At 42.0% G+C, this 55,344-nt stretch carries 74 protein-coding genes, 1 rRNA gene and 2 other annotated features (1 of these 77 only partly in view); of the genes, 3 read left to right on the forward strand and 72 right to left on the reverse strand.

Annotation, left to right across the window (positions count from 1 at the left end; genetic code table 11):
• Positions 1-80: ribosomal RNA gene (locus ES896_RS18840) — 16S ribosomal RNA — on the reverse strand; the annotation flags it as partial.
• Between the two features lie 377 nt (positions 81-457).
• On the opposite strand from ES896_RS18840, the gene pdaB reads away from it, so the two are divergent.
• The gene (gene pdaB / locus ES896_RS18845; protein ID WP_017366469.1) at positions 458-1,222 is read left to right on the forward strand and encodes a polysaccharide deacetylase family sporulation protein PdaB; all 765 of its coding nucleotides are present in this window, start codon (positions 458-460) and stop codon (positions 1,220-1,222) included.
• Here pdaB and ES896_RS18850 read toward each other — a convergent pair.
• Complete coding sequence (locus ES896_RS18850; protein ID WP_008345196.1) at positions 1,215-1,817, reverse strand: KinB-signaling pathway activation protein; 603 nt, start codon at positions 1,815-1,817, stop codon at positions 1,215-1,217. The two genes, pdaB and ES896_RS18850, sit on opposite strands and share 8 nt — an antisense overlap.
• A 90-nt stretch (positions 1,818-1,907) precedes the next feature.
• On the opposite strand from ES896_RS18850, the gene gerD reads away from it, so the two are divergent.
• Positions 1,908-2,486 (forward strand): spore germination lipoprotein GerD, encoded by a 579-nt coding sequence (gene gerD / locus ES896_RS18855; RefSeq protein ID WP_017359176.1) that lies wholly within the window; start codon positions 1,908-1,910, stop codon positions 2,484-2,486.
• Between the two features lie 38 nt (positions 2,487-2,524).
• Here gerD and ES896_RS18860 read toward each other — a convergent pair whose 3' ends face one another.
• The 3 genes from ES896_RS18860 to ES896_RS18870 form a co-directional block, all read right to left on the reverse strand.
• Positions 2,525-3,586: an Mrp/NBP35 family ATP-binding protein gene (locus ES896_RS18860; protein WP_135227177.1), complete on the reverse strand. Its 1,062-nt coding sequence runs from the start codon at positions 3,584-3,586 to the stop codon at positions 2,525-2,527.
• 103 nt (positions 3,587-3,689) lie between these two features.
• Positions 3,690-4,403, reverse strand: a complete 714-nt coding sequence (cwlD, locus tag ES896_RS18865) for an N-acetylmuramoyl-L-alanine amidase CwlD (RefSeq protein WP_017359175.1) — start codon at positions 4,401-4,403, stop codon at positions 3,690-3,692.
• A gap of 58 nt (positions 4,404-4,461) precedes the next feature.
• On the reverse strand, positions 4,462-4,905 hold the full coding sequence (locus tag ES896_RS18870; RefSeq protein ID WP_035703915.1) for a YbaK family protein: 444 nt from the start codon (positions 4,903-4,905) through the stop codon (positions 4,462-4,464).
• Positions 4,906-5,049: 144 nt separating this feature from the next.
• Here ES896_RS18870 and ES896_RS18875 point away from each other — a divergent pair, with 144 nt between their 5' ends.
• A complete protein-coding gene (locus ES896_RS18875; protein WP_135227178.1) occupies positions 5,050-5,622 on the forward strand; it encodes a DUF4825 domain-containing protein in 573 nt (190 codons plus the stop codon).
• Positions 5,623-5,650: 28 nt separating this feature from the next.
• Here the strand turns inward: ES896_RS18875 and ES896_RS18880 are convergent, their stop codons facing one another.
• The 67 genes from ES896_RS18880 to radA form a co-directional block, all read right to left on the reverse strand.
• Complete coding sequence (locus ES896_RS18880) at positions 5,651-6,124, reverse strand: GNAT family N-acetyltransferase (RefSeq protein ID WP_135227179.1); 474 nt, start codon at positions 6,122-6,124, stop codon at positions 5,651-5,653.
• Between the two features lie 36 nt (positions 6,125-6,160).
• Positions 6,161-6,907, reverse strand: a complete 747-nt coding sequence (locus tag ES896_RS18885) for an amidohydrolase family protein (protein WP_135227180.1) — start codon at positions 6,905-6,907, stop codon at positions 6,161-6,163.
• Between the two features lie 97 nt (positions 6,908-7,004).
• Positions 7,005-7,529, reverse strand: a complete 525-nt coding sequence (locus ES896_RS18890) for a GNAT family N-acetyltransferase (RefSeq protein ID WP_017366459.1) — start codon at positions 7,527-7,529, stop codon at positions 7,005-7,007.
• A 177-nt stretch (positions 7,530-7,706) separates the two neighbouring features.
• Complete coding sequence (gene rpsI / locus ES896_RS18895; protein WP_007496354.1) at positions 7,707-8,099, reverse strand: 30S ribosomal protein S9; 393 nt, start codon at positions 8,097-8,099, stop codon at positions 7,707-7,709.
• 20 nt (positions 8,100-8,119) lie between these two features.
• Positions 8,120-8,557 (reverse strand): 50S ribosomal protein L13, encoded by a 438-nt coding sequence (gene rplM, locus ES896_RS18900; RefSeq protein WP_003217042.1) that lies wholly within the window; start codon positions 8,555-8,557, stop codon positions 8,120-8,122.
• 164 nt (positions 8,558-8,721) lie between these two features.
• Positions 8,722-9,465: a tRNA pseudouridine(38-40) synthase TruA gene (gene truA / locus ES896_RS18905; RefSeq protein ID WP_135227181.1), complete on the reverse strand. Its 744-nt coding sequence runs from the start codon at positions 9,463-9,465 to the stop codon at positions 8,722-8,724.
• A gap of 11 nt (positions 9,466-9,476) precedes the next feature.
• Entirely contained in the window at positions 9,477-10,274 is a 798-nt protein-coding gene (locus ES896_RS18910) for an energy-coupling factor transporter transmembrane component T family protein (protein ID WP_008345215.1), read from the reverse strand.
• On the reverse strand, positions 10,271-11,140 hold the full coding sequence (locus ES896_RS18915) for an energy-coupling factor ABC transporter ATP-binding protein (protein WP_024718300.1): 870 nt from the start codon (positions 11,138-11,140) through the stop codon (positions 10,271-10,273). The genes ES896_RS18910 and ES896_RS18915 overlap by 4 nt, the downstream gene beginning before the upstream one ends.
• Positions 11,116-11,958 carry an energy-coupling factor ABC transporter ATP-binding protein gene (locus tag ES896_RS18920; protein ID WP_135227182.1) on the reverse strand — a complete coding sequence of 281 codons (843 nt, stop codon included), beginning with the start codon at positions 11,956-11,958 and terminating at the stop codon, positions 11,116-11,118. The genes ES896_RS18915 and ES896_RS18920 overlap by 25 nt, the downstream gene beginning before the upstream one ends.
• Before the next feature lie 124 nt (positions 11,959-12,082).
• Entirely contained in the window at positions 12,083-12,445 is a 363-nt protein-coding gene (rplQ, locus tag ES896_RS18925; RefSeq protein ID WP_003216944.1) for a 50S ribosomal protein L17, read from the reverse strand.
• A 75-nt stretch (positions 12,446-12,520) separates the two neighbouring features.
• On the reverse strand, positions 12,521-13,465 hold the full coding sequence (locus ES896_RS18930; protein ID WP_003217009.1) for a DNA-directed RNA polymerase subunit alpha: 945 nt from the start codon (positions 13,463-13,465) through the stop codon (positions 12,521-12,523).
• 175 nt (positions 13,466-13,640) lie between these two features.
• Positions 13,641-14,036, reverse strand: coding sequence for a 30S ribosomal protein S11 (gene rpsK / locus ES896_RS18935; protein ID WP_003217231.1), 396 nt, complete (start codon positions 14,034-14,036; stop codon positions 13,641-13,643).
• 20 nt (positions 14,037-14,056) lie between these two features.
• A complete protein-coding gene (gene rpsM / locus ES896_RS18940; protein ID WP_003217023.1) occupies positions 14,057-14,422 on the reverse strand; it encodes a 30S ribosomal protein S13 in 366 nt (121 codons plus the stop codon).
• A 21-nt stretch (positions 14,423-14,443) separates the two neighbouring features.
• Positions 14,444-14,557, reverse strand: coding sequence for a 50S ribosomal protein L36 (gene rpmJ / locus ES896_RS18945; RefSeq protein ID WP_003156543.1), 114 nt, complete (start codon positions 14,555-14,557; stop codon positions 14,444-14,446).
• Positions 14,558-14,588: 31 nt separating this feature from the next.
• Entirely contained in the window at positions 14,589-14,807 is a 219-nt protein-coding gene (infA, locus tag ES896_RS18950; protein WP_003217190.1) for a translation initiation factor IF-1, read from the reverse strand.
• 310 nt (positions 14,808-15,117) lie between these two features.
• Positions 15,118-15,864 carry a type I methionyl aminopeptidase gene (gene map, locus ES896_RS18960; protein ID WP_007496338.1) on the reverse strand — a complete coding sequence of 249 codons (747 nt, stop codon included), beginning with the start codon at positions 15,862-15,864 and terminating at the stop codon, positions 15,118-15,120.
• A complete protein-coding gene (locus tag ES896_RS18965) occupies positions 15,861-16,514 on the reverse strand; it encodes an adenylate kinase (protein ID WP_007496336.1) in 654 nt (217 codons plus the stop codon). Before ES896_RS18965 ends, map begins: the two co-directional genes overlap by 4 nt.
• 55 nt (positions 16,515-16,569) lie before the next feature.
• Complete coding sequence (gene secY, locus ES896_RS18970; protein WP_007496334.1) at positions 16,570-17,862, reverse strand: preprotein translocase subunit SecY; 1,293 nt, start codon at positions 17,860-17,862, stop codon at positions 16,570-16,572.
• Position 17,863: 1 nt separating this feature from the next.
• Entirely contained in the window at positions 17,864-18,304 is a 441-nt protein-coding gene (rplO, locus tag ES896_RS18975; RefSeq protein WP_003216888.1) for a 50S ribosomal protein L15, read from the reverse strand.
• Between the two features lie 30 nt (positions 18,305-18,334).
• Positions 18,335-18,517 carry a 50S ribosomal protein L30 gene (gene rpmD / locus ES896_RS18980; protein ID WP_003217067.1) on the reverse strand — a complete coding sequence of 61 codons (183 nt, stop codon included), beginning with the start codon at positions 18,515-18,517 and terminating at the stop codon, positions 18,335-18,337.
• 13 nt (positions 18,518-18,530) lie between these two features.
• Positions 18,531-19,031, reverse strand: coding sequence for a 30S ribosomal protein S5 (gene rpsE / locus ES896_RS18985; RefSeq protein WP_007496332.1), 501 nt, complete (start codon positions 19,029-19,031; stop codon positions 18,531-18,533).
• A 24-nt stretch (positions 19,032-19,055) separates the two neighbouring features.
• Entirely contained in the window at positions 19,056-19,418 is a 363-nt protein-coding gene (gene rplR / locus ES896_RS18990; protein ID WP_003216951.1) for a 50S ribosomal protein L18, read from the reverse strand.
• 32 nt (positions 19,419-19,450) lie between these two features.
• Entirely contained in the window at positions 19,451-19,987 is a 537-nt protein-coding gene (rplF, locus tag ES896_RS18995) for a 50S ribosomal protein L6 (RefSeq protein WP_008345395.1), read from the reverse strand.
• Positions 19,988-20,018: 31 nt separating this feature from the next.
• Positions 20,019-20,417 (reverse strand): 30S ribosomal protein S8, encoded by a 399-nt coding sequence (rpsH, locus tag ES896_RS19000; RefSeq protein WP_007496327.1) that lies wholly within the window; start codon positions 20,415-20,417, stop codon positions 20,019-20,021.
• 31 nt (positions 20,418-20,448) lie between these two features.
• A complete protein-coding gene (gene rpsN, locus ES896_RS19005; RefSeq protein ID WP_008356542.1) occupies positions 20,449-20,634 on the reverse strand; it encodes a 30S ribosomal protein S14 in 186 nt (61 codons plus the stop codon).
• 22 nt (positions 20,635-20,656) lie between these two features.
• Positions 20,657-21,196 (reverse strand): 50S ribosomal protein L5, encoded by a 540-nt coding sequence (gene rplE, locus ES896_RS19010; RefSeq protein ID WP_003217159.1) that lies wholly within the window; start codon positions 21,194-21,196, stop codon positions 20,657-20,659.
• Positions 21,197-21,221: 25 nt separating this feature from the next.
• The gene (gene rplX, locus ES896_RS19015; protein WP_007496325.1) at positions 21,222-21,533 is read right to left on the reverse strand and encodes a 50S ribosomal protein L24; all 312 of its coding nucleotides are present in this window, start codon (positions 21,531-21,533) and stop codon (positions 21,222-21,224) included.
• Between the two features lie 35 nt (positions 21,534-21,568).
• Positions 21,569-21,937, reverse strand: coding sequence for a 50S ribosomal protein L14 (gene rplN, locus ES896_RS19020; protein WP_003216882.1), 369 nt, complete (start codon positions 21,935-21,937; stop codon positions 21,569-21,571).
• 39 nt (positions 21,938-21,976) lie between these two features.
• Positions 21,977-22,240, reverse strand: a complete 264-nt coding sequence (rpsQ, locus tag ES896_RS19025; protein WP_003216906.1) for a 30S ribosomal protein S17 — start codon at positions 22,238-22,240, stop codon at positions 21,977-21,979.
• 25 nt (positions 22,241-22,265) lie between these two features.
• Positions 22,266-22,466: a 50S ribosomal protein L29 gene (gene rpmC / locus ES896_RS19030; RefSeq protein WP_003217155.1), complete on the reverse strand. Its 201-nt coding sequence runs from the start codon at positions 22,464-22,466 to the stop codon at positions 22,266-22,268.
• A complete protein-coding gene (rplP, locus tag ES896_RS19035; RefSeq protein ID WP_003225801.1) occupies positions 22,456-22,890 on the reverse strand; it encodes a 50S ribosomal protein L16 in 435 nt (144 codons plus the stop codon). Before rplP ends, rpmC begins: the two co-directional genes overlap by 11 nt.
• 1 nt (position 22,891) lies before the next feature.
• The gene (rpsC, locus tag ES896_RS19040; protein WP_003217241.1) at positions 22,892-23,548 is read right to left on the reverse strand and encodes a 30S ribosomal protein S3; all 657 of its coding nucleotides are present in this window, start codon (positions 23,546-23,548) and stop codon (positions 22,892-22,894) included.
• Positions 23,549-23,551: 3 nt separating this feature from the next.
• On the reverse strand, positions 23,552-23,893 hold the full coding sequence (rplV, locus tag ES896_RS19045; protein ID WP_007496316.1) for a 50S ribosomal protein L22: 342 nt from the start codon (positions 23,891-23,893) through the stop codon (positions 23,552-23,554).
• A 17-nt stretch (positions 23,894-23,910) separates the two neighbouring features.
• Positions 23,911-24,189 carry a 30S ribosomal protein S19 gene (rpsS, locus tag ES896_RS19050; protein WP_003216920.1) on the reverse strand — a complete coding sequence of 93 codons (279 nt, stop codon included), beginning with the start codon at positions 24,187-24,189 and terminating at the stop codon, positions 23,911-23,913.
• Between the two features lie 57 nt (positions 24,190-24,246).
• Positions 24,247-25,080: a 50S ribosomal protein L2 gene (gene rplB, locus ES896_RS19055; RefSeq protein WP_007496314.1), complete on the reverse strand. Its 834-nt coding sequence runs from the start codon at positions 25,078-25,080 to the stop codon at positions 24,247-24,249.
• A 28-nt stretch (positions 25,081-25,108) separates the two neighbouring features.
• Complete coding sequence (gene rplW / locus ES896_RS19060) at positions 25,109-25,396, reverse strand: 50S ribosomal protein L23 (RefSeq protein ID WP_003217016.1); 288 nt, start codon at positions 25,394-25,396, stop codon at positions 25,109-25,111.
• A complete protein-coding gene (gene rplD, locus ES896_RS19065; RefSeq protein ID WP_007496312.1) occupies positions 25,396-26,019 on the reverse strand; it encodes a 50S ribosomal protein L4 in 624 nt (207 codons plus the stop codon). Before rplD ends, rplW begins: the two co-directional genes overlap by 1 nt.
• Positions 26,020-26,046: 27 nt before the next feature.
• A complete protein-coding gene (rplC, locus tag ES896_RS19070; protein ID WP_007496311.1) occupies positions 26,047-26,676 on the reverse strand; it encodes a 50S ribosomal protein L3 in 630 nt (209 codons plus the stop codon).
• Positions 26,677-26,713: 37 nt separating this feature from the next.
• A complete protein-coding gene (gene rpsJ / locus ES896_RS19075; protein WP_003156464.1) occupies positions 26,714-27,022 on the reverse strand; it encodes a 30S ribosomal protein S10 in 309 nt (102 codons plus the stop codon).
• Between the two features lie 218 nt (positions 27,023-27,240).
• Entirely contained in the window at positions 27,241-28,200 is a 960-nt protein-coding gene (locus tag ES896_RS19080) for an alpha/beta fold hydrolase (RefSeq protein WP_008345410.1), read from the reverse strand.
• Positions 28,201-28,308: 108 nt separating this feature from the next.
• On the reverse strand, positions 28,309-29,499 hold the full coding sequence (gene tuf, locus ES896_RS19085) for an elongation factor Tu (RefSeq protein WP_007496302.1): 1,191 nt from the start codon (positions 29,497-29,499) through the stop codon (positions 28,309-28,311).
• A 117-nt stretch (positions 29,500-29,616) separates the two neighbouring features.
• Positions 29,617-31,695: an elongation factor G gene (gene fusA, locus ES896_RS19090; protein ID WP_007496301.1), complete on the reverse strand. Its 2,079-nt coding sequence runs from the start codon at positions 31,693-31,695 to the stop codon at positions 29,617-29,619.
• A gap of 54 nt (positions 31,696-31,749) precedes the next feature.
• Complete coding sequence (rpsG, locus tag ES896_RS19095) at positions 31,750-32,220, reverse strand: 30S ribosomal protein S7 (protein WP_003216884.1); 471 nt, start codon at positions 32,218-32,220, stop codon at positions 31,750-31,752.
• A gap of 121 nt (positions 32,221-32,341) precedes the next feature.
• Positions 32,342-32,761 (reverse strand): 30S ribosomal protein S12, encoded by a 420-nt coding sequence (rpsL, locus tag ES896_RS19100; protein WP_003216962.1) that lies wholly within the window; start codon positions 32,759-32,761, stop codon positions 32,342-32,344.
• 113 nt (positions 32,762-32,874) lie between these two features.
• Entirely contained in the window at positions 32,875-33,123 is a 249-nt protein-coding gene (locus ES896_RS19105; RefSeq protein ID WP_008345416.1) for a 50S ribosomal protein L7ae-like protein, read from the reverse strand.
• Between the two features lie 146 nt (positions 33,124-33,269).
• On the reverse strand, positions 33,270-36,869 hold the full coding sequence (gene rpoC, locus ES896_RS19110) for a DNA-directed RNA polymerase subunit beta' (protein ID WP_007496298.1): 3,600 nt from the start codon (positions 36,867-36,869) through the stop codon (positions 33,270-33,272).
• 61 nt (positions 36,870-36,930) lie between these two features.
• On the reverse strand, positions 36,931-40,512 hold the full coding sequence (gene rpoB, locus ES896_RS19115; protein WP_007496297.1) for a DNA-directed RNA polymerase subunit beta: 3,582 nt from the start codon (positions 40,510-40,512) through the stop codon (positions 36,931-36,933).
• Between the two features lie 255 nt (positions 40,513-40,767).
• A complete protein-coding gene (locus ES896_RS19120; protein ID WP_007496296.1) occupies positions 40,768-41,373 on the reverse strand; it encodes a class I SAM-dependent methyltransferase in 606 nt (201 codons plus the stop codon).
• Positions 41,374-41,469: 96 nt separating this feature from the next.
• On the reverse strand, positions 41,470-41,835 hold the full coding sequence (gene rplL / locus ES896_RS19125) for a 50S ribosomal protein L7/L12 (protein WP_008345418.1): 366 nt from the start codon (positions 41,833-41,835) through the stop codon (positions 41,470-41,472).
• Between the two features lie 42 nt (positions 41,836-41,877).
• Positions 41,878-42,378: a 50S ribosomal protein L10 gene (gene rplJ, locus ES896_RS19130; protein ID WP_007496293.1), complete on the reverse strand. Its 501-nt coding sequence runs from the start codon at positions 42,376-42,378 to the stop codon at positions 41,878-41,880.
• A gap of 69 nt (positions 42,379-42,447) precedes the next feature.
• Positions 42,448-42,588 (reverse strand) — a sequence feature (ribosomal protein L10 leader region).
• Between the two features lie 46 nt (positions 42,589-42,634).
• A complete protein-coding gene (gene rplA / locus ES896_RS19135; RefSeq protein ID WP_007496292.1) occupies positions 42,635-43,333 on the reverse strand; it encodes a 50S ribosomal protein L1 in 699 nt (232 codons plus the stop codon).
• A gap of 99 nt (positions 43,334-43,432) precedes the next feature.
• Entirely contained in the window at positions 43,433-43,858 is a 426-nt protein-coding gene (gene rplK / locus ES896_RS19140; RefSeq protein WP_003216956.1) for a 50S ribosomal protein L11, read from the reverse strand.
• A 171-nt stretch (positions 43,859-44,029) separates the two neighbouring features.
• Positions 44,030-44,563 carry a transcription termination/antitermination protein NusG gene (gene nusG / locus ES896_RS19145; RefSeq protein ID WP_003217197.1) on the reverse strand — a complete coding sequence of 178 codons (534 nt, stop codon included), beginning with the start codon at positions 44,561-44,563 and terminating at the stop codon, positions 44,030-44,032.
• A 171-nt stretch (positions 44,564-44,734) separates the two neighbouring features.
• Entirely contained in the window at positions 44,735-44,911 is a 177-nt protein-coding gene (gene secE / locus ES896_RS19150) for a preprotein translocase subunit SecE (RefSeq protein ID WP_008345422.1), read from the reverse strand.
• Between the two features lie 34 nt (positions 44,912-44,945).
• Positions 44,946-45,095 carry a 50S ribosomal protein L33 gene (gene rpmG / locus ES896_RS19155; RefSeq protein ID WP_008356502.1) on the reverse strand — a complete coding sequence of 50 codons (150 nt, stop codon included), beginning with the start codon at positions 45,093-45,095 and terminating at the stop codon, positions 44,946-44,948.
• Between the two features lie 76 nt (positions 45,096-45,171).
• On the reverse strand, positions 45,172-45,828 hold the full coding sequence (gene sigH / locus ES896_RS19160; RefSeq protein WP_008345424.1) for an RNA polymerase sporulation sigma factor SigH: 657 nt from the start codon (positions 45,826-45,828) through the stop codon (positions 45,172-45,174).
• A 63-nt stretch (positions 45,829-45,891) separates the two neighbouring features.
• Positions 45,892-46,404 (reverse strand): ribosome-dependent mRNA decay endonuclease Rae1/YacP, encoded by a 513-nt coding sequence (rae1, locus tag ES896_RS19165; RefSeq protein WP_007496285.1) that lies wholly within the window; start codon positions 46,402-46,404, stop codon positions 45,892-45,894.
• Positions 46,405-46,406: 2 nt separating this feature from the next.
• Positions 46,407-47,156 (reverse strand): 23S rRNA (guanosine(2251)-2'-O)-methyltransferase RlmB, encoded by a 750-nt coding sequence (rlmB, locus tag ES896_RS19170; RefSeq protein ID WP_008345427.1) that lies wholly within the window; start codon positions 47,154-47,156, stop codon positions 46,407-46,409.
• Complete coding sequence (locus ES896_RS19175; RefSeq protein ID WP_008345428.1) at positions 47,140-47,571, reverse strand: Mini-ribonuclease 3; 432 nt, start codon at positions 47,569-47,571, stop codon at positions 47,140-47,142. Before ES896_RS19175 ends, rlmB begins: the two co-directional genes overlap by 17 nt.
• 3 nt (positions 47,572-47,574) lie before the next feature.
• Entirely contained in the window at positions 47,575-48,975 is a 1,401-nt protein-coding gene (gene cysS / locus ES896_RS19180) for a cysteine--tRNA ligase (RefSeq protein ID WP_008345429.1), read from the reverse strand.
• A complete protein-coding gene (gene cysE, locus ES896_RS19185; protein WP_129548438.1) occupies positions 48,972-49,625 on the reverse strand; it encodes a serine O-acetyltransferase in 654 nt (217 codons plus the stop codon). Before cysE ends, cysS begins: the two co-directional genes overlap by 4 nt.
• An 81-nt stretch (positions 49,626-49,706) precedes the next feature.
• Positions 49,707-49,936 (reverse strand) — a binding site (T-box leader).
• Positions 49,937-51,388, reverse strand: a complete 1,452-nt coding sequence (gene gltX / locus ES896_RS19190; protein WP_035391581.1) for a glutamate--tRNA ligase — start codon at positions 51,386-51,388, stop codon at positions 49,937-49,939.
• A gap of 94 nt (positions 51,389-51,482) precedes the next feature.
• Positions 51,483-51,959 carry a 2-C-methyl-D-erythritol 2,4-cyclodiphosphate synthase gene (gene ispF / locus ES896_RS19195; protein WP_007496273.1) on the reverse strand — a complete coding sequence of 159 codons (477 nt, stop codon included), beginning with the start codon at positions 51,957-51,959 and terminating at the stop codon, positions 51,483-51,485.
• A gap of 3 nt (positions 51,960-51,962) precedes the next feature.
• Positions 51,963-52,652: a 2-C-methyl-D-erythritol 4-phosphate cytidylyltransferase gene (ispD, locus tag ES896_RS19200; RefSeq protein WP_008345432.1), complete on the reverse strand. Its 690-nt coding sequence runs from the start codon at positions 52,650-52,652 to the stop codon at positions 51,963-51,965.
• 13 nt (positions 52,653-52,665) lie between these two features.
• Positions 52,666-53,766: a PIN/TRAM domain-containing protein gene (locus tag ES896_RS19205; RefSeq protein WP_003217214.1), complete on the reverse strand. Its 1,101-nt coding sequence runs from the start codon at positions 53,764-53,766 to the stop codon at positions 52,666-52,668.
• A 153-nt stretch (positions 53,767-53,919) separates the two neighbouring features.
• Positions 53,920-54,999, reverse strand: coding sequence for a DNA integrity scanning diadenylate cyclase DisA (gene disA, locus ES896_RS19210; protein WP_007496267.1), 1,080 nt, complete (start codon positions 54,997-54,999; stop codon positions 53,920-53,922).
• A gap of 2 nt (positions 55,000-55,001) precedes the next feature.
• Positions 55,002-55,344: the 3' end of a DNA repair protein RadA gene (radA, locus tag ES896_RS19215; protein WP_017359160.1), read on the reverse strand. It continues 1,037 nt past the right edge of the window; the window shows 343 of its 1,380 coding nt (coding positions 1,038-1,380); the start codon falls outside the window, past its right edge; the stop codon is at positions 55,002-55,004.

Consider the following 55,344-nt stretch of genomic DNA (forward strand, 5'->3'; position numbering starts at 1 on the left):
CTCCCTTCTGTCCGCTCGACTTGCATGTATTAGGCACGCCGCCAGCGTTCGTCCTGAGCCAGGATCAAACTCTCCGAAAAAGTACAAAACCGAAGTTTTGTTTTTCGTCAGCGTTTGACTGACTACCTATGATGTATCATAGGATTTTTTTATAAAAACTCGAATTAACAGGTACGTTTTGTCTTGTTTAGTTTTCAAAGATCATCTTCGCCGTTCTTAGCGACTTTAATAATATAACATTTCGCTTCATCTTATGTCAACAACTTTTTTCAAGTTTATTTCCCGAAGCGTTTGTGTTTGTCACTGTGTGTCAGCGACGATTAATAATATATCACGAAAACATTCTGTTAGTCAACGCCTTTTCAGAACTTTTTTTAAAATAGTTTTATCGTGCATGTTAAACCCTTGTCCTGCATACAATCAAGTAACAATCTTGGACAAGGCAGGAGTGTTTGAATTGAGTCGATTATATGTGTTGCCTATTAAACGGCTGAAGCAAGTAGTCATTATTCTTGTAGCAGCCCTTGCAGCTGCAACCTTTTTTTATGTACAAAAGGCACCGCCGCTGTCGGTATTTAAAACAGAACAAGGGCCCCGAGCAATTTATAAAGGAGAGACCTCATCAAAACACGCATCCCTTACATTTAATATTGGCTGGGGAGACGAGAAGGCTGTTCCTATTTTAAATGTCCTCCGAGAGTACGATATAAAGAACGCCACTTTCTTTCTGTCTGCTTCTTGGGCTGAGCGTCACCCAGATATCGTGAAAAGGATTAAAGAGGATGGCCATCAAATTGGCAGCCTTGGCTATGCATATAAAAATTATAGCCAGCTGGAAGAAAACGAAATTAAGCGAGATCTTGTCCGTGCACAAAATACATTCCAAAAGCTTGGACTGGAAGACATTCAATTATTAAGACCGCCAACTGGGCAATTTAATGAAACGGTATTGAAAATTGCAACACAGTATGGCTATACCGTTGTCCATTACAGCATCAATTCTCAAGATTGGCTGAACCCGGGCGTCGACCAGATTGTTCATAATGTAAATGATCGAATGAAAAGCGGAGACATTATTCTCCTTCACGCCTCAGATTCAGCCACCCAAACCGCTCAAGCCTTACCAGCCATTTTAAAACACTTAAAAGACAAAAATTTAAGAAACGTCACGGTTGGCGAGCTTATCTCTAATACAAAAACAAAGTCAACTGAGGTTAAGTAGCTTTTGCTTTTGAAAACCGCGGCATAGCTAATAACTGAAACGCATTACAACCTAATAGCGGGAATAGCATTAAATACAGCCAGTCCTCTTCATTGACTCTAAGCGCCGGAAACCATTCTAACGACGTGATGACGACCATGAGAAACATTGCAGAAATAAATGTTTTCTTAGAGGACTGCTGCTGTTTAAAATAAGACACGATCAATGCAAACACACCGATAAAAACAGGCAGCCACAAGTATGGAAGAAATGATTCATTCTCCCCGAAAAACAAAAACCGCAAATAAGCTAAATCAAACAGCACGAAAATCACAAGGAATAACTGAATGGTATTCCATAAAGAATGCGACCTAAAAATCTCCAGCGCAAACCGGTGCACTGTCAAAAAGACAACAAACCCCATCTGACTGATTACACTAAAGATCATCCCCACACCAATAAACCAAAATAACACAGACGCAATCTCTAAAATCTCAAACGATACAAACAGCTTCTGATATTTCCCCCACTCCAGCGCAAAACCTACCACGCTTGTAATGACCGCTCCAACAGCCAGCACAGAGAAGAAAAAACGAACTAAATCCCGACTTTTCATTGAATTGACCCAACCCCTATTTTTGTTATGTATAAATTCACGTGAAACATTCATATTAAAAGTAAGACATGTAACGAAAGGAGCCACAGTATGTCAAAAGGCATCTTGCGTATAATGAGCTGTTTTCTTCTTTTATCTCTAACAGCTTGTGCTCCCAAAACCCAATCCTCATCTAATATGGACTATGACGAAACGAAAAAAATGGTCGTCGATATTTTGAAAACAGATGACGGTAAAAAGGCCATTCAACAGTTATTAAATGACGAGGCAATGAATGAAGCTTTGGTAATGGATGAACAAACTGTGAAAAAAACAATAGAGAAAACACTGACTTCTGATAAAGGCAAAGAGTTCTGGAAGAAGGTCTTTGAGGATTCTAAATTTGCCGAGACTTTCGCAAAATCCATGCAGCAACAGCATGAAAAGATGTTAAAACAATTGATGAAGGACCCTGACTATCAACAGATGATGATGGATATTCTCAAGGATCCTGAAATGGAAAAGAAATACGGTGAACTGGTCAAAAGCAAAGAGTTCCGAAAGCACTTAGAGAAAGTTATTACAGAAACATTAAGCAGCCCTCTCTATAAGAAGAAATTCGAAGATGAGCTAAAAAAAGCAGTCTCTGAAAGCAGCAATGATTCCGGTTCACAAGGAAATGGCAGTTAAACATCACCCGAGTGGCACAAGGTCCACTCGGGATTTCATTATGCTTTTACTGCTAATTGTTCAATGACTTTATTGGCAATGTGTTGATACACTTCCCCTGTCGGATGACTCGCATCATAGACAGAAGGTGCAAAATCGTCCTCATTCCAATCAGGCTGTCTTAAAGGGATTTGACCAAGAACTGATACGCGCAGCTCCTCCGCCAGCTTGTCCCCGCCACCTTTACCAAAGACATATTCCTTCTCACCTGTTTTTTTGCTTTCATAGTAACTCATATTCTCAACGACCCCTAGCACCTCGTGATCTGTTTGCAGTGCCATTGCGCCTGCTCTAGCAGCAACGAAAGCCGCTGTTGGATGCGGTGTCGTCACAATGATTTCTTTACAGCTCGGAAGCATCGTATGAATATCAAGTGCCACATCACCTGTTCCAGGCGGAAGGTCTAATAGTAAGTAATCTAATTCTCCCCACTCTACTTCGTGGAAGAAGTTATTTAGCATTTTACCAAGCATCGGTCCTCTCCAAATGACCGGTGCGTTTTCTTCAACAAAAAAGCCCATTGAAATCACTTTGACGCCAAAGCGTTCCACAGGAATAATTTTTTCCCCTTTAACTGTCGGTCTGACGGTGATTCCCATCATATCCGGTACACTAAAGCCGTAAATATCAGCATCGATCAGTCCCACTTTTTTCCCTAGACGAGCCAGTGCCACAGCCAGGTTAACAGAAACAGTTGATTTCCCAACTCCGCCTTTTCCACTCGCAATCGCTAAGAACACAGGCGGATTTTTAGAGTTGAGCAAATTTTCTTCCTCATCCTCCTGGGACGGCATAAACTTTTCAAGCGTTTCTTGAGGCAGTTCTTCAAAACGAAGTCCTACAGTGTTCGCGCCCGCTGCTTTTAAAGCTTGTACGATGTCTTGCTGCAGCTTCATCTGCTCAGCAGTGCCTGTCTTTGCAATCGCCACTTTTAAGCTCACATGTTCTTTTTCAGGCTTTAGGCTGATTTCCTTGATGGCATCCAGCTCACCAAGCGGTATATGAAGGAAAGGTTCGTCCATCTTCCCAACTAGTTTTCTCACATCATCTTGTCCGATCATAGCAGAACCTCACCCTTTATTGAATTCGTTTACAATCCAAGTATATCATACATATCCTTACAATGTCTGTCCTCTTTGCCTGCGATAAACAGGAAAAAGCCCCTTATTCAGGCGGCTCTTTTTGCTCTGTTAAATATCTTAAAATGCCTTTATAAATCGAAGCAGCAATTTGATCCTGATATTTAGGAGTCGCCAGCTGACCAGCCTCTTTTGGATTCGATAAAAATCCGATTTCGACAAGCGCTCCTGGCTTCGTGACATTTTGCATTAAATAAATCCCATTGATTCGCTTCGCCTTGCGATCTGTGTTTTCAAGGTTGTTGCGCAATTCATCTTGAATGAACTTCGCTGCTTTTTCATTCTCTTCATACTTTCCGTAAAAGAACGTCTGTGCCCCGCTCCATTTGTTCGATGGGATCGCATTTAAATGAATACTTAAATAGAGATCCGCTTCAGACTCATTGATGACTTTCACACGGTTTCTTAAATCCTCCGCTTTCTTCCGGGCATATCCCTTTGTATTCTTTGATGATAAATCAGAATCATCTTCCCGGGTCATGAGAACAAGCGCTCCCTGCTCCTGCAAATAGTCTCTTATCTTCATGGACACATCCAGTGCAATCTCTTTTTCGAGCAACTCGCCGCCAACAGCACCGCCATCTGGACCGCCGTGACCCGGATCTAAATAGATGATCTTTCCGCTCAAAGGCAAGTTCCACGATTTCCACGAATCATCATTTAGAAACTGAAATCTGAATAAGAATAAGAGGACAATAAACCCGATTAAAAACCCTGTCCATTTCAGCTTTCTTTTCATCCCTGTCCCTCCCATACACCATTATTTTATAGATATGGGACAAGGGCTGGAAATATGCTTAGTGCAGTCGAAGCTTATGCCTTTTTTCTGATTCCCGAAAGCCTTCCTGCCACCATTTACTTAAAAATTCCTTCGCAAATGGATACAGACACGACATCTTACGCTCCATTCGGAACATATTCCCCCACGATTGCAAACACCCTGCTAGCTCCTCAACCAGCTCATCTTCTTCATGAACTGACCGCTTCTTTATATCATCGAATGATTCACCATACTTACTCGACTCACCGTATCTCCCACCTGCTAAAAAAGCCTCAATGGCGAAATCAATACAGCCATCACTCATAATCCCAGCTGGATCATCTGCAAATGGGAACAGCTTCTTCGTGAATTTCTCGGAAGCGACCGTCACCTGTTGAAGAGACAATGTACGCAACAACTTCTTTTCAAGCGTGACATCTCGTTTTGTTTTCAATTGATAAAATGAAAGAACTTCTGCCATGGACTGAACTCCTTTTTTTCTTTGTATTGTTCGTTGGTTTGAACAAAACATGCAGTTCAGTAAATGGAAATCAATGAGCTAACGGATTGGAAATTGTGATAAAATGAACATATATATAGAAAGAATAGAAAAGGGGCAAAATTCATGAAGAAATGGATGTATATCCTATTGCTACTAACAGTCGTCTTGTCTGGTTGCAACAGTCAAGCAACCGAGCAAAAGAGCGACATAAAAGAAATAGAAGACATATCATTAAAACAGCTTTCCAAACACAAAAATTCTTATATTGGAGACAATGGAGCAGTCGGCGCTATTTTATCAGATCTTCCAGGTAACGTGATTCGCGAGTATGAAATTGTAGATAAAAAAGCGCTAAAAGTGACATACGGCGTGAAAGAAAATACCAATGATACAGAAGAACAGTTTGATTCATTTTGGTTTGATAAGAAGGATACCATTGAAAAAAACTACTTATATAATGCATTGGCACTTTTTATTCTTATCGATAACGTGGAGCAAGTGACACTCAAGATGAACGCTAAAGACGAGCCATCCGTCACGTTTAAAAGAAAACAGCTACAAAAAAAGCTGCCTCACTCTTTTAAAGTGTACAAAGACGATACAGCGCTTTGGCAAAAGGAACTGGTTGATGGAGTTGTGAAGTCAAAAGAGAAACGTCAAGATGTATACAAAGCGTTTCCGGTGAAACAATCATAAAAAGCAGAGGGATGCCACCTTCTGCTTTTTATTTGAAATCAAGCTGCAGCTTCATCCCATCATGCGTGGCTTCAAACCCTAATTTTTCATAAAAACAGCGTGCTTCTGGCCTCTGTTTGTCAGTTGTCAACTGAATCATATGACACCCACGGTCATTTGCGCGTTGAATAGCCCATTTTATCAACAATGTGCCAATTCCTCTTCCTCTATGAGTCGAGGCTGTGCGAACTCCTTCTATTGAAGCTCTCCATCCTCCTTGATACGTTAGAAATGGAGTCATTGTTAATTGGAGAACACCGACTACCTCTTCCCGATCACAAGCGACGATTAAATCAATATTGGGATCCGCTTCGATCGAATGAAAGGCATTGAGGTAGCTTTCTAATAATGGACGAGAGTAGCGTTCTCTCTTTTGGCCTAATTTGTCATCTGAAAGCATCAAAACGATGTTGTCGAGGTCTCCTTGGACGGCTTCTCTAAATGTCAATTGATTCAGATTCAATGAACACACCTCCTATCACGGAATGGAAGCCTTTATTCATTTGCCAAAATACCAATTGATAGCGTTCTTATATAAAATTTTATCCGCTGCTTCCTCATCAAACATCTGTTGAATCAATTCAATATCACCGTATTCAAATGGCCGTTTCGCCCTTGTAGAGGGAAGATCTGTACCAAACATCAGTGCATCAGGATTCGTTTGATAAATAGACGTCAATGCCTGTTCGACCTTTAAATCAACACGCCCAAAGCCCGTTGCTTTCACACGAACCCCTTTTTCAACCAGCTTGAGCAAATGCGGCAAGCCTTCTTCCGATAAGCCTAGATGATCAATCGAAACAGCCGGCAGCTGTTCAAGCGTAGAGGAGATGTCAGGGAGATGCTTGGCGTCTATGTAGAGCTCACTATGCCAGCCCACCAGCTCATACACCCTTCTCGCAAAATAGTCGAGCTTTGAAATATCCTCCGAACCGCCCCGCTTCACATTAAAACGTAAAGCCTTGACCCCATGTTGATCCAAATGAACAATCTCATCGTCAGTTGCTGTAAAAGGTAATTGTGTCACACCGCAAAAAGCCGGTCCCATTTCATCTAGTGCTTTCAACAAATAGCCTTGATCAAAGCCCTGAAATGACCCTGATACTATCGCTCCACCAATAACCCCCAGATCAGCCGTCTCTCTCCTATAATCATTCACTACATAACTCGGCGGTGTATATCCTTGGTTTTCTTGAATAGGAAAATCAAAATCAATGATATGAAAATGTGCATCAAAGATCCTCATGCCCACGCCCCTCTTCTGCTTATTTGACCTGATTATATCAATTAAAAAAGCCAGAGAATATTCGTGATGATGAATCACTTCATATTATAAAAACTTATTAATCCTTCTTTACAAACCATTCCTCTTGTAAGATGGCATAGTAAAACTCATCCCACCACTCATTTTCTTGTGGGATACACTGTTTAAAATATCCCTCTCTCCTCATCCCCATTTTCTCCATCACTCTCCAAGACGGCACATTTTCAGGCTGACAAGTGGCAATGATTCGATGTAAATTCATTGTGTGAAAACCATGATGTAGGACAGCAAAAGCAGCTTCTGATGCATAGCCTTTGTTTTGATATGCAGAATTGAAGACCCAGCCAATTTCATATGTGTGCTCACCAAAGTAAGGATGAAACACGATATGCCCGATGCATGTATGATCTTCTTTTAATAGAACAGCAAAATTCTTGCCCGTCTTAAGACGATTATTTTTGACAAATTCCTGCGCCTCTTCTTTAGAAAAAACACCTTCTGGCATATACTTCATCACCGCTAGATCAGATGTATATGCATAGACATCCTGCCAATCATCCTCAGTAAATGGTCGAATGAGACATCTTTCTGTCGTTAGAATCATAAATGCCATCCCCCTTTAACATCATTTTTTAAACAAAAACCTGACTATGATCCTATTTTATATGTTTCCAAACAGAAAAAAACACAAATAAAAAAAGCACCAGCAAGATGCTGATGCTTTTCATATATGGTTTGTCTGTACAAATCTTTGTAAAACGTCCATACAATATAAAATTGATTAACGTTTTGAGAACTGAGGTGCGCGACGTGCGCCTTTAAGACCGTATTTCTTACGCTCTTTCATACGAGAGTCACGAGTAAGAAGTCCAGCACGTTTAAGTGGTGTACGGTACTCAGGATCTACTTCTAGAAGAGCACGAGAGATACCGTGACGAATTGCTCCAGCTTGACCAGAGAATCCACCACCGTGAACATTTACAAGAACATCGTAGCTGTTAGCTGTTTCTGTGATGTTCAAAGGCTGTTTCACGTCTTCGATTAAAGCAGCGAATGGAATGTATTCAGTAATTTCACGATTATTAACGACGATACGGCCTTCACCTGGAACTAAGCGAACGCGCGCTACAGAACTTTTACGACGACCTGTACCGTAATATTGAACCTGTGCCAAATTGTTAACCTCCCTTATAATTAACCGCGAAGTTCGTAAACTTCAGGTTGTTGTGCTTGATGTGGATGCTCAGAACCACGGTACACATTTAATTTTTTGAACATTTGACGACCTAGTGGACCCTTTGGAAGCATACCTTTGATAGCAAGCTCCAACATTTTTTCAGGGTAGTTTGTACGCATCTCAAGAGCAGTTCTTTGTTTCAAACCACCTGGGTGCATCGTATGACGGTAGTAAATTTTGTCCGTCAATTTCTTACCAGTTAATTCAATTTTCTCAGCATTGATGATGATCACGTGATCACCTGTATCAACGTGTGGTGTATAAGTTGGTTTGTGCTTACCGCGCAAAAGTGATGCTACTTCAGTAGAAAGACGACCTAGAGTCTTACCTGCCGCATCAACCACTAGCCATTTGCGCTCAATTGTGCTTGCGTTCGCCATTGGTGTTGTACGCATGAGTTTCCCTCCTAAATAAATCAATGAATTTTCCTGAATCAAATGCTACGTTCTATTTCAAAACACAGATAAGTCTTCCGGGGCTTATTTGTGGGGTTGAAATACATACCATATGATATCTTATAACTTTCTGCTTCCTGTGTCAAGAACATGTTACACCTGGTTTAGTTGTCATAGAAAACTTCCCATAAATACAGTCCGTGACTGGGCGCAGTCTTGCCTGCCGCTTCGCGATTTCGGGCGGCAAGCATGGCTTTTATCTCCTCAGGGTGAAATTTACCAGAACCAATTTCAAGTAACGTTCCAGCGATAATTCGCACCATGTTGTATAAAAAGCCATTCCCTCTCACACGCATTTCAAGCCCGTCTGAGACGTTTTTCCACTCAAGGGCATAAATCTCCCTCACCTTGTCCTGAACCTCTGTATTGGCCGCACAAAAGCTTGTGAAATCGTGTATGCCAATGAGGTGCCCAGCAGCTTCTCTCATTTTGTCTGCATCCAGCCGGTAAGGAAAGTGGCAGGCATACTGTCTCGTGAACACATTTTGGTGCGTTTCCGTTGAGACCTTATAACGGTATTCCTTCGAAACGACACTAAAACGTGCATGAAACGATTCATCCACTTCCTCAGCCTTTAGAACCCTGATGTCATCAGGCAGGAGACTATTGAGGGCAAAAGGCCATCTTTCCATCGGGATGGCAAGCGGAGTGTCGAAATGGAAGACCTGCCCCTTTGCATGAACACCACTGTCCGTCCGGCCGGAAGCCACAATCGGAATCAGTTCATCTTGTTTATGCATTCTAGCAAGAGCAGATTCAATCTCCGTTTGTACAGTACGCTGTCCTGGTTGCACTTGATACCCTTTAAAATGTGTCCCATCGTATGATACGGTACATTTTACTTTCATCTAGACATCACCTAATTTCTAAGCAGCACAAGGAGTGCTGTTAACAGGATGAATAGAAGCAGCGTGAACGTGTCTTTCATGCCCCAGACAAGCTGACGGTATTTCGTACGCCCTTCTCCCCCGCGGTAGCCTCTCGCTTCCATAGCGGTCGCCAATTCCTCCGCACGCTTAAACGCACTGACGAAAAGTGGGACAAGCAATGGGACAATCGCTTTTAAACGATCTTTCACGGGTCCGCTTGTAAAATCAACACCTCTTGCCATTTGGGCTTTCATGATTTTGTCTGTTTCTTCGAGTAAAGTCGGAATAAATCGAAGAGAGATAGACATCATAAGAGCAAGCTCATGAACAGGTAGCTTGATTTTACGGAAAGGATGCAACAGCTTCTCCATCCCGTCTGTCACTTCAATAGGTGTTGTGGTCAACGTCAGAAGTGTTGTCATCATGATGAGATAGACAAAACGGAGTGAAATGAAAATCCCCTGTTTTAGACCTTCTTCATAAATATTCAGAAAACCAAAGTGAAAGAGCAAAGCGCCATCCTTTGTCATGAAGATATGCAGAATAAAGGTAAACAGAACAATCCAAAGGATGGGTTTCATTCCTTTGAGAATAAAGTACAGCGGCACCTGAGACACCATCACCACAAGGATCGTAAAGACCCCTAAAAGCCCGTAAGTGATGTAGTTATTCGCAAAAAAGACAATAAAGACAAAAAAGAAAATTGATAACAGCTTTGTCCTTGGATCAAGACGATGGACAAAGGATGTACCTGGCACATATTTGCCGATAATCATACTATCCATCATGATGTCGTGTCCTCCTGATATAAAGCTGTTAAGGCTTCTGCCATTTCATCCATGGTCAGAAGCGGTCTTGGAAACGTCATCCCAAGCTTTTCTTCGACAGCCTGCTGGAATTTGATCGTTTCCGGGAGGTCCAGTCCGAAAGAAGACATGTCGGTACGATTGGCAAATAGCTCCCTCGGCGTACCTGTCGCCTTTACTGTTCCTTTGTGCATCACAATCATTTGATCCGCATAATGAGCGGCATCTTCCATACTGTGTGTCACAAGGATCGTCGTCAGGTTGGCTTTTTGATGAAGCTCATAGAACATGTCCATGATTTCTTTACGTCCGCGTGGATCTAATCCCGCAGTCGGCTCATCAAGCACAAGCACTTCTGGCTCCATCGCTAGAACACCTGCAATCGCCACACGTCTCATTTGACCACCGCTTAATTCAAAGGGTGATCGAGATAACAAGGATTCAGGAAGGCCTACAAGCTTCAGCATTTCTTTAGCCTTGGCTTCTGCCTTTTCTTTTGGAACACCGAAATTCATCGGACCAAAGCAGATATCCTTTAGAATCGTCTCCTCAAAGAGCTGATGTTCAGGAAACTGAAACACGATGCCGACCTTTTTTCGAAGGGGTTTCATATCCTTCTGCTTTTTATTGGCTTGTAAGACCGTATCTCCAAGCGCAATGCTCCCCTTTGTTGGTTTGAGCAGTCCATTTAAATGTTGCAGCAATGTCGACTTGCCAGAACCCGTATGACCGATGACAGCCACATAGCTGCCTTCTTTGATGGAAGCATTGACATCATACAAAGCGAGACGCTCAAACGGCGTTTTCATTTGATAACGATGCTCTAATTCTTTGATCGTAATGTCCATAGCTCTTTCACCAATCCTTCTTGTGTCAAATGGGCATTTGCAAGCGGCACACCTTGCTGCTTCAATTGCTTACTCAAACGGTAGGAAAATGGCAGATCAAGTCCAATCTGAACCAGCTGTTCATCTAGCTCAAATACTTCCTCTGGTGTTCCCTCGGCAAATTTCTTCCCACCATTCATCACAATAACGCGGTCTGCCTTCGCAGCCTCGTCTAAATCATGTGTGATGGAAATGACCGTGACCGTTCCTTGTTCCTTCAGCAGTCTGACGGTTTCTAACACTTCTTCACGGCCAATCGGATCAAGCATTGATGTTGCTTCATCCAAGATCATGATGTCAGGGCTTGCGGCAAGTACACCTGCGATTGCTACTCTCTGCTTTTGCCCGCCTGATAGATGGTGCGGCTCTTGATCAAGAAACTCCTGCATATTGACCTGTTTGACAGCCAAATCTACACGCTCTATCATCAATTCCCGCTCAACCCCGTTATTTTCTAAACCAAAAGCCACATCATCACGAACCGTTGAGCCAACGAATTGGTTGTCTGGGTTTTGAAAGACCATGCCGACCTTTTTGCGAATATCCCAAACACTTTCTTCTTTCAGCTCAATCTCACCAACCTTGACCGTTCCTGCATCCGGTAAAATGAGCCCATTCAGTACACGGGCAAGTGTGGATTTACCTGAACCGTTGTGGCCAACAATGGCAAGCCATTCATTTTGATTCACATGCAATGACACTTGGTCTAAAGCGGGCTTGTCCGCATCTTTGTGATAACGAAATACAATGTCTTTTACGTCAATTAATGTCTTCTCCATCTTTACCGGACCTCCTCTCAGCTCAACCTCTACTTTGCCTATTGCTAAAAAGCCGTAGTATCTAAAAAAGGGCATAGATCCAGTTATGAACTGTCCCGCCCTTTCTTAGATACACGATATGTGATTAAACTAATTCAATGACAGCCATTGGTGCGCCATCGCCGCGACGAGGTCCAAGCTTCATGATACGAGTGTATCCACCTTGGCGATCTTCGTAGCGAGTTGCAACGTCAGCGAATAATTTTTGAAGTGCATCTTGGTTTGTTTCAGCGTTAGCTACTTCGTTACGAATGTAAGCTGCAGCTTGACGGCGAGCATGAAGATCTCCGCGTTTGCCAAGAGTGATCATTTTTTCAACTACAGAGCGAAGTTCTTTCGCACGTGTTTCAGTTGTTTCGATGCGTTCGTTGATGATCAAATCAGTCGTTAGGTCACGAAGCATTGCTTTACGTTGTGCACTAGTGCGTCCTAGCTTTCTGTATGCCATGTGATGTCCCCTCCTTAATTAGAGATGCTGTATGAATAAAAAACACACGAAAATCCTAGTTCACAATGAAACTAGTCAATCGTCTTTACGAAGACCCAGTCCAAGTTCTTCTAGTTTCGCTTTCACTTCTTCAAGAGATTTACGTCCAAGGTTACGAACTTTCATCATATCCTCTTCTGTCTTGTTAGCAAGCTCTTGAACAGTGTTAATACCCGCACGCTTCAAACAGTTGTAAGAACGAACAGAAAGATCAAGCTCTTCAATTGTCATTTCAAGCACTTTTTCTTTTTGGTCTTCTTCTTTTTCAACCATGATTTCTGCATGCTGAGCTTCGTCAGTTAACCCAACGAAAATATTTAGGTGTTCAGTTAAAATCTTAGAACCTAGAGCGATCGCTTCTTTCGGTCCTGTGCTTCCATCAGTCCATACATCTAGTGTTAATTTATCATAGTTTGTGATTTGCCCAACACGGGTGTTCTCCACTTGATAAGTTACACGAGATACAGGTGTATAGATTGAGTCGATCGGAATCACGCCGATAGGCTGATCGTCTCTTTTGTTTGCATCAGCAGGATTATACCCGCGACCTCTTTGTGCAGTCAAACGAACACGGAAGCTCGCATTTTTGCCAAGAGTTGCGATGTGAAGATCTGGATTTAAGATTTCAATATCGCTGTCGTGTGTAATATCAGCAGCTGTTACAGTTCCTTCATCTTGTACATCAATTTCAAGCGTCTTCTCTTCTTCAGAGTAGATTTTGAGTGCAAGCTTTTTAATGTTTAAGATAATCGTTGTAACATCTTCAACCACGCCTTCGATCGTTGAGAATTCGTGTAAGACACCATCTATCTGGATCGATGTTACAGCTGCACCAGGAAGTGAGGATAAAAGGATACGACGAAGGGAGTTCCCTAAAGTGGTACCATATCCACGCTCAAGTGGCTCTACGACAAACTTGCCATACTTGGCATCGTCGCTGATTTCAACCGTTTCGATTTTTGGTTTTTCAATTTCGATCATCTAATAAAACCCTCCTTCAAAACGTCGAAACCTCGAATAGAATCATATGAGATTCCATCCGAAATTCCTCATTGTTTAGTCCCGTATGTGCTCAGGCAACGAGTCGTGTATTCGTCTCATAAATAACTGTATCATAACCCATTATTGACAGGGACACAAAATCTATACAAACAAATTACACGCGGCGACGTTTTGGTGGACGGCATCCGTTATGAGGAACTGGAGTTACGTCTCTGATTGCAGTAACTTCAAGACCTGCAGCTTGAAGCGCACGAATTGCAGCTTCACGACCAGAACCAGGACCTTTAACAGTTACTTCAAGTGTTTTAAGACCATGTTCGATAGAACCTTTAGCAGCAGTTTCAGCAGCCATTTGTGCAGCGAAAGGAGTAGATTTACGAGAACCTCTGAATCCTAATGCACCAGCACTTGACCAAGAAATTGCGTTTCCATGAACATCAGTAATCGTTACAATCGTGTTGTTGAAAGTGGAACGGATATGAGCGATTCCAGCTTCAATATTCTTTTTCACGCGACGTTTACGCGTATTTTGTTTACGAGCAGCAGCCATTCTTTAACTACCTCCTTTACTTATTTTTTCTTGTTAGCTACAGTACGACGCGGACCTTTACGAGTGCGCGCGTTGTTTTTTGTGTTTTGTCCACGAACAGGAAGTCCTCTACGATGACGGATTCCGCGGTAGCTTCCGATTTCAATTAGACGCTTAATGTTAAGTGAAACTTCACGACGAAGGTCACCTTCTACTTTAAGTTTGTCAATGATATCACGGATTTTACCTAGTTCGTCTTCAGTTAGATCGCGAACGCGAGTGTCTTCAGAAACACCTGCTTCTTTAAGGACTTGTTGAGCCGTCGTACGACCAATTCCAAAAACATATGTTAAAGAAATGACAACACGCTTATCACGTGGAATATCTACACCAGCAATACGAGCCATGATTTGGGCACCTCCTTGTTATTAGCCTTGTTTTTGTTTATGTTTTGGGTTTTCACAGATCACCATTACTTTTCCTTTTCTGCGAATCACTTTACATTTTTCACAGATAGGTTTAACAGATGGTCTCACTTTCATGTGTTTCCAACCTCCTTCTTCCGGAGTTGCTTTATTTGTAACGGTACGTAATTCTACCACGAGTTAAGTCATATGGAGATAATTCTACCGTAACTTTGTCTCCAGGTAAAATGCGAATGAAGTGCATACGGATTTTTCCTGATACATGAGCCAAAACTGTATGACCATTCTCTAGTTCAACTTTGAACATTGCATTTGGCAAAGTTTCTGCTACAGTACCTTCCACTTCAATTACATCGTCTTTCGCCATTCAAGTGTTCTCCCTTCTTCAAATCAGTAACTTGCTCTCTGATAAATGTCCAAATGAGATGTTCTCAATTGTCCATCTATCACCCGACCTGTTTTGAATATACTGTTCTGAACTTCCGGAGATACGCAATCATAAAAGGTTAAATGATTGATATTTTTTCTTAGGAGAATGAATTTACGCTTTTCTCCGTCTGCGATTAGTACATGGCAGCCATCGAACACGCCGATGACAACTGTATACTGATCTTGTTCTTTCCTTGGACTATACAGACAACCTGCCCGATTTGGGCCTGAAAGGCTTCAGTGAAGACCTAAATCTTAGTCAGTATATCAAAACCTGTATCTGTAATCGCAATCGTATGCTCAAAGTGAGCACACTTTTTCCCATCAACCGTTACAACCGTCCAGTTATCAGCCAGTGTTTTCACATATCGGCTGCCTGCGTTCACCATCGGTTCGATGGCCAACACCATTCCAGGTTTGAGCCGTGGGCCTTTGTTCGGCGGACCATAATGAGGAATTTGAGGGTCCTCATGAAGATCCTGTCCGACCCCATGTCCAACATATTCTCTAACAACTGAGAAATTCTCACCTTCAACATACGTTTGTATGGCATGGGAAATGTTTGACAGACGTTCACCTGGCTTTGCTTCCTGTAAGCCCTTATATAGAGATTCCTCTGTGACTTCCAGTAGTTTGCGGTCCTCATCACTGATTACCCCAACTGGATAAGTCCAAGCAGAGTCACCATGATAGCCATTTAACTTTGCGCCGATATCGATACTAATGATGTCTCCATCACGTAAAACCCGTTTACCAGGAATACCGTGAACGAGTTCTTCATTCACCGAAACGCAAATGCTCCCGCGAAAACCATTATACCCTTTAAAAGATGGGATTGCACCCTGCTTTGTAATAAAACGTTCGGCAATTTGATCCAATTCTTTTGTCGAAATACCTGGTTTTATGTGTTTCTTCAGCTCTTCATGAGTCAGTGCGACAATGCGTCCAGCTTCTCTCATAATCTCAAGCTCGCGAGGAGTTTTACAGATAATCATTTATTTAATCCCCCAAGCAGGTCCTTGATATCAGCGTAAACATCGTTAATGTGCTTCGCACCATCAATGTTTGCAAGATATCCTTTTTCTGAATAGAAATTCAGTAAAGGTTCAGTCTGCTTTAAGTTCACTTCAAGTCTTGTCGAAACGGTTTCTGCATTATCATCTGCACGTTGATAAAGCTCGCCTCCACACTTGTCACAAACATTTTCTTTCGCAGGTGGATTAAATACTAAATGATATGTTGCTCCGCAATCTTTGCAAATTCTTCGGCCAGTCAGACGCTCCATCAAAGCATCTTTATCGACTTTAATATTAATGACATAATCAATCGTTCTGCCAAGGTCCTTTAGAATGTCTTCTAAAGCTTCAGCCTGAGCGACAGTTCGCGGAAATCCGTCCAGAAGAAAACCTTGTTCACAATCATTCTTGCCAAGTCTTTCTCTAACAATACCGATTGTGACCTCATCAGGAACAAGCTCTCCTTTATCGATAAAGGATTTTGCTTCGAGTCCAAGTTGTGTCTCCTCTTTCATAGCAGCACGGAACATATCTCCTGTTGAGATATGAGGGATCCCATAATCATCAACAATTCGTTCTGCCTGAGTGCCTTTACCAGCACCCGGAAGCCCCATTAAGACTAAGTTCATTTCGGATTTCCCCTTCCTTACTTAGAGAGGTTGGGCAGGAGCCCAGCCCTCTGTTTTATTTCATAAATCCACGGTAGTTTCGTTTCACTAATTGGCTTTCAAGCTGTTTCATTGTTTCAAGTGCAACACCTACAACAATGAGAAGACTTGTGCCGCCAATTTGTGCAGCGGAAGGTAATCCAGCGAATTGAATGAAAAAGATAGGAAGTATTGAAATCACGGCTAAGAAAATGGCGCCCACAAACGTGAGTCGGTACAAAATGCTCGTAATTCTATCTTGAGTCATTTTCCCTGGACGAACTCCCGGGATATAGCCACCCTGCTTTTGCAGATTTTCAGCCATTTGTTCAGGGTTTACTTGGACAAAGGCATAAAAATATGTGAAAGCAACAATCAGTGCTACATAAATCGTCATACCGATTGGCTTAGTATAGTCAAAGTTGTTAGTTATCCAGGTTGTCACATTATTTGTTCCGAAGAACGATGCGATCGTCTGCGGAGTAATAATGAACGAAACGGCAAAGATGACTGGAATCACCCCTGCTGGATTCACTTTCAATGGAAGGTGCGTTGCTTGACTAGCAGACATTTGTGCACGGCCAGTTCCTTTTGAATATTGAATCGCAATCTTTCTCACTGCCATTTGAATGTAAATAACACCGATAACAATGACAAGAATAGCAATCACAATAAGGGCAATTTTCAGGATTTGCATGAACAGCTGTCCATCTCCACCTACAAATTGCTGAGCGTACACTTGCTTTAATGTTTGAGGGATACCTGCGATGATACCGGCAAAGATAATAATCGAAATACCGTTACCAACACCGTGAGCAGTAATCTGCTCTCCCAGCCACATTAAAAATGCTGTTCCCGCAGTGAGTACGACCGCAATTAAGAGATACGTTGAAACACCTGGGTTTTCAATCAGCATGCCTCCTGCCATATTGTTAAATCCATATGACATTCCTAACGCCTGGATAAATCCTAGAACAATTGTAAAATACCTTGTGAATTGTGCTAATTTTCGGCGGCCAACCTCTCCTTGCTTTGACCACTCAGTAAACTTCGGTACAACATCCATCTGCAAGAGCTGGATGATGATCGAAGCAGTGATATACGGCATAATCCCCATTGCAAGAATGGAGAATTGGAAAAGTGCCCCGCCCCCAAACGTGTTGAGGATTCCGAAAACACTCATTTGATCCTGTGCCTGGAGAACTTCGGCGTTCACATTAGGCACAGGGATGAAAGCACCTATACGAAAGACGACTAACATTAAAAGTGTAAATATAATCTTATTCCGTATATCTTTCACGCGCATAAAATTGGAGATTGTCTTAAACAAGTTAGATCACCTCGGCTGTACCGCCAGCAGCTTCAATCGCTTCTTTAGCAGAAGCAGAGAATTTATTGGCTTTTACAGTTAATTTTTTTTCTAATTTACCGTTGCCAAGAATTTTTACTCCTGCTTTTAACTTGCTTATTGCACCAGTCTCTAGAAGAAGTTCAGGAGTGACTTCCGTTCCTTCGTCAAAACTGTTTAATCTGTCTAAGTTGATTACCGCGTAATCTTTACGGTTGATGTTTGTAAAACCACGTTTTGGAAGGCGTTGGAATAAAGGCATTTGACCACCTTCGAATCCAGGGCGTACACCGCCGCCAGAACGAGCGTTTTGACCTTTATGACCTTTACCAGAAGTTTTACCGTTACCTGATCCAATACCACGACCAACACGGTTGCGTACTTTACGTGAACCTTCTGAAGGCTTCAATTCATGAAGTTTCATTTGGGCACCTCCTTATCGATTAAAAATGTTTTATTGTTCTTTAACAGAAACTAAATGAGACACCTTGTTAATCATGCCGCGGATCGCTGCATTGTCTTCATGTACGACTGTTTGGTTTGTTTTCTTTAGACCAAGAGTACGAACAGTGACACGCTGATCTTCCGGGCGACCGATTACACTGCGTTTGAGGGTAATTTCTAATTTATTTGCCATTATTGTTCCCTCCTTATCCTAACAGGTCTTCTACAGATTTTCCACGAAGCTTCGCTACATCTTCAGCACGTTTAAGTTCACTTAAACCTTGAAGTGTTGCGCGGATCATGTTGATCGGTGTATTAGAACCTAGAGATTTAGAAAGGATATCAGCTAGACCAGCAAGCTCAAGTACCGCACGCACTGGGCCTCCAGCGATAACTCCTGTACCTTCTGAAGCAGGCTTCAATAGAACGTTTCCTGCACCGAATCGACCGATGATTTCATGTGGAATTGTAGTTCCAACCATTGGTACTTCAATTAAATTCTTTTTCGCGTCTTCAACAGCTTTGCGGATCGCTTCTGGTACTTCTTGTGCTTTACCAGTACCGAATCCTACATGACCGTTTTTGTCACCGACAACAACTAAAGCTGCAAAACGGAAACGACGTCCACCTTTAACAACTTTCGCTACCCGGTTAACCGTAACTAAGCGTTCTTCTAACTCTAATTTGCTTGGGTCAATACGACTCATTCGGATGTGTCCCTCCTTCTTTTATTAAAATTTAAGTCCAGCCTCACGAGCAGCTTCAGCTAGAGCTTTTACACGTCCATGATATAAGTATCCTCCGCGGTCAAATACCACGTTAGAGATGCCTTTTTCAACAGCACGTTTTGCAACAAGTTCGCCAACTTTAGTAGCAGCTGCAGCGTCAGAACTATTCTCGATCTTTAACTCTTTATCAAGAGTAGAAGCACTTACAAGTGTTACACCGTTAACATCATCAATTACTTGAGCGTAGATGTTCTTGTTAGAACGGAAAACGTTAAGGCGAGGTCTTTCAGCAGTACCTGAAAGTTTCGCACGAACACGAGCGTGTCTTTTAAGACGAGTAGCGTTTTTGCTAGTTTTCGTAATCATCCGAGTCACTCCTTTCTTCACATTAAGCGATCTTACTTACCAGTTTTTCCTTCTTTACGGCGAACGAATTCACCTTCGTAACGAATTCCTTTACCTTTGTAAGGCTCTGGAGCACGGACAGCGCGGATGTTAGAAGCTAGAGCTCCTACACGCTCTTTATCGATACCTTTAACGATTACTTTCGTTTGAGATGGAACTTCTACTTCAACTCCAGCCTCAGGAACGATTTCAACTGGGTGAGAGTATCCAACGTTAAGAACAAGTTTGTTTCCAGATTTAGCTGCACGGTAACCGACACCGATTAGTTCTAAACCTCTTTCGAAACCTTTAGATACACCTTCAACCATGTTTGCAATTAAGCTACGTGTTGTACCATGTAATGCACGGTGTTCTTTATTTTCAGACGGACGGCTTACAGTTAAGACGTTGTCCTCAATTTTAATTTCCATATCAGGGTGAAATGCACGAGTTAGTTCACCTTTTGGTCCCTTTACTGTCACTGTGTTATCGTTGTTTGTCACAGTTACTCCTGAAGGGATCTCGATTAGCTTTTTACCTATACGAGACATACCAAGCACCTCCATTCATCTTAAACTTTTTTTACCATACGTAAGCAAGTACTTCTCCACCAGCTTGTTTAGCACGGGCTTCTTTGTCCGATAAAACACCTTGTGATGTAGAAATAATTGCGATTCCAAGTCCGTTAAGTACACGTGGTACTTCATTTGATTTCGCATATACGCGTAAACCAGGTTTACTGATTCTTTTAAGACCAGTGATAACACGTTCGTTGTTTTGGCCGTATTTAAGGAACAAACGGATAATTCCTTGTTTGCTGTCTTCGACGTACTCAACGTCACGGATAAAACCTTCACGCTTTAAGATTTCAGCAATTTCTCTTTTGATTTTTGAAGCCGGTACTTCTAGCTTCTCATGACGTACCATGTTCGCATTGCGAATACGAGTCAGCAAATCTGCAATCGGATCTGTCATAACCATTATTTAATAACCTCCTTCCCATTTATGGGGATTACCAGCTGGCTTTTTTAACGCCAGGAATTTGTCCTTTATATGCAAGTTCGCGGAAACAAATACGGCAAAGTTTAAACTTGCGAATTACTGAATGTGGACGTCCACAACGTTCGCAGCGCGTATACTCTTGAACTTTAAACTTTTGTTTGCGTTGTTGTTTCGCAATCATAGACTTTTTAGCCACGATTTCGCCTCCCTTTCATTGATTATTTCTGGAACGGCATACCTACTTGAGTTAATAACTCACGTGCTTCTTCGTCCGTGTTGGCAGTCGTAACGATAACGATATCCATACCGCGGACTTTTGTTACTTTATCGTAATCAATTTCTGGGAAGATTAACTGTTCTTTAATACCAAGCGTGTAGTTTCCACGACCGTCGAAAGATTTCTTAGAAATCCCGCGGAAGTCACGTACACGTGGTAAAGATACAGAAATAAGTTTATCAAGGAAATCGTACATGCGCTCTCCGCGAAGTGTTACTTTCGCACCGATTGGCATTCCTTCACGTAGACGGAATCCAGCAATAGACTTCTTCGCACGAGTAACGACAGGTTTTTGACCAGCGATAAACGTTAATTCTTCAACAGCAGTATCGATTGCTTTAGCGTTTTGAACGGCGTCACCAACACCCATGTTGATCACGATTTTTTCGATTTTTGGCACTTGCATTACTGATTTGTATTCAAACTTAGAAACTAATGCAGGTGTAATTTCTTTTACATACTTTTCTTTAAGGCGGTTCATGAGAAAGACCTCCCTTCCTTATTTACTATTTATCTAGAACTTGCCCAGATTTTTTCGCTACACGGACTTTCTTTCCGTCCTCAACTTTATATCCAATACGTGTCACTTCACCCGTTTTAGGATCAAGCGGCATTACGTTTGATACGTGGATCGGCGCTTCTTGTTCAGAAATTCCGCCTTGAGGGTTAGCTTGGGTTGGTTTAGAGTGTTTTTTCACAAGGTTAATACCTTCTACTAAAACACGGTCCTTTTTAGGGAAAGCAGCAAGGATGACACCTTGTTTACCTTTATCTTTACCAGAGATAACCACTACTTTATCGCCCTTTTTAACATGCATTTAATCGCACCTCCTTGAGTCGCGGATTGTATTCATTAAAGTACTTCTGGTGCTAAAGAAACAATTTTCATATAGTTGTTTTCACGAAGTTCACGTGCTACTGGTCCGAAGATACGAGTTCCACGTGGGCTCTTGTCGTCACGAATGATGACACATGCATTTTCATCAAAACTGATGTAAGATCCATCGTTTCTGCGAGCTCCGCTCTTAGTACGAACGATAACTGCTTTCACAACTTCACCTTTTTTGACAACGCCTCCTGGTGTTGCTTGTTTAACCGTACAAACAATGACATCACCGATGTTAGCCGTTTTACGTCCAGAGCCACCAAGAACTTTAATCGTTAGTACTTCGCGTGCGCCAGAGTTGTCAGCTACTTTTAAACGAGTCTCCTGTTGAATCATTAATGTTACCTCCCTTCGGAAAAAGAAATCCGAACTTTATTAGATAATAACAGCTTCTTCGACAACTTCAACTAGACGAAAGCGTTTAGTCGCAGATAATGGACGAGTTTCCATGACCTTTACGATGTCTCCGATTTTTGCTTGGTTGTTTTCATCATGTGCTTTGAACTTTTTAGAGTATCTTACACGTTTGCCATAAAGTGAATGCTTTTTGTATGTTTCAACTACAACAGTGATGGTTTTATCCATTTTGTCAGAAACAACACGACCTTGATACACTTTACGTTGGTTACGTTCGCTCATGTTTGCGGGGCCTCCCCTCTAATTATTATTTATTAGCAGCGATTTCTCTTTGACGAATCACAGTTTTCATGCGTGCGATTGATTTACGCACTTCACGAATGCGAGCAGTGTTTTCAAGCTGCCCAGTCGCTAATTGGAAACGAAGATTGAAAAGTTCTTCTTTAAGAGACTTTACTTTTTGTTCAATTTCAGCAGTGGTAAGGTCACGAATTTCATTAGCTTTCATTTGATTCACCACCAATTTCTTCACGTTTTACGAACTTCGTTTTAATTGGCAATTTGTGAGATGCAAGACGAAGAGCTTCACGAGCAACTTCTTCAGACACACCAGAAATTTCAAATAAAACTTTGCCCGGTTTTACTACAGCTACCCAGCCTTCTGGAGCACCTTTACCGGAACCCATGCGGACCTCTAGAGGTTTAGCTGTGTATGGCTTAGAAGGGAAAATTTTGATCCAAACTTTACCGCCACGTTTCATGTAACGAGTCATAGCAATACGAGCAGCTTCGATTTGACGGTTAGTGATCCAAGAAGCTTCAAGAGCTTGGATACCGAACTCACCGAAATGTACTTCCGTGCCGCCTTTTGCACGACCACGCATTTTTCCACGATGTTCTCTGCGATACTTCACGCGTTTTGGCAATAACATATTATTTTCCTCCTTCCGCAGTATTCTTCTTAGTTGGAAGGACTTCTCCACGATAGATCCATACTTTTACGCCAAGCTTACCATAAGTAGTATCAGCTTCAGCAGTAGCATAGTCGATGTCAGCACGAAGTGTGTGCAATGGAACAGTACCTTCACTGTAATATTCAGAACGAGCAATATCTGCACCGCCAAGACGACCAGAAACCATTGTTTTGATTCCTTGTGCTCCAGCACGCATTGTGCGTTGGATTGTTTGTTTTTGTGCACGACGGAATGAAATACGATTTTCAAGTTGACGAGCGATGTTTTCAGCAACTAGCTGAGCATCAAGATCTGCTCTCTTGATTTCAAGAATGTTGATGTGTACACGTTTGCCAGTTAGGCTGTTAAGAGCTTTACGAAGTGCTTCAACTTCAGATCCGCCTTTACCAATTACCATACCTGGTTTAGCCGTGTGGATTGTGATATTTACGCGGTTTGCAGCACGTTCGATTTCTACTTTAGAAACAGACGCGTCAGACAAACGCTTGCTGATGAATTCACGGATTTTCAAGTCTTCATGTAAGAAGTCAGCGTAATCTTTTCCTGCGAACCATTTAGATTCCCAATCACGAATGACGCCAATACGAAGACCTACTGGATTTACCTTTTGACCCACGGATTATCCCTCCTTCTTTTCTGATACAACGATTGTAATGTGGCTAGTACGTTTGTTAATTGCGCTCGCACGACCCATAGCACGTGGACGGAATCTCTTAAGTGTTGGACCTTCGTCAACGAATGCTTGAGTAATCACTAGGCTGTTAGCATCCAACTCGTAGTTGTGCTCAGCATTTGCGATAGCAGATTTTAATACTTTTTCAATAATTGGTGAAGCAGCCTTAGGTGTAAGGTTTAAGATAGAAACTGCTTCTCCTACTTGCTTACCTCGGATCAGGTCCATTACTAGACGTGCTTTACGAGGAGCAATACGGACTGTTCTTGCGACAGCTTTAGCTTGCATTTAAAAGCCTCCTCTCATTAGCGTCTTGTTTTTTTATCGTCACTAGCATGACCTTTGTAAGTACGGCTTGGTGCGAATTCGCCCAATTTGTGACCTACCATATCTTCAGAAATGAAAACAGGTACATGTTTGCGTCCGTCATAGACAGCGATTGTGTGACCGATGAATTGTGGGAAAATTGTAGAACGACGAGACCAAGTTTTTACGACTTGCTTTTTGTCAGTTTCATTCAATTTCTCGACTTTAGCCATCAAATGATCATCAACAAATGGTCCTTTTTTTAAGCTGCGAGCCATTGTGGAACCTCCCTTCGTGATTGAACTACGGTCCTAAATGAACCGTAGACAACCCCGTTACTTGTTTTTACGACGACGTACAATGAATTTATCAGACTTGTTGGTTTTCTTACGAGTCTTGAATCCAAGAGTCGGTTTACCCCATGGAGACATTGGTGATTTACGTCCGATTGGAGCGCGTCCTTCACCACCGCCGTGTGGGTGATCGTTAGGGTTCATTACAGAACCACGAACTGTTGGGCGTACGCCTTTCCAGCGAGAACGTCCAGCTTTACCGATGTTGATTAGTTCGTGTTGTTCGTTTCCAACTTGACCGATAGTCGCACGGCAAGCAGAAAGGATCATGCGTACTTCACCAGAGTTCAAACGTACAAGAACGTATTTACCTTCTTTACCTAGAACTTGAGCAGAAGTACCAGCAGAACGAACTAATTGTCCACCTTTACCTGGTTTTAATTCAATGTTATGCACAACTGTACCAACTGGGATGTTGATAAGTGGAAGAGCATTACCTGGTTTGATGTCAGCTTCTGGTCCAGAAGTAACTTCAGTACCAACTTGGATTCCTTTCGGAGCAAGAATGTAACGTTTCTCACCATCTGCATAGTTTACAAGAGCGATGTTCGCTGAACGGTTTGGATCATACTCGATTGTAGCAACGCGTCCAGGTATACCGTCTTTATCACGCTTAAAGTCGATGATACGGTATTGGCGTTTGTGACCGCCACCTTGATGACGAACAGTCAATCTACCTTGGTTGTTACGTCCGCCTTTTCTGTGAAGCGGTGCAAGCAACGATTTTTCTGGTTTGTCAGTCGTGATTTCAGCAAAATCTGAAGTAGTCATGCCACGACGACCATTACTGGTTGGTTTATACTTTTTAATCGCCATTTTGAATTTCCCTCCTTCTTTTTAAGATTTACGCTTCAAAAATTTCGATTTCTTTGCTGTCAGCAGTTAATTTCACGATCGCTTTTCTGCGACGGCTAGTCATACCAGTGTAGCGTCCAACGCGTTTTGATTTACCTTTGTAGTTTTGAACGTTGACTTTCTCAACTTTCACTCCAAAGATCTCTTCAACAGCGTCTTTCACTTCTGTCTTGTTAGCTCTGACATCAACTTCGAACGTGTACTTCTTCTCTGTCATTAGATCAGCAGAACGTTCAGTAATGATAGGGCGCTTTAGAACATCACGAGGATCTTTCATTATGCAAGTCCCTCCTCTACTTTTTCAACCGCTGCTTTAGTGATCAGAAGTTTGTCGTGGTTGACAACGTCAAGAACGTTGATACCGTTAGCTTCAACAACTGTTACTCCAGGGATGTTACGAGCAGATAAAGCAACTGTTTCGTTTGCATCCGCAGTGACGATCAACGCTTTCTTCTCAACAGATAACCCTTTAAGGATGCCTGCGAATTCTTTCGTTTTCACTGCATCAAGAGTAAGATCTTCAAGAACGATGATGTTGTTGTCGATTACTTTAGAAGACAATACTGACTTGATAGCCAAGCGGCGAACTTTTTTAGGTAATTTATAAGAATAGCTGCGTGGTGTTGGACCGAATACGATACCGCCTCCGCGCCATTGTGGTGAACGGATAGAACCTTGACGAGCACGACCTGTACCCTTCTGTCTCCAAGGTTTACGACCTCCGCCACGTACTTCAGAACGAGTTTTTACTTTGTGAGTTCCTTGACGTAAGGAAGCTCTTTGCATAAGAATAGCATCGAATACTACGCTTTCGTTTGGCTCAATTCCAAACACAGAAGCGTTTAATTCGATTTCACCGTTAGTAGAACCGTTTTGGTTAAATAATGCTACTTTTGGCATGACTTGTTTCCTCCTTTCCTAAGAGAGTTATTTAGTTTTAACTGCACTCTTTACAGTTACTAGAGATTTTTTAGCTCCTGGTACGTTACCTTTGATCAAAAGAAGATTGCGTTCTGCATCAACTTTAACGATCTCAAGATTTTGGACAGTGATTTGCTCTCCGCCCATACGTCCTGGAAGAAGTTTACCTTTGAATACTCGGTTTGGATCAACAGGTCCCATTGAACCAGGACGACGGTGGTAACGTGAACCGTGAGTCATTGGTCCGCGTGATTGTCCGTGGCGTTTGATAGCCCCTTGGAATCCTTTACCTTTTGATGTTCCTGTTACATCTACGATATCTCCATTTGCGAAAATATCAACTTTGACTTCCTGACCAACTTCATACGCATCTAACTCCACACCGCGTAATTCTTTTACGAAGCGCTTAGGAGCAGTTTCCGCTTTAGCAACGTGGCCTTTCTCTGGTTTGTTAGAAAGCTTCTCACGTTTGTCGTCAAAACCGATTTGGATTGCTTCATAGCCATCCGTGTCAGTAGTCTTCTTCTGAAGAACAACGTTAGCAGCAGCCTCAACAACAGTTACAGGGATAAGATCACCGTTTTCTGCGAATACTTGCGTCATACCAATTTTTCTACCTAAGATTCCTTTGGTCATTCGTCACACCTCCTATAATATGTGTTTTCTATTTGAATTAAAGTTTGATTTCGATATCTACACCGGATGGTAAATCTAAACGCATAAGTGCATCAACTGTTTGCGGAGTTGGATTCACGATGTCGATTAGACGTTTGTGAGTACGCATCTCGAATTGCTCACGAGAATCTTTGTACTTATGCACCGCACGAAGGATTGTGTAAACTGATTTTTCAGTTGGAAGCGGGATTGGACCAGATACACTAGCACCAGAACGCTTAGCCGTTTCAACAATCTTCTCAGCAGATTGATCAAGAATTCTATGATCATATGCTTTTAAACGAATACGAATTTTTTGTTTTGCCATTATTTTCCCTCCTTTTCGCCTACTTACGTTAGACAGTTCTCCGTGAGAAAAACCTGATCACCTTGCCATGGCAAAGCGGCCGGGTGTGTCAGCAACCTCTCACTTCATCGCAGTCAAAGACCAACATGCACTATTGTACCAAATTGGCCTGCGTGTTGCAATAATAAATCGGATAAATTTATGATTTGCACACTTTTCATATTATACAGGGGTTCAGCCTATAAATCAAGCTTTCCCTGAAGATGATGTGTAGCTGTCTTCCTGACGATACGAATAAATTCTTCTGGCTCTTCAATATGCGGAGAATGCGCAGATTCTTTAAAAGTAAACCACTCTTTTATTGGTGCTGTAAGTTGATCAACATATGGTTTTGATACAGCAGCTGGTGTAATCATGTCATGTTCCCCGATGATAAAGTAGCAGGGTATTAATATAGAAGAAACTCGGTATTGAATGCTTTCGTTCATCAGCTCGTCCCACAGCAATTCCTGGCTATACTTCTGTCCCATAAGGAATTTCCACTTATCTTTTAGCTGATAATGCTTACTAACGAGAAATGCATACAGCATTTGAAAAAGTGGCTTCCACCTATGCGTGAGCCCTACTTTTGCGAACTCTTTGTATACAGAGAACAAAGCATGAGCAAAGGTGCGTTTCCAAGGGGGTGGTGTCAGCAATTTTAGACATCTAGTAATGAAATGCTTTCCTTGATATTTTTTTAGAAGAAGTTCGTACGATACAATATCCTCTTTTAATACATCAACCACCTGACTAATTCCATAATAGGCATGATACAAATCTGGTCGTTTATGTACAGCTTGTATCGCTATTAATGATCCCCATGAATAACCTGCAATGTATATTTTCGTTTGATCATTATAAGAAAGCAGTTTTTCTGTAAGCTCAATCGTATCCTCTACGAATTGCCCAATGGTCATAGAAGACTCAGGAATGTTTTTTTGATAAGACAATCCTGCACCGCGCTGGTCCCAATGAACAACAGTGAAGTCTTGATCAAGTTCCTTATGAAAGGAATCGATATAACTCATTTGAGCTGACCCTGGGCCACCGTGTAAAAATAATAAAACGGGTTTTGTTTTTTCTGCTTGATCTTCTTTTATCATAATCCATTGATCAAGCCCGCCAATCGGCCACTTTTTCAACATTGTCTTCGTCATTCCAGTGATCCTCTCGGTTCCATTTAGATTCTATAGCTTATAGTAGCCGTTATGCACTGGAAAAGCAAAAAAAGAGACCCTTTTGCAAGGAGTCTCTTTTAACTGTTATTACTTAATGATAGTAGAAACGACGCCAGAACCTACAGTACGTCCACCCTCACGGATAGAGAAACGAGTTCCTTCTTCGATAGCGATAGTAGAGATAAGTTCAACTTCCATCTCAGTGTTATCGCCAGGCATTACCATTTCAGTACCTTCTGGAAGATGTACGATACCAGTTACGTCAGTTGTACGGAAGTAGAACTGCGGACGGTAGTTAGTGAAGAATGGAGTATGACGTCCACCCTCTTCTTTAGAAAGTACATAAACTTCAGCTTTGAAACGGCTATGTGGAGTGATTGTACCTGGTTTAGCAAGTACTTGACCACGTTGGATATCTTCACGAGATACACCACGAAGTAGTGCACCGATGTTGTCACCAGCTTCAGCATAGTCAAGAAGTTTACGGAACATTTCAACACCTGTAACAGTTGTTTTACCGTTTTCTTCTTGAAGACCGATGATTTCAACTTCGTCACCGACTTTAACTTGTCCACGCTCAACACGACCAGTAGCAACTGTTCCACGACCAGTGATTGAGAATACGTCCTCAACTGGCATCATGAATGGCTTCTCAGTGTCACGCTCTGGAGTTGGGATGTACTCATCAACCGCATCCATAAGTTCGAAGATTTTTGCTTCGTAATCAGCATCACCTTCAAGAGCTTTAAGAGCAGAACCTTTGATAACTGGTACATCGTCACCAGGGAAGTCATAGTCAGAAAGAAGGTCACGAACTTCCATTTCAACAAGTTCAAGTAACTCTTCATCGTCAACCATGTCACATTTGTTAAGGAATACTACGATGTAAGGAACACCTACGTTACGAGAAAGTAGGATGTGCTCACGTGTTTGTGGCATTGGACCATCAGCAGCAGATACTACTAAGATCGCGCCGTCCATTTGAGCAGCACCAGTGATCATGTTTTTAACATAGTCAGCGTGTCCTGGGCAGTCTACGTGTGCATAGTGACGAGTTTCAGTTTCATACTCAACGTGTGCAGTTGAGATTGTGATTCCACGCTCGCGCTCTTCTGGAGCACCATCGATTTGGTCATAAGCCATAGCTGTACCTTTACCAGATTTCTTATGAAGAACTGTTGAGATAGCAGCAGTTAGAGTTGTTTTACCATGGTCAACGTGTCCAATTGTACCAATGTTAGCATGCGATTTGGAACGGTCGAATTTTTCTTTAGCCATTCTAAAAATCCTCCTTAAAGGTTCATTGTATTTGGTATGAGTGATAGAAAGTGAAGAGTTACCTCTCACTTTCTGATCTTCAATAGTAGTTATACTTTAGTTTAAAGGCAAAATCAATTATTCACCTTTATTTTTTTTGATGATTTCTTCACTGATGCTCTTAGGCACTTCTTCGTAGTGATCCATGTGCATAGTGAAAGTACCGCGTCCTTGTGTGTTAGAACGGAGTGCAGTTGCATATCCGAACATTTCAGAAAGTGGAACCATAGCGCGAACAACTTGAGCGTTACCGCGAGCTTCCATACCTTCTACACGTCCACGACGAGATGTAATATCACCCATGATGTCTCCCATGTATTCTTCTGGGATAACGACTTCTACTTTCATCATTGGCTCAAGTAGAACTGGGTTACATTTGCTGACAGCATTTTTCAATGCCATAGATGCAGCAATTTTAAACGCCATTTCGTTAGAGTCAACATCGTGGTAAGATCCATCGAATAATTTTGCTTTGATGTCGATTAATGGGAATCCAGCTAATACACCATTTTCTAGTGAATCTTCAAGACCTGCTTGAATTGCTGGAATGTATTCACGTGGAACAACCCCACCGACGATTGCATTTGTGAATTCGAAGCCTGCGCCTTCTTCGTTTGGTTCGAATTCGATCCAAACGTGTCCGAACTGACCGCGTCCACCAGACTGACGTACGAATTTACCTTCAACTTTTGCACTAGAACGGAATGTTTCACGGTACGCAACTTGAGGAGCTCCTACGTTAGCTTCAACCTTGAACTCACGCTTCATACGGTCAACAATGATATCAAGGTGAAGCTCACCCATACCAGAGATGATCGTTTGACCAGTTTCAGTGTTTGTTTGTGTACGGAAAGTTGGATCCTCTTCAGCTAGTTTAGCTAAAGCGATACCCATTTTATCTTGGTCAGCCTTAGATTTAGGCTCGATAGCTACATCGATAACTGGCTCTGGGAATTCCATAGACTCAAGGATAACAAGATTTTTCTCGTCACAAAGAGTATCACCAGTAGATGTATCTTTAAGACCAACAGCTGCTGCGATATCCCCTGCATATACAGTAGAGATTTCTTCACGGCTGTTTGCGTGCATTTGAAGGATACGTCCAACACGCTCACGCTTGTTCTTAGAAGAGTTCTTCACGTAAGAACCAGAATCAAGTGTTCCAGAGTATACGCGGAAGAAAGTTAGTTTCCCAACATAAGGGTCAGTCATAACTTTAAATGCAAGAGCTGCGAATGGTGCGTCATCAGTAGACTCACGTACAACCTCTTCATTTGTATCTGGCAATGTACCTTTGATTGCAGCAACATCAGTTGGTGCAGGAAGGTAGTCAAGCACAGCGTCAAGTACAAGCTGAACACCTTTGTTTTTGAAAGCAGATCCAACAAGAACTGGGTAGAATTCAACATTCAACGTTCCTTTACGGATTGCAGCTTTCAATTCAGGAATTGTGATTTCTTCACCCTCAAGGTATTTTTCCATAAGCTCTTCATCAAGCTCAGCGACAGCTTCAATCAAGCTGCTGCGAAGCTCTTCAGCTTTGTCTTTATACTCAGCAGGGATTTCTTGTGCATCAGAGCGAGTTCCAAGGTCATCTTCGTAGAAGTATGCTACGTTTTCTACAAGGTCGATGATTCCTTCGAATTGATCTTCAGCGCCGATCGGCAATTGAATTGCATGAGCGTTCGCTTGAAGACGATCTCTTAATGTGCTTACAGAGTAAAGGAAGTCCGCACCGGTTTTATCCATTTTGTTAACGAATACGATACGAGGTACTCCGTAAGTTGTTGCTTGGCGCCAAACTGTTTCAGTTTGAGGCTCTACACCTGATTGTGCATCAAGAACAGCAACCGCACCATCAAGTACACGCAAAGAACGTTCAACTTCAACAGTGAAGTCTACGTGTCCTGGTGTATCAATGATGTTTACACGGTAACCTTTCCATTGTGCTGTAGTAGCAGCAGAAGTGATTGTAATACCACGTTCTTGCTCCTGCTCCATCCAGTCCATTTGTGAAGCTCCTTCGTGAGTTTCACCAATTTTATGGATACGACCAGTGTAGTACAAGATACGCTCAGTCGTTGTCGTTTTACCGGCATCGATGTGAGCCATGATACCAATATTACGAGTTTTGTCTAAGGAGAACTCTCTTGCCATTGGGTAATTTCTCCTTCCTTATTAGGGAATAGTTTTTTTAGTTTGGTATAAATCCTACCAGCGGTAGTGAGCGAATGCTTTGTTCGCTTCTGCCATTTTGTGTGTATCTTCACGTTTCTTAACAGCAGCACCAGTGTTGTTAGCTGCGTCAAGGATTTCGTTAGCAAGACGCTCTTCCATCGTTTTTTCTCCACGAAGACGAGCATAGTTTACTAACCAGCGAAGACCTAAAGTCGTACGACGGTCTGGGCGAACTTCTACAGGAACTTGGTAGTTAGCTCCACCTACACGACGTGCTTTAACTTCAAGAACTGGCATGATGTTTTTCAAGGCTTGTTCGAAAACCTCCATCGCTTCATTACCAGTACGTTCTTTGATGATATCAAATGACTTGTAGAGAATAGTTTGTGACTTTCCTCTTTTACCGTCGATCATCATTTTGTTGATCAAACGAGATACAAGTTTAGAATTGTAAATTGGATCTGGCAAAACGTCTCTTTTTGCTACAGGACCTTTACGTGGCATCTGAATAGCCTCCCTTCTCTTTTAAAAGGATTTCTATCTGTCTTTCATCTCAATTTCATTGTCAGCTGCCTGACTCCACTGAACTGAACTCAACTTCTAAAAACCCTTATGTTTGTTTATATTATTTGCTTTGTTTAGGGCGTTTTGTTCCGTATTTAGAACGTCCTTGCATACGACCGTCAACTCCGGCAGTATCAAGCGCACCACGAACGATGTGGTAACGTACACCCGGTAAGTCTTTTACACGTCCGCCACGGATAAGTACTACACTGTGCTCTTGTAGGTTATGTCCGATACCAGGAATGTAAGCTGTTACCTCAATCAGGTTAGACAAACGTACACGAGCATATTTACGTAGTGCTGAGTTTGGTTTTTTCGGTGTCATTGTACCGACACGAGTACAAACCCCGCGCTTCTGTGGAGATGTTACGTTAGTGTGCTCTTTTTTGAAACTGTTGTATCCTTTGTTAAGTGCAGGAGACTTTGAGTTTTCAACTTTACTCACGCGTCCTTTGCGTATTAGCTGATTAATTGTAGGCATGTTGTTATTCCTCCCTTCATTACTTTTTTTATAACCCACATACCCAGGTGGTTCATCAAAAGGCAAAAAACAATGCTTTTGCATTTTAAGCATGCAAAAACAAAACAAGTACGCTATAACATAATGGCAACAGCTGCTGCCCCAACTTCAATTCCGCAGGCCTTGCCGAGCTTTTTCATGGAATCTACCACTAAAATGTCTACACCCTTCTCTTGCGCTAGTTTCATTACACTAGCGGTTAAAGCAGGATCAGCATCTTTCGCTACGACGATTTCCTTCACTGAATCTCGTTTCAGAGCTTTTACTGTTTGCTTCGTACCAATAATAATGGATTGAGCCTGTGATACTTTATCATAAGACATCGAATATCCTCCAAAGTAACAGGTTTTATTTTGAGCACCTTGGTTATATTATCATCATGGCAGAAGGATGTCAATATCGTTTGACAGATTATCTTGACATCCTTCACCATTTTTTGATGATTTTTATAGAAATCTTAAGAGAAAGATTACTCTACAGGAACCATGTCGTCAGACGGCTGCACTTGTGAAACCGGCTTAACTTTACGGTAGTTTGGCATTCCAGTTCCAGCAGGAACAAGTTTACCGATGATGACATTCTCTTTCAAGCCAAGCAGTTCATCACGTTTTCCTTTGATCGCCGCATCTGTTAGGACACGAGTCGTTTCTTGGAAGGATGCTGCAGACAAGAACGAGTCTGTTTCAAGCGATGCTTTTGTAATACCAAGAAGAACTGGACGGCCTGTTGCAGGACGTTTGCCTTCGAATAGTACTTTTTTGTTCGCTTCTGTGAATTGGTGTACATCAAGAAGTGTGCCTGGTAATACATCTGTATCCCCTGCATCAGCGACACGCACTTTACGAAGCATTTGGCGAACCATTACTTCTACGTGCTTATCTCCGATTTCTACCCCTTGCATACGGTATACTTTTTGTACTTCATGAAGCAGATATTCTTGAACAGCTGTCATATCAGTCACTTTAAGAAGTTCTTTCGGATCGATTGAACCTTCTGTCAGTACTTGACCACGAGTGACTTTGTCACCTTCAACAACTTTCAGACGTGCATTGTAAGGAGCTGTGTAAGAGCGAGTTTCAACTTCGCCTTGAACCACAATTTCCTGTTGCTTGTCACGAACATCGTTAATTTCAGCAACGACACCATCAATTTCAGAAATGGTTGCCTGCCCTTTCGGATTACGCGCTTCAAATAACTCTTGGATACGAGGTAAACCTTGAGTGATATCGTCTCCTGCTACCCCACCGGTGTGGAACGTACGCATTGTAAGCTGTGTTCCTGGCTCACCGATCGATTGTGCAGCGATGATTCCAACTGCTTCACCGACTTCAACGTCAGTACCAGTTGCAAGGTTACGGCCGTAGCATCGTTTACATACACCATGAGGCGTGTTACATGTAAATGCAGAACGGATCCATACTTCCTCGATTCCCGCTTCAACTACTTCAAGTGCTTTATCTTCATCAATTAGTTCGTTTTCGCCAACAATGACTTCGCCCGTTTCAGGATGAACAATTGGTTTTCTTGCAAAACGTCCGATCAGACGTTCTTCAAGTTTCTCAATAATTTCATTTCCTTCTTTAATGGACTTCGCCAAGATTCCACGGTCTGTACCGCAATCTGTTTCGCGGATGATAACATCCTGCGCAACGTCAACGAGACGACGCGTGAGGTAACCTGAGTCAGCTGTTTTAAGAGCTGTATCGGCAAGACCTTTACGCGCTCCGTGAGTGGAAATAAAGTATTCCAATACTGTTAAACCTTCACGGAAACTAGATTTAATCGGAAGTTCAATGATACGTCCAGCCGGGTTGGCCATCAGACCACGCATACCAGCCAGCTGAGTGAAGTTAGATGCGTTACCACGCGCTCCAGAGTCACTCATCATGTAGATAGGGTTGACTTCATCAAGGGACTTCATCAGTTTACCTTGGATGACATCTTTAGAAGAACTCCAGATCGAAATGACTCTCTCGTAACGCTCTTCTTCAGTAATCAAACCACGTCTGAATTGCTTCATGACGTTATCTACTTTTGCTTGCGCTTCTTCGAGGATCTTCTGTTTATCATCTAATACGACGATATCAGACACCCCAACCGTAATACCCGCTTTAGTAGAGTATTTGAAACCAAGATTTTTCATGCGGTCAAGCATTTTAGATGTCTCAGTGATATGGAATCTCTTAAAGATTTCCGCAATGATTTTACCTAAAATACCTTTTTTGAACGGCGCATTGATTTCTTGTTTCTCGATCGCAGCTTTGACATCCTCACCTTTTTCAAGGAAGAAGCGGTCAGGCGTTTTTTCTTCAATATTGCTCTTAGTCGGTTCATTCATGTATGGGAATGATTCCGGTAAGATTTCGTTAAAGATTAGTTTTCCAACTGTTGTAATCAACAATTTAGAACGCTGTTCATCAGTGAATGTCACATTCTTCAACGAGTTAGCTGCAACAGCTACACGTGTATGAAGATGCACATACCCATTTTGATAAGCTAGAAGGGCTTCGTTCGTATCTTTGAAGACCATACCTTCTCCGATAGCACCTTTACGCTCAAGTGTAAGGTAGTAGTTACCTAGCACCATATCCTGAGATGGCGTAACAACAGGTTTTCCATCTTTCGGGTTCAAAATGTTTTGAGCAGCAAGCATTAAAATACGAGCTTCAGCTTGAGCTTCAGCAGATAATGGTACGTGAACCGCCATTTGGTCACCATCAAAGTCAGCGTTGTAGGCAGTACATACAAGTGGATGCAGACGAATTGCGCGTCCTTCCACAAGTGTAGGTTCAAACGCTTGAATACCAAGTCTGTGAAGAGTTGGTGCACGGTTTAGTAAGACTGGATGCTCACGAATCACTGATTCTAAAACATCCCAAACTTCCGGCTGCACGCGCTCAATCTTACGTTTCGCGCTCTTAATGTTGTGAGCTAATCCTTTTTCAACAAGCTCCTTCATCACGAATGGTTTGAATAGTTCAAGAGCCATTTCTTTCGGAAGTCCACACTGATACATTTTCAAATGTGGTCCAACGACGATAACGGAACGTCCAGAATAGTCAACACGTTTACCAAGCAAGTTTTGACGGAAACGCCCTTGTTTCCCTTTCAGCATGTGAGAAAGAGATTTCAATGGTCTATTTCCTGGTCCTGTTACTGGTCGGCCTCTACGTCCATTATCAATCAAGGCATCGACAGCTTCTTGAAGCATACGCTTCTCGTTCTGAACGATGATGCTTGGCGCGCCAAGATCTAATAAACGTTTCAGACGATTGTTACGGTTGATGACACGACGATAAAGGTCGTTCAAGTCAGAAGTAGCAAAACGTCCGCCATCAAGCTGAACCATCGGACGTAATTCTGGTGGAATCACCGGAAGTACATCAAGGATCATCCAAGACGGTTTGTTTCCTGAGTTACGGAAAGCTTCCAACACTTCAAGGCGTTTGATCGCACGTGTACGACGCTGTCCTTGAGCTGTTTTTAGCTCTTCTTTGAGTGTATCTACTTCTTTCACAAGATCGATATCTTGAAGAAGTTTGTTAATTGCTTCTGCACCCATAGCTGCTTGGAAGGTGTTACCGTATTTATCTAAATAAGCACGGAATTCTTTCTCAGAAAGAAGTTGTTTCTTCTCAAGCGGTGTGTTGCCCGGATCAGTCACGACGTAAGAAGCGAAGTAAATCACTTCTTCTAACGCACGTGGTGACATATCTAGAACAAGACCCATACGGCTTGGGATACCTTTGAAATACCAAATGTGGGAAACTGGGGCAGCCAGTTCGATATGCCCCATTCTCTCACGACGGACTTTTGCCCGTGTTACTTCTACACCACAACGGTCACATACAACACCCTTATAACGAACGCGTTTATACTTTCCACAATGACATTCCCAGTCTTTTTGCGGTCCGAAGATACGTTCACAAAAGAGACCATCTTTTTCCGGTTTCAGTGTACGATAGTTAATCGTTTCAGGCTTTTTCACTTCACCAAAAGACCAAGAACGGATTTTATCAGGTGATGCGAGACCGATGTTCATATACTCAAAATTGTTCACATCTAGCAAGGGGCCTACCTCCCTTTTAATCTTCGGGTTATACCCTAGTCACTTGCTCTAATCGTTTCTGCTATTCTTTTGTGACTGCGTCACGTTCAAGATCGACAGGTGCGAGGTCTGCAGCATCTTCGTCATTAGATAACGCTAATCCGTCTGCTTTCTTCGTTTCCTCATCGTCTTCTAAATCTCTCATTTCTATCTCTTCTTCATCGCCAGATAGAATTTTCACATCCATACCTAAACTTTGAAGTTCTTTAATTAATACTTTGAATGATTCAGGGACACCTGGTTCAGGTACGTTATCCCCTTTGACGATCGCTTCGTATGTTTTCACACGACCCACAACGTCATCCGATTTTACAGTTAAGATTTCTTGAAGTGTATATGCTGCACCGTAAGCTTCAAGTGCCCATACTTCCATCTCTCCGAAACGCTGTCCACCAAACTGTGCTTTACCGCCCAGTGGCTGCTGCGTAACAAGTGAGTATGGTCCAGTTGAACGTGCGTGAAGTTTATCGTCAACCATGTGAGCCAGTTTGATCATATACATGATTCCAACAGATACACGGTTGTCGAATGGTTCACCAGTTCGACCATCATAAAGGACTGTTTTCGCATCACGGGACATACCTGCTTCTTCAAGCGTTTCCCAAACATCTTCCTCACGAGCACCATCAAATACTGGTGACGCAATGTGGATGCCTAGGTAACGTGCAGCCATACCCATATGAAGCTCAAGTACCTGACCGATATTCATACGAGATGGTACCCCTAGAGGGTTTAACATGATATCAATCGGTGTTCCGTCTGGAAGATACGGCATATCTTCTTCTGGAAGGATTTTAGAGATAACCCCTTTGTTACCATGTCGTCCGGCCATTTTGTCACCTTCAGAAATTTTACGCTTCTGAACGATGTATACGCGGACTAACTGGTTAACACCTGGTGGTAATTCATCTCCATCTTCACGGTTAAAGACTTTGACATCGTGGATGATTCCGCCGCCGCCGTGTGGTACACGTAGAGACGTATCACGCACTTCACGAGCCTTTTCACCGAAGATTGCATGTAATAGACGTTCTTCAGCTGTTAGTTCTGTTACACCTTTAGGCGTTACTTTCCCGACAAGAAGGTCTCCGTCTTTTACTTCTGCACCAATACGGATGATTCCGCGCTCGTCAAGGTTGCGTAAAGCATCCTCTCCAACGTTTGGAATATCACGCGTAATTTCTTCTGGTCCAAGCTTTGTATCACGAGCTTCTGATTCATATTCTTCAATATGAATAGAAGTGTAGACGTCATCTTTTACAAGGCGCTCACTCATAATGATCGCATCCTCATAGTTGTAACCGTCCCAAGTCATGAAGCCGACCATGACGTTACGTCCTAGAGCCAATTCACCTTTTTCCATAGAAGGACCGTCTGCAAGGATTTCTCCTTTGACGACTTCATCTCCAACACTTACAATTGGGCGCTGGTTGTAGCAAGTCCCTTGGTTAGAGCGGACAAATTTCAGCAAGCTGTATTTGTCTAGGTTTCCTTTGACTTGTTGTCCGTCAACGTCTTCATAACGGCGAACCCAAATATTCTTCGCTTCAACACGTTCTACAACACCTGGGTAACGGCAGATCACAGCAGCACCAGAGTCTTTACCTGATACATACTCCATACCTGTACCAACAATCGGTGATTCCGGCTGCATCAAAGGCACAGCCTGACGTTGCATGTTCGCTCCCATTAGAGCACGGTTAGAGTCATCGTTTTCTAAGAATGGGATACATGCTGTCGCTGCAGAAACAACCTGCTTCGGCGAAACGTCCATGTAGTCAACGCGGTTTCGAGGAACAACGGTGTTTTCCCCTCTGAAACGAGCAATGATATTATCATCAATAAACGAACCATCTTCACCTAATATAGCGTTCGCTTGTGCTACTACGTAATTATCCTCTTCATCAGCCGTTAAGTAATCGATTCTCGGCGTCACTTTACCTGTTTCAGGATCAACCCGACGGTAAGGTGTTTCGATAAATCCGAAGCGATTCACTTTCGCAAATGAAGATAGAGAGTTGATCAAACCAATGTTTGGACCCTCTGGTGTTTCAATCGGACACATACGACCATAGTGAGAATAGTGAACGTCACGAACTTCCATTCCTGCACGCTCACGTGTCAAACCACCCGGTCCAAGCGCTGATAGACGACGTTTGTGTGTCAATTCAGCAAGCGGGTTTGTTTGATCCATGAACTGAGAAAGCTGAGAGCTACCAAAGAACTCTTTGATAGAAGCGATCACAGGACGGATGTTGATCAGCTGCTGAGGTGTGATCGTGTTCGTGTCTTGAATCGACATTCTTTCACGAACAACACGCTCCATTCTGCTTAAACCAATACGGAATTGATTTTGCAGAAGTTCACCTACAGAACGCAGACGACGGTTACCAAGGTGATCGATATCATCTGTGTCGCCTACTCCATGAAGTAGGTTAAAGAAGTAACTGATTGAAGCAATGATGTCAGAAGGCGTGATGTTCTTCACAGCTTCCTCTACATATGCATTACCAATCACGTTGATCACTTGCTCGCCTTCTTGATCAGTTGGTGCATAAATCTTGATAGATTGAAGTTCTACTTCATCCTCTACTACGCCACCGTTTGGATAAAGCTTTCTAAATCCGATGCCGTTTTCTAAGTATGGAAGAACTTTATCAAGCACTCTTCTATCTAAAATTTGACCTTTTTCTGCTAGGATTTCACCTGTTTCAGGATCAACTAGCGTTTCAGCCAATTTTTGATTGAATAGTCTATTTTTAATATGAAGCTTCTTATTAATCTTGTAGCGTCCAACATTTGCTAAGTCATATCTCTTCGGATCAAAGAAGCGAGAGTCTAGCAAGCTTTTCGCATTTTCAACAGTTGGCGGCTCTCCAGGACGAAGACGCTCGTAGATTTCGAGAAGTGCTTTATCAGCATTCTCTGTATTGTCTTTTTCCAACGTGTTGCGTAAGTATTCATTCTCGCCAATGAGGTCAAGAATCTCTTGATCAGAGCTGAAGCCGAGAGCACGCAAAAGAACCGTAACCGGCAACTTACGTGTGCGATCGATGCGTACATAGACTACATCCTTCGCATCAGTTTCGTATTCTAACCATGCGCCACGGTTTGGAATGACAGTCGCAGTAAAACCTTTTTTACCGTTTTTGTCTACTTTACCACTGAAATATACACTTGGAGAACGTACTAACTGAGAAACGATTACACGTTCCGCACCATTAATGATAAAAGTACCTGTGTCTGTCATGATTGGGAAATCACCCATAAACACATCTTGGTCTTTTACTTCTCCAGTTTCTTTGTTAATTAAACGAACTTTTACTCTTAGTGGAGCAGAGTAAGTTACATCACGTTCTTTTGATTCTGCTACAGGATACTTAGGATCCCCTAGGCTGTAATCAATGAATTCAAGAGAAAGGTTACCAGTAAAATCCTCAATTGGGGATATATCTTGAAACATCTCTCTAAGACCCTCATCAAGAAACCACTGATAAGAAGAGGTTTGAATTTCAATGAGATTTGGTAATTCTAACACTTCGCTTATGCGTGCGTAGCTTCTGCGCTGGCGGTGTCGTCCATACTGAACTAGTTGACCTGTCAACTGATTCACCCCTCAAATCATGCGTATTATATGTGTAAAAAGTATTTCTGTCTTTCAAATGTCAGTAAAGAAATACTTTTACAAGACAAAAGAAAAAAGGGTTTCTAAAATAAGAAAACCACATCCAAAAACAAATACCGATTTTATTAGTTTTCCCAAGTATGCATAATTTATACAAAATAGTTGTTTTTTAAGCCTATCAAGCAAAATATACACATTGGCATTTTATAATGTTAACACAGCTAGGAAACTGCGTCAAACTTTTTTAGCTTTGATAATATAGTAGCCCTTTTTTTTCATAACGACCGTCACTTCTCCAAAAAGTTGCTCTAATTTCTCAATCGCAGATGGTCCACCTTGTTTTTTCTGAATAACCACCCACAACTCACCTTCCGGCAATAAATGATCAGCACTTTTTTCAAAGATCGCATGTACTACTTTCTTCCCTGCCCGTATTGGGGGATTGGTCAGTATAGAGGCAAAAGCAGCTGATGAATGAACATTCGAGAACAAATCACTTTGATAGATGCGGACATTATCAATGCGATTATGCTTAGCGTTTTCCTTTGAAAGTTCGACTGCTCTTTCGTTCACATCAATCATATGAATGGTGCGGCCTGTCATTTCGTTTGCTAACGATAAGCCGATCGGTCCATAACCGCAACCGACATCTAAGACGTCGCCATCCAAGTCAGGTTCTTCAAAAGCTTCAATTAAAAGCCTCGAACCATAGTCGACTTCTTTCTTAGAAAACACTCCACTGTCACTTGTAAAAGTAAAGCTACGGTTTCTCAAGGTGAAGTCCCATGTCTGTTTATTGCTTTTCACTGATGGCTTTTCCGTATAATAGTGGTCACTCATGGTGAATGGACCTCCTCTGGATTCAATCGTTTCAGGAGATAAGAAAAGAAAAAGCCCGCCAGTAAAAGCGAGCTTTCCCAAAAGATTAGGCGAAGATTACTTAACTTCTACAGAAGCGCCAACTTCTTCAAGCTTAGCTTTAAGTTCTTCAGCTTCTTCTTTAGCAATACCTTCTTTAAGTGGTTTTGGAGTGTTGTCAACAAGTTCTTTAGCTTCTTTCAAGCCAAGACCAGTGATTTCACGAACCACTTTGATAACTTTGATTTTTTGGTCTCCAGCACCAGCAAGTACTAGATCAAAATCAGTTTTTTCTTCAGCAGCAGCACCGCCACCAGCAGCTACAGCTACAGGAGCAGCAGCAGTTACGCCAAATTCTTCTTCGATTGCTTTTACTAAGTCGTTTAACTCAAGTACAGTTGCTTCTTTAACTGAAGCAATGATTTCTTCGATATTTAAAGCCATTTGTAATTCCTCCATTTTTAAGTTTTTTACGTCAAGTACGCATTAAGCGCCTTGTTCTTCTTTTTGATCTGCAACTGCTTTAGTAGCAAGAGCAAGGTTACGAACTGGAGCTTGAAGAACGCTAAGCAACATAGATAGTAAGCCTTCGCGAGACGGAAGTTCCGCAAGAGCCTTCACTTCTTCTACAGTCGCTACGTTTCCTTCGATAACACCAGCTTTTATTTCTAAAGCTTCGTGGCTTTTCGCAAATTCGTTGATGATTTTCGCAGGTGCGATAACATCTTCGTTACTGAATGCGATAGCGTTTGGACCTGTTAAGAAATCGTTTAAACCCGTTAGTTCAACTTGTTCAACTGCACGGCGAGTCAAAGTATTTTTGTAAACTTTGAATTCTACACCAGCATCACGAAGCTGTTTACGAAGTTCAGTCACTTCAGAAACTGAAAGACCGCGGTAATCTACGATTACAGTAGACAAACTGTCTTTAAATTTAGAAGTAATTTCATCAACGACAACTTTTTTAGTATCGATTGCATTGCTCATGGTTACACCTCCTGTACATTCTTTGTGTAACACTTATACCGATCAGGCCATCACGTTCCTAACGAACGGTTCTCCATATAAAAAGCCTCCATTAAGACATGGAGGCTGTATATACAAGCATACGTTAACGTAAGACTGTGACATATACACCTCGGCGGGTTAATTAAGCCATAAGGCCCCTGCTGTCTACGGTATAAATGATTATTCTATTTTACAACATTTTGATATTATCAAAACGGTTGTGACAAGTCAAGAATTATTTTGCAGAGAAAGAAGATGGGTCCACTTTCACGCCAGGGCCCATAGTAGATGTAACAGAAACGTTTTTCACGTATACACCTTTAGCCGCTGCAGGTTTCGCTTTAAGGATTGTGTCATAGATTGTTGCAAAGTTCTCAACAAGCTTTTCGTCCTCGAAAGAAACCTTTCCGATTGGCGCGTGGATGTTACCAGCTTTATCAACGCGGTATTCTACTTTACCAGCTTTGATTTCATTGATTGCTTTTTCAACTTCGAAAGTTACAGTTCCTGTTTTAGGGTTTGGCATAAGACCTTTTGGTCCAAGTACACGACCGATCTTACCAACTTCACCCATCATGTCAGGTGTCGCAACGATTACATCGAATTCGAACCAGCCTTGTTGGATTTTAGTGATGTAATCAGAATCTCCAACGTAGTCTGCTCCAGCAGCTTCTGCTTCTTTTGCTTTTTCGCCTTTAGCGAACACAAGAACGCGTTGAGTTTTACCAGTTCCGTTAGGAAGTACAACTGCACCGCGGATTTGTTGATCGTTTTTACGAGGGTCTACGCCCAAACGAAAAGCAACTTCTACAGTCGCATCAAATTTCGCTGTATTTGCTTTTTTTGTAAGAGAAACAGCTTCAGCTACATCATACGCTTTAGTACGTTCGATTAGCTTAGCAGCTTCTACATACTTTTTACCTTTTTTAGCCATTATAAAAATCCTCCTTATGTGGTTTTAGCGGAATAACCTCCCACGAATAAGGGTTGCGAACTTGTCAAAACCAAACTCGCAACCCAACAAGACAAAAAATTAATCTTCGATGACAATACCCATACTGCGTGCAGTACCTTCAACCATGCGCATAGCTGATTCAACGCTAGCAGCGTTTAAGTCAGGCATTTTTGTTTCCGCGATTTCGCGTACTTTATCACGCTTAACAGTTGCCACTTTATTACGGTTAGGTTCACCAGAACCAGACTCAATACCAGCTGCTTTTTTAAGTAAAACTGCAGCAGGTGGAGTTTTAGTAATAAATGTAAATGAACGGTCTTCAAAAACCGAAATTTCAACAGGAATGATAAGACCAGCTTGGTCAGCTGTACGAGCGTTAAACTCCTTACAGAATCCCATGATATTAACACCGGCTTGACCTAGTGCAGGTCCAACTGGTGGAGCTGGGTTAGCTTTTCCAGCAGGAATTTGCAATTTAACAACTTTAACTACTTTTTTAGCCACGAGACACACCTCCTTAAAGTCCGTGATGTGGTAATAGGGGAATCCCCCTCCCACTCAACAACTTCATTCTTTATATGAATGACGAAATAACTAGCTAGCGATCTTGAGCGAACTCAAGACGTACCTTTGCTATATTACCACTTCTATACACTCATTTCAAGCTCTTTTAAATTACAATTTATCGATCTGTGTGAACTCAAGTTCCACAGGAGTTTCTCTACCAAACATATTAACGAATACTTTGACTTTGCTTTTATCATAATCAATCTCTTCGATAGAGCCTGTGAAGTTAGCAAATGGTCCATCGATGACCTTGACTGTTTCTTTAAGTTCAAAGTCGATTTCTGTCTTGCGCTCTTCAAGCCCCATTCTCTTCAGAATGGTTTCTGCTTCGCCAGGTAATAACGCTGTCGGCTTAGAGCCTGATCCAGCTGATCCAACGAATCCTGTCACACCTGGTGTATTACGAACGACATACCAAGAATCGTCAGTCATGACGATTTCTACTAACACATATCCAGGGAATACTTTCTTTTTCACTACTTTTTTCTTACCGTTTTTAATGTCCGTTTCTTCTTCTTCTGGTACAACAACGCGGAAAATTTTATCCTGCATGCCCATTGATTCAACACGCTTTTCCAAGTTCGCTTTCACTTTGTTCTCATAGCCAGAGTACGTATGCACAACATACCAATTCTTTTCCATTTTCGTTCAGGACTATTTAGTCCTTCCCTCCCCACATTTCGTAATGTCTATTTGACGAATCTCGAGTACCGGTAAATATTTTCAAGCAATTGAAAAAACCCGTAAAACGGGTTTTTTGGCAAGTCATATTATGATCTATTATAGCACGTTCAGCAGACCATTATTCAAGTATTAATGAATTAATTCGATTAATTGTGAGATTCCTATATCAAGAAAAGAGAAAAAGATGGCAAAAAATACGACTGTTAAAATAACAGTGATCGTGTAGCGGACCATTTCGTTTTTCTTTGGCCAGCTGACCTTTTTCATTTCTTTCCCGACACTTTTTAAGAAACTGATAATACGCATGTAAAAGACCTCCACAGATTAAAGAACGCAAATCCTACTTCGTTTCTAAATGTGTTTTATGTGAATTACAAGTCTTGCAATATTTCTTAACTTCTAATCTTTCAGCTGCTGAAGCAACACTTTTCATTGTCGTATAATTGCGGCTTCCGCAGTCTTTACAGGCTAGAGTAATCTTTTTCCTCATATTTACACCTATTTTCTCGACATCATTTCCTTAGTACCTTATCACAGTGTCGAAAAAGCTGTCAATATAGGTTTGATTAGAGACTGATCTCGCGCAGCTCTAAATATTTCTCTAATTTTCTCTTTACTCTTTGGAGTGCGTTATCAATTGATTTCACATGACGGTTTAAATCTTCAGAAATCTCCTGATAGGACCTACCATCAAGATAAAGCACAAGTACCTTTCTTTCCAGCTCGCTTAGTAATTCACCCATTTTCATTTCAATATCATCAAATTCTTCTTTGCTAATGATTAAATCTTCTGGGTTAAGCGCTTTAGCACCGGAAATGACGTCCAATAATGTTCTGTCCGATTCTTCATCGTATATCGGCTTGTCTAATGATACATAGGAATTTAACGGGATATGTTTTTGGCGAGTAGCTGTTTTAATTGCGGTGATAATTTGGCGGGTAATACATAATTCTGCAAAAGCCTTAAATGAAGTAAGCTTGTCCTCTCTGAAATCGCGGATAGACTTATAAAGTCCGATCATCCCCTCTTGGACAATGTCCTCTCGATCCGCTCCAATCAAGAAATAAGATCTTGCTTTCGCACGTACAAAATTGCGGTATTTCGTTATTAAATAATCTAGCGCATCACTATCTCCGACATGAACCCTTTCAATGACTTGTTCATCTTCCAACTGGCAAAATTGCTCTCTGATGGACTTACCCTTGCTGTTGTTTAGATTCACTTCGATCCCCCCGACCGCACCTAGATAGAAATATTATACAATAATGGTTGAAATATCGTCAAGCTATTCCAAGTTTCCCCGCCGCCATTTTTCAAACGTTTTCAATACATCTTCTGACAATTCAATTTTGGATGCTGGTTTATCAGAAGTAATCTTTTTGACACGTGTTTCAATCTTTCGTTCAATCACTTCTATCTCTCTTAAGAGCTCTCGTGCTGACTTACGAAGTGCACCCTGTCCAAAAATTGCCCATTGTTCTGTATAATCAGAGGTCGCCACATGAATTTGCGTCCGAATGTTATTCAAGTCTTGTGCCAGTTTTTCAATCCGCTCATCAGCCGTTTCATTTTCTCTTGTAAAGATGACCTCTACTCGGTGGTTTGTCCGCTTCTTTTCGATTCCTTTGACCATATGGGCATCGAATACGACAATGACTCGATACCCTGTATATGCTTGATATTCTGCTAAATGTTGAATCAGCACGTCTCTGGCTTCTTCAAAGCTGTTTTCTTTTAAGTGCTGCAAACGAGGCCATGCACCTATCATGTTGTATCCATCGACTAAGAGGATGTCCATCTCTATTCTCCTAACGGATAACGTTTTCGATACACTTCATACATCAATAGACTAGCGGCAACTGATGCATTTAATGAAGTGACCTGCCCGGCCATTGGCAATTTAATCAAGAAATCACATTTTTCCTTAATCAATCGGCCAATTCCTTTTCCTTCACTGCCGATGACAAGAGCGAGAGGCATCGTGCCGTCAAATTGTCTGTAGTCCTGCTTCGCAGATGCATCTGTTCCTGCGACCCAGATTCCTCTTTCTTTCATTTCATCAAGAGCTCTGGAAAGATTGGTTACTTTTGCGACCGGGATATGTTCAATGGCTCCAGTAGATGCTTTCGCAACAGTTGTCGTCAAGCCTACCGCTCGTCGTTTTGGAATGACGATTCCATGTGCACCAACAGCATCGGCCGTACGCATGATCGACCCTAAATTGTGCGGATCTTCAATTTCATCTAAGATGATGAAAAATGGTTGTTCATTCCGCTTTTCAGCAATTTGATACAGATCGTCCAATTCTGCATATTCATATGCTGCTACTTGTGCAACGATTCCCTGGTGCTGACCTGTTACCATCTGATCAAGCTTTTTCCTCGGAACATACTGAATGGTGATATTTTGCTTTTTCGCGAGTTCAATGACCTGCTGGGCTTGTCCTTTTACAGTGTTTTCTGCCATCCAGAGCTTGTATAACTCCCGATCTGACTTCAGTGTTTCAATCACTGCATTTTTCCCAATCACATAATCATGTTGCTGACTCATTTGTCTTCCTCCCTGACGTTCCGATTTCAATCGCCTGACTAATCAACTCTTCTAAGCGTTCGTCCTGCTTCTCAATAAATAAATAACCCATGAGCGCTTCAAACGCTGTACTATAACGATACGTTTGAACGTCTGTGTTTTTAGGCACTGTGCCTGATTTTGCATTTCTTCCTCTTTTCAGCACCGCTTCTTCCGCTTCTGTGAAAAAGCCCTTCTGCTGAAGCTCAAATAAAATAGCGGCCTGAGATTTAGCTGAAACGATCTTACTTGCACGTTTATGAAGCTCATTTGGTTTGGTCGCCCCCGTTTGGAGGAGGTGATGCCTCACGTATACTTCAAAAATGGCATCACCCATATAAGCAAGTGCAAGTCCGTTCAACTGTTTTCCGTCTTTCAGCTTTTCAAAATTCAACATGACCTATTCTCCTCTTTTCCAGCGCGTACCTTGAGGAGTGTCCTCCAATACAATATTCATGCTCTTTAACTGGTCACGAATTTGATCAGACAATGCGAAGTCACGATTCCTTCTAGCTTCATTCCGCTTCTCAATTAATGCTTCTACCTCTTCGTCAAGCGTGTGCTTTTCTTCTAGTGAGAAGCCGAGGACGGATGTGATTTCTTGGAACAAGCCAATAAATGCCTTGATCACTTCCTCAGAAGTATGATCATTTTCCATATAGTAATTCGCTTGTTTCGCTAGTTCAAATAAAACAGAGATGGCATTTGCCGTATTGAAGTCATCATTCATTTCAGAAATAAATGTCGCTCGCTGCTCTTCAATCTTTGTCAGCCATTCAGTGTTATCCTCTGTTAAATTGGTACTGCTCTCAAGGCGATGATGTAGATTTGAATAGGATGTTTTGAGTCTGTTAAATGCACTCTTTGTACTTTCCAATAAGTCAATGGAGTAATTGATTGGATGACGATAGTGAACCGACAGCATAAAGAAACGAAGCACATCTGGATCTTGTTCTTTAATAATGTCATGTACGAGCACAAAGTTCCCAAGTGATTTTGACATTTTTTCATTCTCAATATTAATATACCCGTTATGCATCCAATACTTCGCAAAAGGTTTTCCTGTCAAAGCCTCAGATTGAGCAATCTCATTCTCGTGGTGAGGGAACGTTAAATCCTGTCCGCCAGCATGAATGTCAATCGTATCGCCTAAATATTTTTTGACCATCGCAGAGCACTCGATGTGCCAGCCTGGACGCCCTTCGCCCCACGGGCTATCCCAAGAAATCTCCTGATCCTTTGCGGCCTTCCATAATGCAAAGTCGAGTGCATCCCTTTTCTTTTCACCTACACGAATACGGGCACCTGTCTTTAATTCATCAATCGATTGGTGAGACAGTTTTCCGTAGCCTTCAAATGAGCGTGTGCTGTAATACACGTCACCATCTGCTTCATAGGCGTAGCCTTTTTCAATCAATGTGGCGATAAACGCAATGATATCATCCATATTTTCTGTCACTCGCGGGTGAAGGTCTGCTTTTTTGCAGCCTAATGCACTGACGTCCTCAAAGTATGCTTGGATAAATCGATCAGCAATCGTTGGGACATCTTCGCCTAATTCATTTGCTGCTTTGATGAGTTTATCATCCACATCAGTAAAGTTGGATACGAAATTCACATCATAGCCGCTATATTCTAAATACTTACGTACCGTGTCATATACAATGGCAGGTCTTGCATTCCCGATGTGAATGTAGTTATACACGGTTGGTCCGCACACATACATCTTGACCTTTCCTGGTTCAAGTGGGACAAACTCTTCCTTCTTACGTGTCAATGTATTATAAATATTGATTGTCATGATTGTTCTTCCTTTCTGCTCAATGAAGCCAGCTCACGTTTTAGCTTTTCCATTTCTCGCTCCAATTCTTTGAAACGATCAGAAACTGGATCTGGCAAATCTTGATGATTGAGATCACGATTGATTTTCTTTCCATTTTGAACGACCACTCGCCCAGGTATACCTACAACAGTGGAATGGTCTGGTACGTCTTTTAACACAACAGACCCCGCACCAATCTTGGACCCTTTTCCTACGGTAATGGAACCGAGCACCTTAGCACCAGTCGCAATCAGGGCATCGTCCAAAATAGTTGGATGCCGCTTTCCCTTTTCTTTCCCTGTTCCCCCTAATGTCACGCCTTGGAAAACAGTGACGTTATCGCCAATTTCACATGTTTCCCCAATCACGACGCCCATGCCGTGATCAATAAAGAACCGCCGGCCGATGGTTGCTGCTGGGTGAATCTCAACCCCTGTGAAAAACCGGCTGACCTGAGAAATGATCCGCGCAAGAAAATACAGCTTATGCTTGTAAAATGCATGCGCAACACGATGAGCCCAAATCGCATGAAGCCCTGAATAGGTTAGCACTACTTCAAGATAGCTTCTAGCAGCAGGATCTTGATCAAACACAGTATCAATATCTTCTTTCAGCATTTTGAAAAACACATGCTCCCCCCGTTCTTCCCCATCAATCTCTCTTAGGACTTGCTCTCTTTTTTGGACAAATAAAAAACGCCTCTGCCATATGACAGAGACGTTTTGAAAACGCGGTTCCACTCTGTTTAGAAAGCCCTCATTTCGCAGCCTTCTCAACTTCATCCCATAACGGAGGGTACCGCCCTTGCATACTAACATACGTGTTCCTCAAGGGTCTTGAGGGTGCATTTCCAACGTCTGCCCATAAGTCTCTTTCAGCCGGTGAAGACTCTTTCTGTGATAGGCGAAAACATTGTACTTCTCCCTCGCAACGATTTTCCTTATATTTGTTTAATGCGGTTTAATACCGTCTCTTTACCTAGTAGTTCAATACTTTGCGGAAGCTCTGGGCCATGCGTTTGTCCTGTGACAGCCACACGAATTGGCATGAATAGTTTCTTGCCTTTATGCCCTGTTTCTTTTTGTACCGCTTTAATGGCAGCTTTGATTTCATCAGGTGTGAAAGACTCTAGACGTTCAAGCTGACCTGCAAACGAAGCCATCACTTCTGGTACTTGCTCTTCTGCAAGAACTTCCTTTGCCTCTTGATTATACTCAATTTGTTCCTTAAAGAACAACTCTGTTAACTCAACAATTTCTGCTCCGTAGCTCAATTGCTCGTGGTATAGAGAAATGAGTTTGCGCACCCACGTGTTTTCTTCTTCTGACAGCTGCTCGCTTACCTTGCCTGCCTTTTGAAGATGTGGAAGTGTAAGAGCCACAACTTGATCAAGATCAAGTGCTTTTACGTATTGGTTATTCACCCATTTTAGTTTATGCATATCGAAGAGAGCTGGTGACTTAGAAAGTCGATTGACATCGAAAATATCGATGAACTGCTCTTTTGTAAATAGTTCCTCTTCACCAACTGGAGACCACCCAAGTAGTGCAATGAAGTTAAACAAAGCTTCTGGTAAATAGCCCAAGTTCTTATACTGTTCGATGAACTGGATAATTGATTCATCACGCTTGCTTAATTTCTTGCGGTTCTCGTTTACAATCAGCGTCATATGTCCGAACAGCGGAACATCCCAGCCAAATGCATTGAAGACCATAATTTGTTTAGGTGTATTCGAGATGTGATCCTCACCACGAAGAATGTGAGTCATTTTCATCAAATGATCATCCACTGCTACAGCGAAGTTATACGTTGGCGTACCATCTTTCTTCACAATGACAAAGTCACCGATGCCGTCTGTTTCAAATGAAATCTCGCCTTTGACCATATCATCAAATTTGATGATCTCTCCTTTAGGCACTCGGAAGCGGATGCTTGGCTCTCTTCCTTCAGCAATCAGCTTGTCCTCTTCTTCTTTTGATAAATGACTGCATTTACCAGAGTATCGAGGCATTTCACTGCGGGCAATTTGTGCTTCACGCTCTTCTTCTAGTTCTTCAGCCGTACAATAGCACTTATACGCCAAGTCTTTCTCTAGCAGCTCGTCATAATATTTTTTGTAAATATCATTACGCTCTGATTGTCTGTAAGGACCGTAGCCCCCATCTTTATCAATGCTCTCGTCCCAATCAATCCCGAGCCACTGCAAATGGCGAAGCTGGCTTTCTTCTCCGCCTTCTACATTACGCTTTTGATCCGTATCCTCGATTCGAATAATAAATTTGCCGCCTTGGCTGCGTGCGAACAAATAGTTGAAAAGAGCCGTTCTAGCATTCCCAATATGTAAATGACCAGTTGGACTCGGTGCATAACGAACACGCACTTCATTTCCCATGAGTTTAACTTCCTTTCATCTGCATCATGTTGTCTGACACCAATTTTTTATAAACGTATTTTATCATCAAAACCCATTCTCATCAAAACGGATTTTACTTTTTCTGAAGAAGTACGGTTGCTTGAGAGGCAATTCCTTCGCCTCTTCCTGTAAATCCAAGTTTCTCTGTCGTTGTTGCTTTGACATTCACCTGTGTGACATCTGCCTCAAGGGCTTCTGCGATTTTCTCACACATTGGCTGAATGTATGGTGCCATCTTTGGTTTTTGCGCCATGATCGTGCAATCGATATTCACCAGTGTATAGCCTTTTTCTTTTACAAGCGCCCACACGTGCTGAAGTAATTTAAAAGAGTCTGCATCTTTAAACTCCGGATCCGTGTCTGGGAAATGTCTGCCGATATCTCCTTCTGCAATCGCACCTAGGCAGGCATCCGCCACAGTATGAAGCAGTACATCCGCATCTGAATGCCCAAGTAGACCCTTTTCATAAGGGATCGTCACACCGCCAATAATAAGAGGTCTTCCCTCTGTTAATTGATGTACATCAAAACCTTGTCCTATTCTAAACATGTTCTAGTACCCTCTTTCCGCATCCATAATTGCCTTGGCAACCAATAAATCATCCGGTGTTGTCAGTTTAATATTGGTATAGTCTCCTTGGACAATATACACACTCTCACCGTGTAATTGTTCCACAAGACTGGCGTCATCTGTTCCAAGAAAGCCTGTCCGCTCCGCATGTTCATGCGCTTCTTTTAAAATAGAATGACGAAAAGCTTGTGGGGTCTGGACTGCCCACAAGCTCTGACGTTCAATGGTTTGTTCCACTTTGCCTTCTTGAACGCGTTTGATTGTGTCTTTCACTGGTACCGCTACGACTGCGGAGCCTTTTTCAATCGCTGCTTTAACGAGCAAGTCAATCTGTGTATGCTTAATAAAAGGCCTTGCGCCATCATGAACAAGCACGATGTCCGCATCTTGCACAGCCTTCAATCCTTCGTATACACTTTGCTGCCGTTCTTCACCGCCAGTGACAAGTGAAACAGGCGTTTGAAAAGCGTGTACCTTCAGTAGCCTTTCAAAGTCACGACGCTCTTCTTCATTGATCGCTAAGATCATGCGTCTGCATTGTGAATGAGCGTCAAACACCTTCAGTGTGTGGATGATGACCGGCATTCTTTTCAATTCAATAAAAAGTTTATTGCGGCCGGCCTTCATTCGCTTCCCCTGCCCCGCAGCCGGAATAACTACTTCATAATACATGTTCGTTCTCCCTTTAGAGCGCCTTCTCCAGAAGTTTTGGCTTCGCAAAAATCATTCTTCCAGCAGCAGTTTGCAGCACACTCGTGACGAGCACATCAATGTCTTTTCCAATATAATTGCGTCCTTCTTCGACCACAATCATCGTACCGTCATCTAAGTAAGCAACACCTTGGTTATGCTCTTTCCCATCTTTGATGACCTGTACCTTCATTTCTTCCCCAGGCAGTACAACCGGTTTGACTGCATTGGCTAGATCATTGATGTTTAACACTGCTACTTTTTGAAGTTCGCATACTTTATTTAAATTAAAATCATTTGTCACAACAACACCTGAAGTTAACTTAGCGAGTTTCACAAGCTTGCTGTCAACCTCTTGAATATCTTCAAAGTCACCTTCGTAAATTTCAACTTTAATATCCAGTTCTTTTTGGATACGATTTAAAATATCAAGACCTCTTCGGCCTCTATTTCTCTTTAATACATCAGAAGAGTCGGCAATATGCTGTAATTCCTCAAGTACAAATTGAGGAATGACCATCACACCTTCTAGGAATCCAGTTTGACAAATATCTGCGATTCTTCCATCAATGATAACACTTGTGTCTAAAATTTTCAGCTTTTTATCTTCTATTTCAGGTTCATCATCAGCTGCTCCTTTTTTCTTTGTGACCTTTGCAGATCGAGAGAACAGCCCCATCATTTCATCCTTCTTCTTAAACCCTACCTGAAATCCAAGGTATCCTAAAAAGAAAGCCAGGAAAATCGGAATAATGGTACCAAAAATATGATATGGGATATTGTTTAGCGGGATCACGTTTACAATAAGATATGCTAGAATAAGTCCAAATACTAAACCGAAACTTCCAGATATAAGATCAGGAAGAGGCGCCTTCAATAGAGAATCCTCGATCCATTTCACCCAATTAACCACATAGCCTGTGCACCATTTACCAATGATAAAGAACACAGCGGCTCCTATTAGTGCTGAAGAGTAAGCATTTGTTATGAAAGGTATGTCCTTCACATTTAACAGCAGAAATAACTCTGGAATGATAAAAATCCCTACAACTGCACCGAAAATGATAAAAAACGCCTGAACGATTCTTTTTAACATACCTTCACCTCCTTTATTTTTCATCTGTCAATCCACCTTCATCTGACATTGATATATGCTTAAGTTTCCTATCATCATGAACAGAAAACAAAACCATCATTAATATACCCATATTCATCCATTTTTAACCGTATTTAAGAAAAATTTCTCTTTTTATAGCTGACGGTCGATATAATGTTTTTCTTGCAGTCTTTTTAATCCTTTTTTTATCTTTTTCGCTCTTACTTCTCCAATTCCTTCTACTTCATCCAAATCTTGTACATCTGCTTCCATAATTCGATCTAGCACACCAAATGCTTCGACCACGTTTTCAACGATTGGCATAGGCAGTCTAGGGATTTTATGAAGTAATCTGTATCCTCTAGTGTACACATATTCGTCAATATTTGTAGATGCTGGATAGCCAAGTAACTTGTACAAAATGGAGTCATCTAAAAGCTCAAAACTCGACATATCTTGGAGCTGTTTCAGTAGCACATATGGATCTTTGATCTTTTCTTTCACGTAATCTTTAATAAATAACGCCGCTTCCTGCTCCATATCTGTAATCAGCTCATTGACTTGCAGACGGATCAAGTGTCCTTCTGTCCCAAGCTCTTTGATATACATATTGATTTCATTTTTGATTCTAAGTACCATTTCATAACGATGTAGCACGGATAATACATCACCAAAGGTCACAAGCTCTTCAAATTCTAAGGCGCTCAACGCAGAAATGGCGTGATCTAAAATGGTTTTATATTTCTCAAGTGTTTGTATCGCTTGGTTGGCCTTCGTCAAAATAAAACCAATATCTTTCAGCGTATATCGTCGATTCCCTTGGTATAAGGTAATGACGTTCCGACGTTCAGAAATGGCAATGATTAAGCAACCTGTCTGCTTTGCTACACGTTCAGCTGTTCGGTGTCTCATGCCTGTTTCTGATGAATGAATGGTTGCATCCGGCATGAGCTGTGTATTCGCATACAAGATTTTTTGACCAGAGTCACTTAAAATAATCGCCCCATCCATCTTCGCCAATTCATATAAATGTGCTGGGGAGAAAGCAGAATTAATATGAAATCCTCCATCTACCACACTTTTCACTTTATCGTTATAACCAACAACAATGAGCCCTCCAGTATTGGCTCTTAGGACGTTTTCAATCCCTGCCCGCAGGGGTGTCCCCGGTGCCACAAACTGGACAATATCTAAGAGATCGACTTCTCTCGCTCCTTTTTTCTCTTTTTCCATTTCTATGATCCCCCTAGTGAAATACGAAGTGCCTCTGCTACATTTTCTACACCGACTAACTCAATCCCTCTCGGTTTTTTCCATCCATCTATATTCGCCTGAGGAATAAACATTCGCTTAAATCCTAGTTTAGCAGCTTCCTGCACACGCTGTTCAATTCTTGATACTCTTCTGACTTCTCCCGTCAGACCCACTTCTCCTATAAAGCAATCTGCTTGATGCGGCGCTGCATCTTTAAAACTTGATGCAATACTAACGGCAATAGCCAAGTCTATCGCTGGTTCATCAAGTTTCACACCACCTGCGACCTTTAAGTAGGCATCTTGGTTTTGCAGTAGCAGCCCT

It is taken from the genome of Bacillus sp. 005/A4HT-01/001 (genome assembly GCF_004634445.1).
In the GTDB taxonomy this organism is placed as follows: Bacteria; Bacillota; Bacilli; order Bacillales; family Bacillaceae; genus Bacillus; species Bacillus altitudinis.

Excerpts from the sequence above, each read along its gene's own strand:
- ES896_RS18850 (WP_008345196.1), bottom strand. The coding sequence starts at position 1,817 with ATGAAAAGTCGGGATTTAGTTCGTTTTTTCTTCTCTGTGCTGGCTGTT.
- gerD (WP_017359176.1), top strand. The coding sequence starts at position 1,908 with ATGTCAAAAGGCATCTTGCGTATAATGAGCTGTTTTCTTCTTTTATCT.
- ES896_RS18860 (WP_135227177.1), bottom strand. The coding sequence starts at position 3,586 with ATGATCGGACAAGATGATGTGAGAAAACTAGTTGGGAAGATGGACGAA.
- cwlD (WP_017359175.1), bottom strand. The coding sequence starts at position 4,403 with ATGAAAAGAAAGCTGAAATGGACAGGGTTTTTAATCGGGTTTATTGTC.
- ES896_RS18870 (WP_035703915.1), bottom strand. The coding sequence starts at position 4,905 with ATGGCAGAAGTTCTTTCATTTTATCAATTGAAAACAAAACGAGATGTC.
- ES896_RS18875 (WP_135227178.1), top strand. The coding sequence starts at position 5,050 with ATGAAGAAATGGATGTATATCCTATTGCTACTAACAGTCGTCTTGTCT.
- ES896_RS18885 (WP_135227180.1), bottom strand. The coding sequence starts at position 6,907 with ATGAGGATCTTTGATGCACATTTTCATATCATTGATTTTGATTTTCCT.
- ES896_RS18890 (WP_017366459.1), bottom strand. The coding sequence starts at position 7,529 with ATGATTCTAACGACAGAAAGATGTCTCATTCGACCATTTACTGAGGAT.
- rplM (WP_003217042.1), bottom strand. The coding sequence starts at position 8,557 with ATGCGTACAACACCAATGGCGAACGCAAGCACAATTGAGCGCAAATGG.
- truA (WP_135227181.1), bottom strand. The coding sequence starts at position 9,465 with ATGAAAGTAAAATGTACCGTATCATACGATGGGACACATTTTAAAGGG.
- ES896_RS18910 (WP_008345215.1), bottom strand. The coding sequence starts at position 10,274 with ATGATGGATAGTATGATTATCGGCAAATATGTGCCAGGTACATCCTTT.
- ES896_RS18915 (WP_024718300.1), bottom strand. The coding sequence starts at position 11,140 with ATGGACATTACGATCAAAGAATTAGAGCATCGTTATCAAATGAAAACG.
- ES896_RS18920 (WP_135227182.1), bottom strand. The coding sequence starts at position 11,958 with ATGGAGAAGACATTAATTGACGTAAAAGACATTGTATTTCGTTATCAC.
- rplQ (WP_003216944.1), bottom strand. The coding sequence starts at position 12,445 with ATGGCATACAGAAAGCTAGGACGCACTAGTGCACAACGTAAAGCAATG.
- ES896_RS18930 (WP_003217009.1), bottom strand. The coding sequence starts at position 13,465 with ATGATCGAAATTGAAAAACCAAAAATCGAAACGGTTGAAATCAGCGAC.
- rpsK (WP_003217231.1), bottom strand. The coding sequence starts at position 14,036 with ATGGCTGCTGCTCGTAAACAAAATACGCGTAAACGTCGCGTGAAAAAG.
- rpsM (WP_003217023.1), bottom strand. The coding sequence starts at position 14,422 with ATGGCTCGTATTGCTGGTGTAGATATTCCACGTGATAAGCGTGTTGTC.
- rpmJ (WP_003156543.1), bottom strand. The coding sequence starts at position 14,557 with ATGAAAGTGAGACCATCTGTTAAACCTATCTGTGAAAAATGTAAAGTG.
- infA (WP_003217190.1), bottom strand. The coding sequence starts at position 14,807 with ATGGCGAAAGACGATGTAATTGAAGTGGAAGGTACTGTAGCAGAAACT.
- map (WP_007496338.1), bottom strand. The coding sequence starts at position 15,864 with ATGATTATCTGTAAAACTCCTCGCGAGCTTGAGATTATGAGAGAAGCT.
- ES896_RS18965 (WP_007496336.1), bottom strand. The coding sequence starts at position 16,514 with ATGAACTTAGTCTTAATGGGGCTTCCGGGTGCTGGTAAAGGCACTCAG.
- rplO (WP_003216888.1), bottom strand. The coding sequence starts at position 18,304 with ATGAAACTTCATGAATTGAAGCCTTCAGAAGGTTCACGTAAAGTACGC.
- rpmD (WP_003217067.1), bottom strand. The coding sequence starts at position 18,517 with ATGGCAAATAAATTAGAAATTACCCTCAAACGCAGTGTAATCGGTCGC.
- rpsE (WP_007496332.1), bottom strand. The coding sequence starts at position 19,031 with ATGAGTCGTATTGACCCAAGCAAATTAGAGTTAGAAGAACGCTTAGTT.
- rplR (WP_003216951.1), bottom strand. The coding sequence starts at position 19,418 with ATGATTACGAAAACTAGCAAAAACGCTACTCGTCTTAAAAGACACGCT.
- rplF (WP_008345395.1), bottom strand. The coding sequence starts at position 19,987 with ATGTCTCGTATAGGTAAAAAGCTAATCGAGATCCCTTCAGGAGTAACT.
- rpsH (WP_007496327.1), bottom strand. The coding sequence starts at position 20,417 with ATGGTTATGACAGATCCGATTGCAGATTTGCTGACTCGTATTCGCAAT.
- rplE (WP_003217159.1), bottom strand. The coding sequence starts at position 21,196 with ATGAACCGCCTTAAAGAAAAGTATGTAAAAGAAATTACACCTGCATTA.
- rplX (WP_007496325.1), bottom strand. The coding sequence starts at position 21,533 with ATGCATGTTAAAAAGGGCGATAAAGTAGTGGTTATCTCTGGTAAAGAT.
- rplN (WP_003216882.1), bottom strand. The coding sequence starts at position 21,937 with ATGATTCAACAGGAGACTCGTTTAAAAGTAGCTGACAACTCTGGCGCA.
- rpsQ (WP_003216906.1), bottom strand. The coding sequence starts at position 22,240 with ATGAGCGAACGTAACCAACGTAAAGTGTATCAAGGTCGTGTTGTTTCT.
- rpmC (WP_003217155.1), bottom strand. The coding sequence starts at position 22,466 with ATGAAAGCTAATGAAATTCGTGACCTTACCACTGCTGAAATTGAACAA.
- rplP (WP_003225801.1), bottom strand. The coding sequence starts at position 22,890 with ATGTTATTGCCAAAACGCGTGAAGTATCGCAGAGAACATCGTGGAAAA.
- rplV (WP_007496316.1), bottom strand. The coding sequence starts at position 23,893 with ATGCAAGCTAAAGCTGTCGCAAGAACAGTCCGTATTGCTCCTCGTAAA.
- rpsS (WP_003216920.1), bottom strand. The coding sequence starts at position 24,189 with ATGGCTCGCAGCTTAAAAAAAGGACCATTTGTTGATGATCATTTGATG.
- rplB (WP_007496314.1), bottom strand. The coding sequence starts at position 25,080 with ATGGCGATTAAAAAGTATAAACCAACCAGTAATGGTCGTCGTGGCATG.
- rplW (WP_003217016.1), bottom strand. The coding sequence starts at position 25,396 with ATGAAAGATCCTCGTGATGTTCTAAAGCGCCCTATCATTACTGAACGT.
- rplD (WP_007496312.1), bottom strand. The coding sequence starts at position 26,019 with ATGCCAAAAGTAGCATTATTTAACCAAAACGGTTCTACTAACGGTGAA.
- rplC (WP_007496311.1), bottom strand. The coding sequence starts at position 26,676 with ATGACCAAAGGAATCTTAGGTAGAAAAATTGGTATGACGCAAGTATTC.
- rpsJ (WP_003156464.1), bottom strand. The coding sequence starts at position 27,022 with ATGGCAAAACAAAAAATTCGTATTCGTTTAAAAGCATATGATCATAGA.
- ES896_RS19080 (WP_008345410.1), bottom strand. The coding sequence starts at position 28,200 with ATGACGAAGACAATGTTGAAAAAGTGGCCGATTGGCGGGCTTGATCAA.
- tuf (WP_007496302.1), bottom strand. The coding sequence starts at position 29,499 with ATGGCTAAAGAAAAATTCGACCGTTCCAAATCGCATGCTAACATTGGT.
- fusA (WP_007496301.1), bottom strand. The coding sequence starts at position 31,695 with ATGGCAAGAGAGTTCTCCTTAGACAAAACTCGTAATATTGGTATCATG.
- rpsG (WP_003216884.1), bottom strand. The coding sequence starts at position 32,220 with ATGCCACGTAAAGGTCCTGTAGCAAAAAGAGACGTTTTGCCAGATCCA.
- rpsL (WP_003216962.1), bottom strand. The coding sequence starts at position 32,761 with ATGCCTACAATTAATCAGCTAATACGCAAAGGACGCGTGAGTAAAGTT.
- ES896_RS19105 (WP_008345416.1), bottom strand. The coding sequence starts at position 33,123 with ATGTCTTATGATAAAGTATCACAGGCTCAATCCATTATTATTGGTACG.
- ES896_RS19120 (WP_007496296.1), bottom strand. The coding sequence starts at position 41,373 with ATGAGTGACCACTATTATACGGAAAAGCCATCAGTGAAAAGCAATAAA.
- rplL (WP_008345418.1), bottom strand. The coding sequence starts at position 41,835 with ATGGCTTTAAATATCGAAGAAATCATTGCTTCAGTTAAAGAAGCAACT.
- rplJ (WP_007496293.1), bottom strand. The coding sequence starts at position 42,378 with ATGAGCAATGCAATCGATACTAAAAAAGTTGTCGTTGATGAAATTACT.
- rplA (WP_007496292.1), bottom strand. The coding sequence starts at position 43,333 with ATGGCTAAAAAAGGTAAAAAGTATGTAGAAGCTGCTAAGCTAATCGAA.
- nusG (WP_003217197.1), bottom strand. The coding sequence starts at position 44,563 with ATGGAAAAGAATTGGTATGTTGTGCATACGTACTCTGGCTATGAGAAC.
- secE (WP_008345422.1), bottom strand. The coding sequence starts at position 44,911 with ATGCGTATTATCAGTTTCTTAAAAAGTGTCGGGAAAGAAATGAAAAAG.
- rpmG (WP_008356502.1), bottom strand. The coding sequence starts at position 45,095 with ATGAGGAAAAAGATTACTCTAGCCTGTAAAGACTGCGGAAGCCGCAAT.
- rae1 (WP_007496285.1), bottom strand. The coding sequence starts at position 46,404 with ATGGACATCCTCTTAGTCGATGGATACAACATGATAGGTGCATGGCCT.
- rlmB (WP_008345427.1), bottom strand. The coding sequence starts at position 47,156 with ATGAGTCAGCAACATGATTATGTGATTGGGAAAAATGCAGTGATTGAA.
- ES896_RS19175 (WP_008345428.1), bottom strand. The coding sequence starts at position 47,571 with ATGTTGAATTTTGAAAAGCTGAAAGACGGAAAACAGTTGAACGGACTT.
- cysS (WP_008345429.1), bottom strand. The coding sequence starts at position 48,975 with ATGACAATCAATATTTATAATACATTGACACGTAAGAAGGAAGAGTTT.
- gltX (WP_035391581.1), bottom strand. The coding sequence starts at position 51,388 with ATGGGAAATGAAGTGCGTGTTCGTTATGCACCGAGTCCAACTGGTCAT.
- ispF (WP_007496273.1), bottom strand. The coding sequence starts at position 51,959 with ATGTTTAGAATAGGACAAGGTTTTGATGTACATCAATTAACAGAGGGA.
- ispD (WP_008345432.1), bottom strand. The coding sequence starts at position 52,652 with ATGTATTATGAAGTAGTTATTCCGGCTGCGGGGCAGGGGAAGCGAATG.
- ES896_RS19205 (WP_003217214.1), bottom strand. The coding sequence starts at position 53,766 with ATGTTAAAAAGAATCGTTCAGGCGTTTTTTATCATTTTCGGTGCAGTT.
- disA (WP_007496267.1), bottom strand. The coding sequence starts at position 54,999 with ATGGAAAAAGAGAAAAAAGGAGCGAGAGAAGTCGATCTCTTAGATATT.